Genomic DNA, 57,671 nt, shown 5'->3' on the forward strand with positions numbered 1-57,671 from the left:
TGAACGGACGCGACCCGCGCATCGATTTTTTTCGGGGCCTGGCGTTGATCTTCATTTTCTGGGATCACGTCCCCCACAACCCACTCGGCCAGATCACCCTGCGCAATATCGGTTTCAGCGATGCCGCTGAAGTGTTTGTATTTCTTGCCGGTTATGCCTCAGTGCTGGCCTATGGCAAGGTCTTGCAACGCGAAGGCTACTGGATGGCCTGCCTGAAGATCCTGCGGCGCACCTGGGTGCTTTACGTGGTGCATATTTTCTTGCTGGCGATGCTGATGGGCATCGTGTTCTTCGCCAACAGCCATGTGGAAACCCGCGATCTGGTGCAGGAGATGGGCCTGACGCACTTTGTCACCCAACCACAGCAAGCGTTGGTGGATGAATTGCTGCTGCGCTTCAAGCCCAACCTGATGGACCCGTTGCCCTTGTATATCGTGCTGCTGGCCGGCCTGCCGCTGGTGTTGCCGTGGCTCTTGCGCAAAACGTGGTGGGTGGTGGCGGGGTCGATGGCGGTGTACCTGCTGGCGCCACACCTGGGTTGGAACCTGGCAGCGATTGCCGACGGGGTGTGGTATTTCAACCCGGTTACCTGGCAGTTCCTGTTCGTGCTGGGCGGCGCGGCGGCGATTCATGGGCAACAACCCCGCGCGCAGGAGCATCGGCCACTGCTGCGGCAGCCGTTATTCATGATGGCCGCGACCTACGCATTGATGGCCGGCGTGATCACGATCGGCTGGCGCTGGCCCGAGGTGCATGACGCACTGATGCCGCACGCGCTCAGCGAACTGTTGTACCCGATCAGCAAGACCGACCTGTCGCCGGTGCGTCTGCTGCATTTCCTGGCCTTGGCCTATGTCACCGCCAAACTGTTGCCGGGGCGTGCCTGGACGCAAAACTGGCTGGCACAGCAGACCTGCCGGATGGGCCGCTTTTCGCTGGAAGTGTTCTGCCTTGGCGTGTTGTTGGCGCCGTTGGCGGACATGGTCAACGCCATGGCCGGCGATGCCTTTGCCATGCAAATTTTTACCGCGCTTGTGGGCGCTGGCTTGATGGCGATGTTGGGCGCCTGGCTGGAGTTCAACAAACGGCTGGACCAATCGACACGCATGGCCGCCGCCTGAAAACAAAAAGCCCCGATCAAGGGGCTTTTGGTGTACGCCAGGCCGTCAGGCGACGGAGCGTGCCGCCGCATTGGTCGGCTGCAACTTGAACACGTAATACAGCACGGTCAGCAGCACCAGAAACGCAGGCCCCACATACAGCGCCACCCGCGTATCCGGGAAGTACGCCATCAGGCCCACCACCAGCACCAGGAACGCCAGCGCCAGATAGGAACTGACCGGGTACAGCCACATGCGGTACTTGAGGCCCGCCGCTTCGGCCGGGCTCAGGCCTTTGCGGAACTTGAGCTGGGCCAGCAGGATCATCAGCCAGGTCCAGATCGCGCCGAAGGTGGCGATGGAGGTCACCCATACGAACACCTGGTCAGGTACCAGGTAGTTGAGCAACACGCCCAGCAGCAAGGCAAAGATCGACAGCAGCAGCGCCTTGCGCGGTACGCCATTGCTGGAGGTGGTGCCGAAAGTCGCCGGCGCCTGGCCGTTCTGCGCCAGGCTGTAGAGCATGCGCCCGGTGCTGAAGATGCCGCCGTTGCAGGACGACAGTGCGGCGGTGATCACCACGAAATTGATGATGCCTGCGGCGGTCTTGATGCCCAAACGTTCAAAGGTCATCACGAACGGGCTGCCCTGGGTGCCGATTTCGTTCCACGGGTAGATCGACAGGATCACGAACAGCGCACCGACGTAGAACAAAAGAATGCGCCAGAACACCGAGCCGATGGCGCTTGGAATAGTCTTCTGCGGGTTGCGTGCTTCACCGGCGGTCAGGCCGATCATCTCGACGCCCAGGTAGGCGAACATCACCATCTGCAAGGACATCAACACGCCCTGCACGCCATTGGGCATGAAGCCGCCGTGAGCCCACAGGTTGGAAATACCCAAGGCCACACCGTCGTTACCGAAGCCGAATGCAATGATGCCGACGCCGCCGATCACCATGGCAATAATCGTGACGATCTTGATCAGCGCAAACCAGAACTCGAACTCACCAAAGGCTTTGACGGCGATCAGGTTGATCGTGCCCATGCTGATCAGCGCCGCCAGGGCCCAGATCCAGCGCGGCGTGTCGGGGAACCAGACACCCATGTACACCGCCACGGCGGTGATTTCCGCGACACAGGTCACCAGCCACAGGAACCAATAGTTCCAACCTGTGAGAAAGCCCGCCAACGGGCCGAGGTAATCCTGGGCATAACGGCTGAACGAGCCGGCTACCGGGTTGTGCACGGCCATCTCACCAAGGGCGCGCATGATCACCAGAATGGCCAGGCCGCCGATGATGTAGGAGAGCATGATTGCCGGGCCGGCCATCTCGATGGCCTTGGCCGAACCGAGGAACAGGCCGACACCGATACAGGCGCCGAGCGCCATCAAACGGATGTGTCGTTCACCCAGTTCACGTTTGAGCGGGCCGCCTTGAGCGGTCTCGCCAGGGGGCAGTGGTTTGCCGACAGGCATAGGGAAACAACCTCATTTTGTTATTGGATTGTCCGTCGAGTTTCCGGGGCCAGGCCGGTAAGCCTGTGCCCTTGTTGAAACCGGGGCCGCCTCATGGACGGGCCCTTCTTGCCGGGCAAGATCGGCGGGACGTGCAGTATAAAAAGCCGGGACCAGGGTCTTTCACTATAAAAACCATGCAATTCAGTGAAAGACCCGGCTAAAAAGCCACTTTACAGGAGCATATTACCTGCGCTGAGCGACAAAACGTCGCAACCCACCCTGCATTCACACGCCATCCAAGAAGATTCCGACTACCCAACCACAATTCCCTCACACCTGTCGCCCAGCGACTAAGCTTCAGACAAGTCCGATCAATCTGCGTGCAGGATCAATCGACTATGGGCGCACTGTGGCAAACCGAATCGACCAAGGCTGCGCAATTACAAGGCAGTTCGGACCCAGCGCCTTTACCCAAAAATAAACCCAGGCCCCGTTACATACGTCGCCTGTTCTGGCTGATTGTGTTGATGGTGGTGATTGCGCTGGGGTTCGCCGCCGCCAAAGAGATACGCACATCCGCACTGCAAGCCCGGCAACTGAGCCGGCTGGCCCACGACCTCACCTACCGGCTGGAACCCGGCCCGAGCCAGGCAATGGTTTACCCCGGCGCCGGCCCGTTCGATCGCCGCTTGGGCTACAGCGACCTCGGCACCTTTTTGCCGCGCCTGCTCAAGCGCGGTTATGTGATCGAGTCCCAGGTGCAGTTTTCGCCAGCGCTAATGAGCTACGCCGGCCACGGTCTCTTCGTGCCTTACCCGGAGAAAATCCAGGCCGGCCTTTCGATCACCGACTGTCGCGCCTTGCCCCTGTACCAGTTCGAGTACCCGCAGCAGCTGTACTCAAGTTTTGCCGCCATCCCGCCGCTGGTGGTCCACAGCCTGTTGTTCATCGAGAACCGTGACCTGCTCGACCCCGCCCAGCCCCAGGCCAACCCGGCGGTGGACTGGCCGCGCTTTGCCATGGCGGCCTGGTCGCAAGTCGCAAAGGTATTGCACCTGCCCGGTCAAAGTGCCGGCGGCAGTACCCTGGCCACCCAGCTGGAAAAATACCGGCATTCGCCCGACGGCCTGACCTTGTCCGGCAGTGAAAAACTGCGCCAGATGCTGTCCGCCGGTGTGCGCGCCTACCAGCCAGGGCCTGACACCCAGGTGGCACGCCAGAATATCGTGCGCGACTACCTCAACAGCGTGCCGCTGTCCGCCGTGCCGGGGCATGGCGAAGTGCATGGCATGGCCGAGGGTTTGCGCGTGTGGTACGGCGCTGACTTCAAGCAGGTGAACCTGGCCCTTAACGGCACTGAAAATGATGCGGTCCATGTGGCCCAACGTGGCCTGGCTTTGCGCCAGGTGCTGTCGCTGATGATCGCTCAGCGCCGGCCGTCTCATTACCTGGCCAACGGCCGCGATGAACTGGCGCAACTCACCGACAGCCACCTGCGCCTGCTGGCGCAGAACACCGTGATCGACCCGCCGTTGCTCAAGGCCGCCCTGGCATCCCACGTCACTTACCGCGACTGGCAGCAACAGCCGACCGTGCAGCCCATCGACACCAACAAGGGCATCAGCGTTGCCCGCAGCCGTCTCGCCGCCCTGCTCAACCGGCCGCTGTACGACCTCGACCGCCTGGACCTGTCGGCCACCAGCACCCTGCAAGCCGAGCTGCAAAGCCAGGCCACCGACTACCTCAAGCAACTGGCCGACCCCACCTTCGCCGGCAAAATGGGCCTGCTCGGCGAGCGCCTGCTCACACCCGCCAGCACACCCCAGGTGCGCTACAGCTTCACCCTGTTCGAACTGACCCCGGACGGCTCGCGGGTGCGCGTGCAAACCGACAACACCGACCAGCCTTTCGACATCAATGAGGGCAGCAAGCTGGAGCTGGGCTCCACGGCCAAGCTGCGAGTGCTCACCACTTACCTGCAGATCATCAGCGAGCTGCATGATCGCTACGCGGCGCAAACACCCGCCGCGTTGAAAAAAACCGAGATTGCCGAGCAGGACCGCATCAGCCGGTGGGCGGTCGATTACCTGATCCAGAATCCCGATAAGTCCCTGGCCAACATGCTCGATGCCGCCCTCGACCGGACTTACTCGGCCAACCCCAACGAAGGTTTTTTCACCGGCGGCGGCATGCACCACTTCCACAACTTCCGCAACCAGGACAATGGCCGCAGCCCGTCGCTGCGAGACGCCTTGCGCGAGTCGATCAACCTGCCATTTATCCGGCTGATGCGTGACCTGGAACGCTACGTTACTTACGCAGGCCCCAACAACAGTGCGCAATTGCTCAAGGATGATAACGACCCACGGCGCCAGGAGTACCTGGCCCAATTCGCTGATCGCGAAGGCACCACCTTCCTGCTCAAGTTCTGGAAGAAGTACCAGAAAAAAGACACCCAGACGCGCCTTGAGACCTTTCTTGACGGGCTGCACCCCACGGCGATCCGTATGGCGGCCGTGCATCGCTACCTGTTCCCCGAGGCCGACCAGGACACCTTTAATCGCTTCGTGCGTTCACATCTGGTGAATGCCAAAACCAGCGACAAACTCACCGACGAACGCCTGCAACGCCTTTACACCGACTACGGCCCGGGCCGCTATGATTTGCCCGACCAGGGCTACATCGCCAAGGTCCACCCACTGGACCTGTGGTTGCTCGGTTACCTGCTCAACCACCCCGACGCGACCTTCAGCGAAGTGGTCAAGGCCAGCCAGTTTGAACGCCAGGAGGTCTACAGTTGGCTGTTCAAGAGCCGTCACCAAAGCGCGCGCGACAGTCGTATTCGCACCATACTGGAGGTCGAGGCGTTCCTGGATATTCACCAGCGCTGGCAGGCGGTGGGTTACCCGTTCGACCACTTGGTGCCGTCGCTGGCCACCGCGATTGGCAGCTCGGGCGATCGCCCCGCCGCGCTCGCCGAACTGATGGGCATCATCCTCAACGACGGCGTGCGCGGCAAAGTGCTGCGCATCGACAGTCTCCACTTTGCCGCCGATACGCCGTACGAAACCCGCGTGGTCAACACGCCCGATGCGGGTAAACGAGTGATGCCGTCCGAGGTCGCTACCGCGCTGCGCGGCGCGTTATCGCAAGTGGTGGACGCGGGCACGGCCAAGCGTGTTTCCGGCAGCTTCGTGCAGGCCGACGGCACGCCGATGGCCATGGGCGGCAAGACCGGCACCGGCGACAACCGCATCGAAGCGATGGGCGCCGGCGGCCGAGTGATCAGCTCCAAAGCGATCAACCGCACCGCCACGTTCGTGTTCTACATCAGCGAGCGCTACTTCGGCACCCTAACCGCCTTTGTGCCAGGCAGTTCGGCGCAAAACTTCAAGTTCACTTCGGCACTGCCGGTGCAGGTGCTCAAAGGCATGGCGCCGATTTTGACCCCGTACTTGCAAGGCAGCGGCACCCTGCTGTGCCACGGGGCATGACCGAAGCGCCTGGGGTGAAATGGGGTTTGTGCGGGAGCTGGCTTGCCTGCGATGGCGGTGATGAATTCACTATTGCTATCGCAGGCAAGCCAGCTCCCACATTTAATTTTTAGCGCTGGCAACACTGATCCCCTGTGGGAGCTGTCGAGCTTTAGCGAGGCTGCGAAAGCGGTGGGCCAGGCAACTTATAACTTGCCTGTGCCGCCAATTTCGCGAACAGCAAAGTGCATGTCTCAAGGCGCCGGAAAATCAAACAGCAGGTGTACCGTGCCGTAATACTCGCCGCCCTTGTAGCCGTCTTCCGGTTCAACGGCGGTGATTTCCAGTTCAGCGCGACGGCCCGAGCGGGCTTCATCGGCGCTGATCACCAGGGTTGAATCGAGGGTCAGCGGCATCCGGTTGAACAACACCTGCAAATCGATACGGTTGCGGCCACTCAACAGATAAGGCGTGTCACCAAGGCGCGCCGCCACGCCGCCGTTGATGTTTTTCACATCAAAGTTCTTGCGCAGACGGCCCAGCCGGGCTGTCGCAAGGTCCCAGGGCAGCACTTGGTCCTGGCCCATCCAATCGGACTCGGAAGGCAGCACATAGGCCTCATGGATCGGGATGGTCACCGATACATCAAAACTGTGGCGCTCCTGAAATGCCTGCGCCTGGTCACCCGCCAACACAGGCGCCATCAGTACAGCCAGTACCGTCAGTTGCTTGAACATTGTCATCACCCGTTACTGTTGACCGTCATCGTTTTTTTGTTGCGACCTTCGATCAGCTGGAAGTTGAACTGACGCTCCGACTTTTTCTCCAGCACCAACTGGCGGCCAGGCAGGATGTGGTGCTTGGTGGTGGCCTCACATTCGGTCTTTTTCGTCACCGAACAATCGCGGAACTCATCGAGCACCACCACGCTGTTGCCGGCATTACGCATGGTGTATTGGCTGGCGGTTTCGCTGATCCGGGTATCAAAACGGGTGTCTTGCGGGCGCACGAAGAACACCGTGCCGTACCCGGCCATGACGTTGACTCCGGCGGCCAGGGCGTCCTTGTATTCGGCGCGTTCGGCATCGGTGACAGCAAAGTCATCTTCCTTTTCCGGTACCACCGGGATGAAACGCACACGGAAATAGCGCTCCTTGTCTCGCTGGCCCATGTACAGCAACCGAGTGCCCTGACGCCCGCCGGCCGGTACGATCAGACGAGCCGGGCTGGCCATCAGGCCGTCGCGGTTGGTGGTGCTGCCTTTGGCGTCGGTCATCGACGCGACGGGCACTTCCCTGGACGTGCCGTCGTCGTTGTAGACGATCTCCAGCACATTGACTTTGATAAACGCGGTACTGGTGCCGCCGTTGTAGACACGCTTGAGGTAAGAACTGCGGTCGCCTTCCAGGTAGTCGTAGACCACGCCGACGTTGATCGCAGGTCCCGCATGAACCGCCAAAGACACCAGCCACAGCCCCACTGATAACACTGCATGTTTCATGTTTGATTACGCCTTATTGATTGAACCCAGCCCAGCGGCCGGCGTGCGGCAAATATCCGCTCAGACTTCCGAATCCCAGATCACCGTGACCACACCCGAATAGGTGCTGCCCGGCTGTTCGAGCATGTCCTTGACCTGGTCTTTTTCGACTTCGAAGTGCAGCGTTCCAGCACGGTTGTTCACGTAAAACGCAGGCTGGAACAACTCGGTGCCCACGCCATCCAGGCGCAAGGGCTGCTTGTTGACCGCCTGCCCGGCCTGGTTCTGCAAGCCAAAGGGCAGGCTGACAGCAACCTGCAACGGCACCTGATCCCCCGCGCCGTTGCGCAAGCCACAGGTGTTGCCCACCGCAAGGCTGCATTCGAGCTGCATCTTGAAACGCCCACTGGCGGAAATGACAAAGGTCTGGTCACGGAACAACCGCGCCGGTTGGCGCCCACGGTTAAGCCAGGCTTGCCAGCCGCCTTCGGGTAGCAACTCGATGCGGTTGCCGCCCGGTGGGAGATCGACCTTGAGCTCATGCTCTACAGCCAATTGAAAATTGAACGTCAGGGCGCTTTCGGTGGACGCCATCACGTCACCGAAATCAAAATCCCCGCCCGGCCCGATGCTGTAAGTCAGGGAGCCGCGGTATTCGCCGCTGGCCATGCCTAGCGGGTTGGGGGTTTTAAGTTCGTAGCCGTACTCCAAGTGGCTGTAGGTCAAACGCGCAAAAGTGGTGCCCGGGTTTACCGTACAAGCCCCCACGCCCTCCGGGACGATCCAGAAAAACAGTGCGTAACTGGCGGATGCCGCCAAATAGTTAACCCCCTGGCAAGGAGGCGCACCGTTACTCCAATAGTAGGTCCAACCGGTTCCTCCGTTAGCCCACCCGCTGACGCCAGGCGGACGCGGCACATCCCAACGCGTACCAATACCCGCAATACGCATTTGTACGGTTTCAACCTCACCCGTCCCGACATGGACCACCTGTACATCACGCCAAGATGAAGGCACTTTGAAATAGGCGCCTTTTCGAGGGTCTTCATGGTTGGCTTCGATCGGCTCTACCGACTCGGCCCTGAATGCCGCATCACGGATACTGAAGGTATTCAACGCCTCGCACCTGGCCGGTACGTGCCACGCGCAGACGCCACTGTGGGGCGTGGTGTTTTCGAATTTATTCACCATCGGGTTCGACGGGTCAGGACGAAACACCGCCGTGATGTTCTGCACCAGCGCGTGCGCAGGCAGGCTCATGCTGACCAGCGCCAGCGCGAACGCACACTGCTTCAAGCCGGTTCTCGTTACGTTTTTCACGTTCATAAAAATCCAGTCCATGCCATCAACCAGCGGTTTCGGCGTTGTGGGTTGCTTCTGCCAGGGTGTCCTTGGTGCAGCGCAAATCGCCGATCATCAACACATCGCTCTCACTCGGCGCATTGGCAGGGTCCAGGCGGAACTGACAGAGCAATTGGTTCTGGTAGCGCACTTGCAAGGTCGGTGAACTGGCGCTCATTTCCATCGAGAAGAACCCGTCGACTTCGCTGACCCCACGGCTGGCGTGGTTGATCACGTGATGGCCCTTGAGCGGTGCACCACGCTCATCCAACAACCGGCCGAGCACGGTGACGGTTTTCATCACGGTGATTTTCCGGTAGTCGACCCCGCCCTTGTTCAGGTGATAACTGGCGCGGGTCGGCTGGATATTCGCCGCGGGCGGGTGATTACCTTCAAAGTCGAAGCTCACGCTGCTGCTCTTGTAGGCTGAGACCGGCACGTAGTTGCGCCCCGGCCGCAAGATCGCGCCGCCACCGCCGAGGTCGTCGGCACGCAGGGCGATTTCGTCGAGGTCGGTTTCCACGTCGATGATCATGCCCGCACCGTTGCCCTGGTACTGGCTGCTCAGCAGCATCTGGCCGGCGCCGGCAACGAAGGTGCTGTTGAGGTTCAAGCCACCGCTCAGGTCGCCGTTGAACGAGCTGCGTTGCACAAACCCGTCACCGCTGACCGCATCCGTATTGAAGCTGGCCATGCCCGACAGGCCGACGCCGTAGGTGTCGGTGATCGCCGTGGCCGAGACGCTTTGCAGCAAGTGGTCGGTGAGGTCCTGGCGCAAAGTCACCGAAGCGTTGTTGTCGCGCCCACCGTCACGGGCAGTACGGGTGCCGATGCTGCCGGAAATCTGCCGGCCTTCGGTGCCCAGGTTGACGCTGACGCTCACGTCCACGCCGCGGTTGCGCGCGTCGTTGGTGCCGGCGCTGCCGGGCCGGTCGAACACTGAGAAGCGCCAGTTGGCGTCACTGCCGAACAGGTTGTCGTGGCGGCTCCAACCCAGGTCGACGCCGGCCCCCTCCACATTGCCTTCGCTGTGGGACAGGCGCATGTTCAGGGTGTTTTTCGCATCCAGCCGGTGGTTGACCGACAACGCCGTGTTGCTGGCTTCACCGACGAAGGTGTTGCGCCGCAGGCGTGTGCCATCGGGCAGAGTCTCATAGGTGTCGCGGGTGTCGAGCCAACTGCGGTTATGGCTGAACACCAGGTTGGTCGCGCCCAGGGTATAGAGCCCTTGCAGGTCCATGCCGGTGCCGTGTTCCTGGGTCTGGTAGAGGTTGGCATACAGGCTGGTATTATTGGCCACCGTCCAGTCCGCCGAGCCGCCGTATTGCAGCTGCTCGCGCACCTGACGGGCCGACAGGCCGAGGATCACGCGCGGGTGTACCAGATAGTTGAGCGACGCACCGGCCGTCACCGCGCCGGAAGCTTGTTCTTCCCAGTTGCTGAACAACTTGGTCTCGCGCCCGGCGAAAAGGTTATAGCGCCAGCGGTCTTCGGCGTTGCGCCAGTTGCTGGGTTTGTAGACCAGCTCCTGGGTGGTGCTGGTGGTCAGGCCGTCTTCGATAAGGCGCACTTCCACTTCATAGATGCCGCCGGGCAAGGGCCGGGTGTCCAGGGTTTGCAGGCCGGCCGCAACGGCCTGGGTGTTAATCAACAGGCCATTACGGTAAATCTCCACCGCCGCCTGGCGGTTGGCGGTGACATAGATCGGGTACACGCTGGGCTTGGCGTTGTTGATGGCCAGGCTGTCGGAGCTGCCATACATCAGGCCCAGCGCCGTATCGGGGCTGGCGCCGAAGCTGCGCAGTTGGCGGGTCAGGCCATCGGAATTGGGGGTGAAGTGGCCCAGGCGGAAAAACTGCCCTTCGAGTTCTCGCTGGGTATACAGCTCATGGATCGCATGGCGCATGGGCTCGTCATCGCCGCTCTGGCGCGCCAGCTGCAGGTTGAACACCTGACTCCAGTTACCCAGACTGGAACTGGCTTGCAAACCATAGCGTCCGCCGAGGCTGTCCTCTTGGCTGCCATTAAGGTTGAGCTGGTTGTTGATGATCAAGCCGAGGCTGCCACCTTCGGGCTGCTCATGGAAACGCGGGATGTCGCCACTCAGTTCGACGTCTTGGGTAAGGATCGACAGCTGGGAGCTTTCCAGGTTGTAGAAGGCCGAGAGCATTTTCTGCGGGCAGGACTGGGTACAAGCACCCAATGACACGCCTTTTTCCAGCAGCGCTTGCCAGGTGTCGCGGGTGGCGGCCGGGACTTTGCTGTCGGCGGTGTCGGTAAATTCAAGCAAGGTGACACGGTCATCGCGGGACAAAACAATCAGCGCCTCGCCCAACAGTTGCTGGTCAAGGTCCACGCGTACCGCCAACGGCACCTCGAAAAAATGATCAGTAAAACCAGCGGGCAAGCCTTGCGCCTGAGTAATCAGACTGCCGGGGGTTGAAGCACCGGAAGAAGCAGGTGCAGCCAGGGCACTCGTACACATCAGCAGCGCTAGCGCAGCCGCGATAGGCGTCATCGGAAACATGAACGGAACACTCTGAATGCCAGAAGACTGGAGAGAAAATCAGGCCGGCGGACCGAGGAGGGAAGTCAGCCGACCTGCAAGCAGATGCCCGTGGTTAACGAGCACGCATTGGCCTTATGGGGTGACTGGCAGTACCGCGTCGAACACTACCGGGATCGTGGTTGTGTAGGAGCCACGCTGAGTGGCCGTAGGCTTGGCCGCGGCGATGTGCATTTCCGCCCCTATACCCGGGGTGGAGTCGGCTTCGTTGACCACTTCCTGAGGGCTGCCGCTCAAGATCACACCATTGAAGGTGGTGGTGACCGGGATGTTTTGCGCGGCATCACCGTTGAACAGTACGGCCGGGCCACCTTCGATGTAGGCAGCAACCGAACCGTTGGTGTTCTTGACGTCGTAGGTGGCCCTCAACGAAGCAAGCTCACCGCTGACCAGGTTGTAGGTCATGGTTTCGTCACGACCCCAGTTCGGATCACGCGGTTGTGCGTGGAACACGGTGGTCGGGATGTTTGCCTGGACATTGACGGTGTGGCGGGCTTCACCGGCAGCAGTAGCTGTTACCGAGGAAGACAGTGCCAGAACAGCCAGGGGAACAGCGACAGCAAACTTCTTGAACATGATCAATACCTGTAGTTATCAACATTGATTGATTCGTCGCCAAGCAACTTCTCAACAACGAATAACGCAGACGGTTAGTTGAACCGCACAACGCCAAGCAATGATCAATTCAAATCAACAACCGGTATGCAGGTCGCTTCCCACGGCCTAGTAGCCTTTAGAAACAGGGGGCGAACGAAAAGTATGGCACTTTGCCAAAACTTTAAAAATAGCCGTAAGAATCAGCCTACTTGAACATAAGCGTCATAACGGGAAGGGGCTGTAAGAGCAATACTACACGCACAAGCGCTGCTATAAAGAGCAACCTGTTAACGCGCCTGTTCGAGCACAAACTCTAATTAAAGTTATAACTCTAAATACTTTTATCGTCCATGCCCCTCGAACGTGAGCGGCTTGACGCTGCTCACGACCGTTGGTCGTCTCGGGCTACCGTCACCATAAGATATATCTTAAGTTATATCTAAATAGGACGGAGGACAGACCATGCGACACGAGCATCGCAGTGAATTTGAAAAACGCGGCGGCCGCGGCCCTCGGGTATTTGCCCCTGGCGACCTGAAACTGCTGCTACCGGCCTTGATCGCCGAGCAGCCCTGCCATGGCTATGACCTGATCCGCCAGATCGAAAGCCTGTTCGACGGCGCCTACAGCCCCAGCCCCGGAGTGATCTACCCCACGCTGACCTTTCTGGAAGAGAGCGAGTTGATCAGCGGCGACGCCGAGAATGGAAAAAAACGCTACACAATCACCGACGCCGGTCGTCTCTTCTTAAGCGAGCAAGCCGTTGCCCTGGAAGGCGTGCGCATGCGCATTGATGTCAGCAAGCGCTCGCTGCGTGGCCACGACCGCCCACCCGAGATTCACGAGGCGGTGCATAACCTGCGCCACGCCTTGCATTCGCACCACGGGCGCTGGAGCCCGGAAGAAATCGTTCGTGTCGCGGCGCTGCTCAACGGCACCGCTCAAGCCATTGCCGACGGGAAAAACCAATGAATACTCAAGCTATCCATCGCGTTACCCACGAAATCAAACGCCGCCGCCTGCAAGTGCTGCGGGTGGTCGACATCACCCCACGCATGCGCCGCGTCACCTTGGGCGGGCCGGAGCTGGCCGGTTTTATCAGCCTGGGCAGTGACGACCACATCAAACTGCTGTTCCCGCAAAACGCCGCCGAGCAGGCTGCGCTGGAAAGCCCGACCTTCAACATCAAGGGCGACGGCCCGCAACCGGCCATGCGCGACTACACGCCACGGCGCTTCGACCTGAGCATCGGCGAGCTGGATATCGACTTCGTGCTGCACGGCGATGGCCCAGCCTCTACCTGGGCCGAACAGGTGCAGGTTGGCCAGCACCTGTACATCGGCGGGCCGCGCGGCTCGATGATCGTGCCGGACATCTTCGACAGCTATTTGCTGATTGGTGATGAAACCGCTATCCCGGCCATCGCCCGTCGCCTGGAAGAATTGCCGGCCGGGCGCAAGGTGTTGACGGTGATTGAAATCGCCAATAGCGCCGAACAGCAGCCACTGAACAGCGCTGCCGATGTAGAGGTGATTTGGGTGGTGCGCGGCCAGGACGACCTGCTGGAGACGGTGCGCAACCTGACCCTGCCGGGCGGTTCGCTGTACAGCTTTGTCGCGACGGAAACCAAACTGTCGCGCCAGCTGCGCCGCGTGTTGCTGGACACGCACCAGGTCAATGAGGAGTTCCTCAAGGCCGTGGGATACTGGCGTGCGGAAGGCAGCGAAGAAGAATAAAAACTGACGCGATTCAACTGTGGGAGCTGGCTTGCCTGCGATGGCAGCAACTCGGTGTACCTGATGTACCGAGGTGCCTGAATCGCAGGCAAGCCAGCTCCCACATTAGTTCGCCGGTGTCTTCAAGATTTTGTCCAACCCCACCACCGCCAACGCAATCCCAACAAACCCCGCCAAAATCCCCCCGGCATTCACAAACACCTGTGGATAACCGAGGCTGTCCACATCGATGAACGGGTACTGATACTGCCCCAGCAAATGCCCGCGCAGCAGCACATAGCCGAAGTACACCAGCGGGTAAATCACCCACCCGCCAATGTGCTTGAAGCGCAACGTGCCCTTGGGCACACACCGCCACCAATAGATCACGAACAGCAGCGGCATCACGTCGTGCAACAACTCGTCGGCGATAAATTGAAAGCCGGTGGGGCTCCACAAATGTCGGAGCAACAGGTTGTAGGCCAGGCTCACGACCACGATGCTCGCGGCAATACCGCTACTGACAGCGGGCGCCAGGAAGAAACGTTTTGCCGCCGACTCGCGATTGACCAGCGCATAGCTCAACACCACGACCACCAGGGTGTTGGTCAGCACCGTGAAGAAACTGAAAAAGTTGATCAGCCCGCCCAACAGGCTCGCGCCGGCCTCCCAGCGCGAATAGAAAATCAAGTATTGCTGAATCGCCAGCCCTGTCCAGCCAGCCAGCGCCGCCGTGGCCACATACCGCTTCATGGCCTCAATCCAGCGGGCGTTTGGTACGCATCAGCTTGACGTACAAACCTTCGACTTTCTCCCGCGCCCACGGCGTTTTGCGCAGGAAGGTCAGGCTCGACTTGATGCTGGGGTCGCTCTTGAAACAGCGCACATCAATGCGTTCGGCCAGACCGCTCCATTCGTAGTGTTCCACCAGGGTGGTGAGGACGTGCTGCAGGGTCACGCCGTGAAGTGGGTCGTTGCTTGTCGCGGTCATGCCAGGCCTTTTGCAAAAAGAGGAAACACAGCCGCGCACCTTAGCCGACGGGGCGTAGAGGTGGAAGCACTGCATTGAATATAGCCCCTGGAAAAAAGTTCCCCTTTTCAGGCAAAAAAGTGATGTTATATTGTAACGATACTTATCAAAGTCGATACCGTTTTAAGCCTTCTCTTTTCTGTGCCTTTTACCAAGGAATGTTTGATGTCCCTCTCTACTCTGTGGCGCTTGACCCCGCTTGCCGCCGCCCTGTTGATCGGCTCCGAAGCCCACGCCCTGGAACTGCAACCCCAAGTCATTACCGGCAACCCCTTGGGCAGCGAACAACTCGCCTCGCCCACCACGGTGCTGGAAGGCGATGACCTGACCCTGCAACAAAAAGGCAGCCTCGGCGAAACCCTGAATAAGCAGCCAGGCGTGTCGTCGTCGTACTTTGGCCCAGGCGCCAGCCGCCCGATCATTCGTGGCCAGGATGGCGACCGCATTCGCATCCTGCGCAACGGCGTGGGTGCACTGGATGCCTCGTCGCTGTCCTATGACCACGCCGTGCCCCTGGACCCGATCAACGTCGACCGCATCGAAATCGTACGTGGCCCGGCAGCCTTGCTCTACGGCGGCAGCGCCATCGGTGGTGTGGTCAACACCTTCGACAACCGTATTCCCACAGAAGCCATCGAAGGCATCCACGGTGCCGGTGAACTGCGCTACGGCGGCGCCAACACCACCCGCAGCAGCGCCGGTAAACTGGAAGCCGGCAACGGCACCTTCGCCTTGCACCTGGACGCGAACGCGCGGGAATTCAACGACCTCAAAATCCCAGGCCAGGCCCGCAGCCGCCATGCCCCGGAGACCGAGGATGGCCCCGGCAAAAATGGTCGACTGGGCAACAGCGACGGGCGTCAGGATGGCGGCGCGGTCGGCGGTTCCTACACCTGGGACGACGGTTATGCCGGGCTGTCCTACAGCAACTATGACAGCAACTACGGTTCACCCGCCGAGCAAGATGTGCGCATCCGCATGAAGCAGGATCACTACGCCTTTGCGTCCGAGATCCGCAACCTGCAAGGCCCGTTTAGCTCGGTGAAACTTGACGCGGGCTACACCGATTACGAGCACCGTGAAATCGAAGGCGGCGAAACCGGCACCATTTTCAAGAACAAGGGCTATGAAGCCCGCGTTGAAGCGCGCCACCAGCCGCTCGGCCCGTTCGAGGGTGTGGTCGGCGCCCAAGTGACGCGCAATGAGTTCTCGGCACTGGGTGAAGAGGCCTTTGTACCGCAGACCGACACCAACGCCGGCGCGCTGTTTATTCTCGAAGAGATGCAGGCCACCGAGCGTCTCAAGCTCAGCCTTGGCGGGCGTGTGGAACACACCAATGTCGACCCGAATGCCAAGGGTAATGCGCGCTTTGCCGGTGCCGATAAATCCAATGACTTTACCGCCGGCAGCCTGTCGTCCGGCGCGGTATACAGCCTCACGCCGGTCTGGTCGCTGGCCGCGACACTGGGCTACACCGAGCGCGCACCGACTTTCTACGAGCTGTACGCCAACGGCGCCCACGTCGCCACCGGCACTTACGAGTTGGGTGACGCCAACCTGAAGAAAGAGAAAGCCGTGTCCAGCGACCTGGCACTGCGCTTTGACAACGGCACGCACAAAGGCAGTTTCGGCGTGTTCTACAGCCGCTTCTCCAACTACATCGGCTTGCTGGGCACAGGGCGCACGCTGAACGATGAAGGCGAAGAAGACGCGGGCGGTATCCCGGAATACAAATATTCCGGTGTGCGCGCACGTTTCGCCGGCTTCGAAGCCCAGGATCACTGGAAGTTGGGCGAAAGCGCCTACGGCAAGTTCGCCCTGGAGCTGTCGGGCGATTACACCCGCGCCACCAACCTGGACACGGGCGAAGCCTTGCCGCGTATTGCGCCTCTGCGCTTGAACAGCGGCTTGCTGTGGGAACTGGACCGCTGGCAGGCGCGGATCGACGTGGAACACGCCGCGGGCCAAGGGCGTGTGCCGGATAACGAAAGCGGCACCGACGGCTACACCACCTTGGGCGCCAGCGCCGGTTATCACTTCAATGTGGGTGGCAGCCAGTGGTTGGCGTTCGTCAATGGCGAAAACCTCACCAACCAGACCGTGCGTTATGCCAGCTCGATCCTGCGCGATATCGCCCCGGCGCCTGGGCGCAGCGTGCAGTTCGGCGTGCGCACCACCTTCTAAACAGCAGCACAATCCTCCTGTAGTAACCGGCTTCTGTGGGAGCCGGGCTTGCCCGCGATAGCATCACCGCAGTTTCCCTGGGGTACCGAGGTGACGCTATCGCAGGCAAGCCAGCTCCCACAGAAGCCAGGCTTTACAGGCATTCTTGCAGCGACGTTCTGTCACTGTTACCAGATCTGAAATGATGCATCTCTCTAATTACGCTTTCTCAAAATGAGAAGGCGCTTTATCCTTGCCGCAACAAACTGAAACGTTTCACGCCTGCGGTCGATCCCATCTTGCCGAATATTCCCTGCCTTAAAGACAGCGCTGTCTTAAACCGACCCGCGCGTGGGGTTCAATCGCCCGCCTGTGGATAACCGACTTATCCCCAGAAAAACCCAATTTAACGCTGAACCAAGCCCGCGCCGAATCGTCATCTACAGTGAAGCACGGGGTTACATAATTCCAACGTCACGGAGAAACACACTATGAGCACTGATGGTGCTTCAAGCCCAAGCCGCCTGCTGCCCAGGCTGCTAGGCGTCTTGCTGCTGATCATGGGGCTGGCCTTGCTGGCTGGCGGCGTCAAGCTGAGCATGCTCGGCGGGTCGCTGTACTACCTGCTGGCCGGTATCGGCATCGCCCTCACCGGCGTGTTGCTGCTGGCCACCCGCCGCGCAGCGCTGGGCCTGTACGCACTGGTGCTGTTCGCCAGTACCGTGTGGGCACTGTGGGAAGTCGGCCTGGACTGGTGGCAATTGGTGCCGCGCCTGGCCCTGCTGTTCGCCTTGGGCATCGTCTTGCTGCTGCCGTGGTTTCGCCGTCCGTTGCTGCGTGGCCAACCCGCGCCGCTGGGCACTGGCGCGCTGAGCGTAGCCGTGGTGCTGGCGGGCGCTGCCGCCCTGGCCAGCCAATTCACCAACCCGGGTGAGATGGTCAAGACCGGCCAACTGGACCGCGACGCCGCGCCTGGCATGGCCAGCACTGCACCGGCCCAGGCCGATGGCGACTGGAATTCCTATGGCCGCTCGGCCTTCGGTGATCGTTACTCGCCTCTGGCGCAGATCACCCCGGAAAACGCCCACAAGCTGGTGCCGGCGTGGACCTATCGCACCGGTGACATCCCTGGCCCAGGCGATCCCGGTGAAACCACCGCAGAAAACACCCCGCTGAAAGTCAACGGCATGCTCTATGTGTGCACGCCGCACAGCCAGGTGATTGCCCTGGACCCGGACACCGGCAAGGAAATCTGGCGTTTCGACCCGAAGATCAGCAGCCAGGGTGCCGCGAACTTCAAAGGTTGGGCGCACATGACCTGCCGTGGCGTGTCGTATCACGATGACGCCGTCTACGCTTCCGCGCAAAGCCCTACCGGCAGCGCCAGCACTGCACCTGTCAGCGCTGTCTGCCCTAAACGCATCTTCGTGCCGACTGCCGACACCCGTCTGATCGCCCTGAACGCCGACACCGGCAAGATGTGCGAAGACTTCGGTGACAAAGGCCAGGTCGACCTGCGTGCCAACATCGGCAGCTTCGCTCCAGGCGGTTACTACTCCACCTCGCCACCGGCCGTGACCAAGAACCTGGTCGTGATCGGCGGTCACGTGACCGACAACGTCTCCACCGACGAGCCTAGCGGCGTGATCCGCGCGTTCGACGTACACACCGGCAAACTGGTGTGGAACTGGGACAGCGGCAACCCGGACGACACCACGCCGTTGGCCGAGGGCAAGACTTACACCCGCAACTCGCCGAACATGTGGTCCATGTTCAGCGTCGATGAAAAACTCGGCATGCTCTACCTGCCGATGGGCAACCAGATGCCTGACCAATACGGCGGCGACCGTACCGAAGACTCGGAAAAATACAGCGCCGGCCTGACCGCTCTGGACATCGACAGCGGCCACGTGAAGTGGACCTTCCAGTTCACTCACCATGACCTGTGGGACATGGACGTGGGCGGCCAGCCTTCGCTGATCGACATCAAGACCGCTGACGGCGTCAAGCCAGCAGTCATGGCCTCGACCAAGCAAGGCAGCATCTACGTGCTGGACCGCAGCAACGGCAAGCCGGTGGTGCCGATCAACGAAATCCCTGTACCGCAAGGCGCAGTGGCCGGTGATCACACCTCGCCGACCCAGCCGAAGTCCGACCTCAACTTCATGCCGCCGCCGCTGAAAGAACGCGACATGTGGGGCGTGACCCCGTTTGACCAGATGCTGTGCCGTATCGATTTCAAATCCATGCGCTACGACGGCCCATTCACCCCGCCTTCGCTGCAAGGCTCGATCGTTTACCCGGGTAACTTCGGCGTGTTCGATTGGGGCGGCATCTCGGTTGACCCGGTTCGCCAGATCGCTTTCGTGAACCCGAGCTACATGGCGTTCAAATCGAAACTGATCCCGGCGGCCGACATTGCCAAGCAAGGCCCACGCGTCAGCGAAACCGAAGGTGTGCAGCCGAACAAAGGCGCGCCGTATGGCGTGATCCTCGAAGCACTGCTGTCGCCTTTAGGCCTGCCGTGCCAGGCGCCAGCGTGGGGTTATGTGGCGGCGGTCGATCTGACCAACCACCAGACCATCTGGATGCACAAGAACGGCACCGTGCGCGACAGCTCGCCGGTTCCGATCCCGCTGACCATGGGCGTGCCTAGCCTGGGCGGTACGTTCACCACCGCCGGTGGCGTCGCGTTCCTCAGCGGCACCCTCGACCAGTACCTGCGTGCCTATGACGTGAAAAACGGCAAGCAACTGTGGGAAGGCCGCCTGCCTGCAGGCGCGCAGACCACACCGATGACTTACACCGGCAAGGACGGCAAGCAGTACGTGCTGGTCATGGCCGGCGGTCACGGCTCGCTGGGCACCAAACAGGGTGACTATGTGATGGCGTTCAAACTGCCGGATTAAGCTGAACCGGCGGTAAAACAAAGGCGGCTACCTGATGGGTAGCCGCCTTTTTTATGCCCTGCTGGAAACCATTTTGACCGAGCACGGCTTCAACACTCAGGTCGTCTGCCCAACCGCCATCGCAGGCAAGCCAGCTCCCACAGGAATGCCTGGAGATCACGATTTACAACACCATCCGCTCGCGCCGCATCCACATTTCAAATGCCATGGCATTCAACGGCCGACTGATCAAGTACCCCTGCGCCGTGTCGCACTTCCACTGCCTGAGCAACTTCAGACTGGGCTCAAACTCCACGCCCTCTGCCACCACCTTGAGCCCCAGGTTGTGGCTCATTTCAATGGTCGAACGCACGATCACACCGTCGCCACTGGCGCTGTCGAGGTTGCGGATAAACGACTGGTCGATCTTCAATTCCTGCACCGGCAAACGCTGCAATTGCGCCAGCGATGAATAGCCTGTGCCGAAGTCATCCACCGACAGGCTGATGCCGCAGCCACGCAGTTGCTCCAGCACACTGAGGGCCTGTTGCGGGTTATGCATGATCGCGCTTTCGGTGATCTCGAAAATCAGTTGGTCGGCCGAGACCTTGTACTGCATCAACAAGGCGGTGACGCGTATGGCCAAGTCATCATCAGCCAAATCATCCACCGAGATATTGACCGAGAGTTGCAGGTGCAACCCCCCTTGCGCCCACTCGGCCATTTGGCGGATGGCTTCCTCGATTGCCCACAAGGTCAGGCTGCCCATGCTGCCGGTGCGCTCGGCCAATGGAATGAATTCGGTGGGCGACACCTGCCCAAGGGTCGGATGCTGCCAGCGCAGCAAGGCTTCTGCCTGACGCACATGGCCGTGCCTGAGGTCGAGCTTGGGCTGGTAACACAGGAACAATTCGCCCTCGACCACCGCCCGGCGCAGGTCGCGGATCAGGGTGATCTGGCGCTGGTGTGCAAGGTCGCGGTCTTGCTGGTAGATCTGCAAATGCCCCGGCAGGCTCGCCGCATCATGCCGGGCAATGGCCGCGCGGCTGATCAACTCTTCGACCTGTTGACCGTCGGTGGGGTACGCGGCGATGCCGATGCTGACTTCATGGCGCACTTCGTCATTGCCGATACGCTGGGGTTCGGTAAGCAGCCCGTAAAGGCGATCGGCGCGGGCCACGGCGCGGTCGATCTCGGTGTTTTCCAGCAACAGCAGAAACTCACTGCCGGCGATGCGCGCCGCGGTGTCGCTGGCCAACAGGCTCATGGACAAACACCGGCTGGCTTCACGCAGCATTTCTTCGACGCCCTGAGGGCCAAACCCTTCGTTGATCACCCGGTAGTTTTCGATCCCCACGTACAGCAACACAACTGGCCGCCGCGCACTGATCGCACTGCCCAGGCGCTCCATGGCCAAGGCGCGGTTGGGTAAGCCGGTGAGCGGATCATGCAAGGCGTTATGCGCCAGTTGCCGCTCGCGCACAGCGATGCCGCTTTGCATGGCGTTGAAGGCGCGGGCCAGCAAGCCGAATTCGTCATGACTGCGCACCCGCACTGGCGTGCGGTAGTCACCGGCGCCAATGCGTTCAGCGGCCTCCACCAAGGCAGTGAGCGGGCGCGACACACGGCGCGCCAGCAACAACGCCGCCGCCAATGACACCAGCAGCACCGCCAGGGCAATCCCGAGGAACTGCCGGTCCAGCGGCGCAAAGGATTCCAGCGCATGGTCCAGCGGGCTTTGCAGCAACACGCGTACTTGATCGCCATCGCCGGTGTTGGCCAGCGGCAGCACCTGGCTCAGTGCACGTTGCCCGTGAAACACATTGATCTGCGCCTCAGGGTTGGGAGGGCTTTCGCGCATCAGGCTGATGACGGTGTCTTGATAGGCTTCAGGCTGGGTGCTGAACAACTGGCCGACAAGGCCGTCCTGCTCACCAAGGAACGACACTTCAAGGTTGCTCATGGAGCGCAATTCATTGGCGAACAACTTGTCCATGGGGAAACCCATGACCACGCGGGCAATGGGCTCCGGGTCGAGTACTTCATCCTGCACCAGCAAATACGGCTGCCCGTCCATGGCGACGATGAACATTTGCTGGCCACTGCGCCGCGCATGGCGCAAGGCCTGCTCATAAGGAAACACCGCGCCCTGTACCAACACCGGCAAGGTGCTGATCATCACCTTGCCATCCAGGTCGAGGACAAACACCTCGGTGGAGTGGATACCGGTGCCATGCCGGCGCAGCGCAGTCAGGATCGAATCAGCCTTGGCGTCGATCACTGCGTGTTTGAAAGGGCCGTCCGCCGTCAGCCAGTCCAGGCCGTATTGCAGGCGACGCCCGCGCAGGTCCAACAGGCGCTCAAAGACCTGGATGCCGGTACTGAGCTGAACCTGGGCCTGGTTCTCCACGGCACGAGTGGTAGCAGCCTTGACTGCAAAGTAAGTGGCCGCCACCACCACCAGCAACAACAGCGCCAGCACCCCGGCGATACGGGTCTGGAACGTGTGGCGCCACTGCATGGCCGAACCCTGCGGCCGCGTTCGCCTCTCTGTGCCACTGGGTTCCTTGGTCATACGCATCCCTGACGAAGCTGATCTGGCGTCAAAAAAACATCCATTTAAACTGAATATTTGGTTTTAGCAGATTAGCTGGGACTTGGGATAAGTACACCCAATTGGAGCGGGGACTTGAATGTCATTTTATTGGCGGTAAAGGCGTGCGTAGCGTCCGGGAAGGCACTCCCGCGCGGAGCGTGGGAAATATCCGGCTTAAACGCTGCGCGCGCGCATAAAGTCCCCCCAACGGCGCACCAAGTAGTTGTGCTCATCCATCACCGAGTTCCACACCGCGATATGCCCCATGCGTTGCTCGTAGGAACCGCCATCGCGCACGTCACCGATGTCGATCAACGGCAACCCATCGCTGCCCGGCAACTCCTCTCGGGCAGGAAGGCCCGCGTACCAGTAATCCCACTCGGCGCTGCTCAAATGGTCGCGGGTGCGCGCCGGGTTGCCGATGTAGTAACCCTGGCGCGCCATCACCGCGCCCGGCCAGCCGGACAACCACCAATTGAGATAGGCATACGCCGCATCCAACACCGGGCCTTGGGCATGGCGTGACAACGACAAGCCGCCAAACCAGGCGCGATAGCCTTCACGCGGCACCGCCAACCGGTACTTCACCCCCGCACGGTGCAGGCGCATCAAGGTCGGCGACCACAGGCTCTGGATATCGATGCTTGGGCTGAGCATCAACTGCGCGGCTTCTTCATCATCGGACCAGAACGCGGCGAAGTGCCCTTCCTTCTGCTTGCGCACCAGGATGTCGGCCAGCACATCGATCTCTTCGATGCTCATGTTGCCGATGTCCTTGAACTGCGCCAGCCCCGCGCCTTGCACGGCCAGCGCGGCATCCAGCGCGCCAATCGCCGCGTCACTTTGCAACGCGGTACGCGCGCGCCAGGCCGGGTCGAGCAGCCAGCCCCAGCTTTCATTGCCGTGGCTGAAGCCATCGGGCAAACGCTCGGGGCGGTAGGCAAAACTATCGGCGTTGTGGGTCAGCGGCAGCATGCTGATGCGCTCGGTCACCGTGCTGCCGAGGCTGCCGTCGTGCTGCACGAACAGGCGCTCACTGGGCACGCTGCCGCTGCCCAGGCGGTCGCTGGCCGACAGCCGGCCGCGCTTGGGCAGGTCATTGATCTCATGCCACAACGCAATACGCCGTGTGTCGATGGGCTGGATCGCCCGCGCCGGCCATACGAAGTCGACGTTGTGAAACCACTGGTCGTACAGGTCGTAACTCTCGGGTTGCATCACCGCAATGCGCTGGGCCTGCTCCACATCGTGTACCTGGTACACCAGGCGAATGCCCAGCTCTTGCTCGGCGCGCACGCGCAGGCATTCCAGCAAGGTCACGGAAGTACCGAGGACACGCAATGTGATCATGCCGCGAACCGCCGTGAGAACACATCAAAGGAGCGCTGCAACAACGCCGGGTCGAGACCGCGCAGGATAAACACCAGGCGTGACTGGCGGTCGGTGCCTGGCCATGCAGGCAAATGCACCGGAGCATGCAGGCAATGCTGCACGCCATGGATAACGATGGGGGCCGAGCTTGCGTTCACGTTAAGCAGTCCTTTGACGCGAAGGATTCGTTCGCCGTGGCATCTTAACAGCATCGACAACCACACCCCGAAGCCCACCCAATCCAGCGGCTGCTCAAAGGTCAGGCAGCAGACTTGGGCAGCGCCGTGGCTCGCCGTGGTGGTGCGGTGCAGTTGCCAGCGGCTGACTTCAACCGCGGGCTCGGCGCTGCGCACCCCCTCACCGAGCAACAGTTGGTCGCCGCTGTGAACCGCATGGGTATCGAGGATTGGCGTGCCGGCATTCAATGCCCGCAAGTGCGCCCGTAGCGCGGTGCAATCGCCGGCCAGGTCGGTTTTGCTCAGCAGCAAACGATCCGCCGCCGCCACCTGGGCCAGCCATTCCGGGTGCAGGCGCTCTTGCAATTGGGCGTGGCTGGCATCCACCAAGGTGATCACCAGGCCAATGTGAAAACGCCCACGCAGTTGCACATCGTTATACAGGGTGGCGAAGATCGGCGCCGGGTCGGCCAGGCCGGTGGTTTCCAGGATCACGCGCTTGAACGCCGGGATCTCACCACGCTCACGGCGTTGCAACAGGCCAAGCAGCGCGTCTTTCAACTCGCCGCGAATCGAGCAGCACACGCAGCCGCTGGGCAGCAACACGGTGTCTGGCGCGACCTCTTCCACCAACAGATGGTCGATGCCGATATCACCGAATTCATTGATCAAGAGGGCGGTATCACCGAGGCTTTCGCCTTGCAGCAAACGCTTGAGCAAGGTGGTTTTGCCGCTGCCGAGAAAGCCGGTGATGACATTAAGGGCGATGCTCATGACGACTCCAGATGATCGAGCAAACGCGGGTCCAGCGGGTCCAGCGGGCGCCCGAGCATGGTCTCCGCCGCCTGCCACAGTTGATCCAGGCCACTGGCCAATGCCTGTTTGCCGGTCGCGCCCAACAACAGGTAGGACGCGCCCTGGAAGTCTTCGACCTTGAGTCGGAACACCGCCAGCACTTGATTGATCGCCGCAATGCGGCGCAGACGCTCACGGCGCCTGGGCAGCTCATCGCCCAAGGGGTCGCTCCAGTGCAAGTCTTCGCCGAGCAAGCCGCAGAGTCCGCACATGCTTACACCCCACTCATGGCATGACATCGCCGGAATTCGGGCCGAGTGTCTGGCCGACAAACAGGTTGCCTCCCGGCTCGCTGGCGAGCAGTACGGCGGTCGGCGCCACTTCATCGGCCTGGCCAAAGCGGCCCAGGGGCAACTCGGCGGCTTTGGCGCGCTTCCAGTCTTCGCTGATGCCGCCCACCAACGGCGTCTCGATCGGGCCGGGCGCAATGGCATTGACCAGCACGTTGTCCTTGGCCACTTCCAGCGCCAGGGATTTGGTGAAGCCGATCACCCCAGCCTTGGCCGCGGCGTAGTGGGTCAACTCGGCGCCGCCCTTGATACCCAGTTGCGAGGCCACATTGATGATGCGGCCCCAACGCTGCGCCAGCATGTGCGGCAAGGCGCGCTGACTGGCGACAAATACACTGGTGAGGTCGACGCGCAGCATGTCGTTCCACATCTCGATGGAAAGGTCGACGCAGCGTGCCTGGGTGAGCATGCCGGCATTGTTGACCAGAATATCGATGCCGCCGAAGTGCTCGACGCAGCGGTCGACACTGGCCTGGGCGCCTTCAACGCTGCCGACATCGGCCAGGCACTCGACCACCTCGGCGCCGAGGTTGCGGCAGGTGATCGCGGTTTCGGCGAGGCTGACGGCGTTGCGGTCGGCCAGCAGCAGGCGTGCGCCTTCAGCGGCGTAGGCACGGGCGATGGCGGCACCGATGCCGCTGCCGGCACCGGTGATCACGGCACGACGGTTAACGAGTTGGGACATACAAGTCTCCTTGGACAAACACAGTTCCAATGTGGGAGCGGGCTTGCTCGCGAATACGGTGGGTCAGTAACACATGCATTGACTGACACGGCGCATTCGCGAGCAAGCCCGCTCCCACATTTGGATTGGATGCATTCAGTCGGGCCAGCGCACGGTTAAACCACCGTCGATGACGATGCTTTGGCCAGTCAAATAGCTCGACGCCTCACTGGTCAAAAACTGCACCAGCGACGCCACCTCATCCGCCCGCCCTACCCGGCCCAACGGAATTGCCCGGGCGGCCTTGGCCAAGCCTTCCGGCCCCAAAGAATTCTTCGCATCCAACGACTGCGGCGTCTCGATCAACCCCGGAATCACCGCATTGCAACGAATCCCCAACGCCGCCAACTCCACCGCCAGCGAACGGCACAACCCCGGCACGCCGGCTTTTGCCGCCGCGTAATGGCTGTGTTCCTGCCAGCCATACACACCGCCGGCAATCGATGAAATCGCCACCAGCGCGCCGCCCTCTTTCATGTGCCGGCTTGCAGCGCGGAAGGTGCGCATCACCCCCGTGAGGTCGATATTGAGCATCTCGTCCCACAGCTCATCGGTCATCTCCAGCAACGGCGCGCGGCGCAGCAAACCGGCGTTGGCCACGGCATAATCGAGGCGGCCGAAGTGCTGCACGGCGGCCTCGGCCAGGGCGTTTACCGAGGCGCTATTGCCCACGTCCAGCGGCAACATCAGGCATTCGCCGCCGGCTTCTTTCACCAGGGCCACGGTGGTATGCGGGTCATGGGGATCGGCCGGGAAATACCCGCCGACCACCGCCACGCCGCTGCGCGCATACGCCACGGCGAGGGCTTGGCCGATGCCGCTGGCGGCACCGGTAATCAAGGCAACTTTACGGCTCATCTAACACTCCTTACTGAACGGTTTCCGGACGCACATGGCGTGCGGCAAACATCAGCGCACCGGACAAGAAGCACGGCAGCGCGCCGAACCACAGCGCGGCGGTCTGCCAGTCACTGCCGGCGGACAACACCTGGGTGGCGCCAAACCCTGCGACCACTGCACCAATCGGCCCCATGGCATGGATGATCGCGCCGCCGGTGGCGCGGATGCTGGTGGGGAAACTCTCGCTGATAAAGAACAACGCCGCCGAGTAAGGCCCGATCAGGAAGAACAGGCCCAGGCTGTAAAGCCCGACCACCATCGGCATGTTGCTTGGGCCAAACAGCATCCCGGCAAATGCCAGGCCACCGAGCATCCAGCCCAGGCCGATCACGTTGCGGCGGCCGATCTTGTCGCCCATCCAGCCGTGGGTCAGGTAGCCGCAGTAACCCACCAGGTTCGACAGCACGAGGATGATCAGCGAGTTCTCGAACGAAATATGGTGCACGCTGACGATCACCGAGGTGCCGAGCACGCTGAACACCTGGATCGCTGCCCAGTTGAGCAACAACGCGGCGCCGATCACCAGCGTGGCGCGCCGTGCCGGACCACGGAAGGCAGCTTTAAGGCCAGCCTTGCTGTGTTCGTCGTAGTCGACGCCGTAAGTCACAGCGACGTTTTGCGCTTCTTTTACCGCGCCGCTTTTACGCAGTTCGCTGATGCGCTGATGGATCTGGAACTGCGGGCTCTCCTTGAGCTTGCGCGCCATGATCGCGATCACGACGGCCGGGATCGCTGCAAAGATGAAACACCCCTGCCAGCCGATAATCGGCAGCAACAGCGCGGTCAACCCGGCAGCGATCAACGCGCCCACCGGCCAGCCGCCCTGCACCAGGCTGTAGATAAACCCGCGGCGCTTGGTCAGTCGTGGGTCTTCCGAGGCGCCATACAGCTCGCTCAGGTACGTGGCGTTGACGGTTTCCTCGGCATAGCCCAGGCCGCCCAGCGAACGAATCAGAATCAGCGGCGACTTGCCCCACGCACCGCCAATCGCGGTAAGTGCCGAGCACAGCGCGGAACCTGCCACGGTAAAAATAATGCCTTTGCGCCGGCCCAACTTGTCCACTACCGGGCCAATCGCAAAGGCGACCACCGCTGTGCCCACCGCCACCCATGTTGCGATTTCAGCTTGCTCCACTTCACCCCAGCCAAAATGCCGGCCGATCTCCGGCAGCAAGGTGCCGAAGAGGATGAAGTCATACACCGCAAACACCCAGGCGAAAAACGCGATCCAGGTGGCAAAGCGCACCTCTTGCGACGTCAGTTGCCGGGGTTTCCAGCCAGTCAGGTCAAGCTTGTTGTAGATGGACATAAATCGCGCCTCGCAGGGTTGGGGCAAATGCCGACTAGCCAAGGTGGAACCTGAACCACAGGTAACGGATGACTCAGATCAGGTACGCGGCTGGCGGCGGATAAAGTCGTCGGCAATTTCGTCAAAAGTGACAAAGCGCACGCCGGCATGGCTCTGGATGTGTTCGATCAGGCGCTCGAGCATCAACAGCACTTGCGGGCGGCCGGACACGTCGGGGTGGATGGTCATGGTGAACACCGCGTGTTCGTGTTCGCGGTAAACCCAGTCGAACTGGTCGCGCCACATCTCTTCCAGGTGGCGCGGGTTGACGAAGCCGTGGCTGTTGGGGGCTTTTTTGATGAACATCATCGGCGGCAAGTCGTCGAGGTACCAGTTGGCCGGGATTTCCACCAGGTCGGTTTCTTCGCCGCGCACCAAAGGTTTCATCCAGGTATCCGGGTGCTGGCTGTAATCGATCTTGGTCCAGCTGTCGCCCTTGCGCACGTAGTACGGATGGAAGTCGTTGTGCATCAGGCTGTGGTCGTACTTGATGCCTTTTTTCAGCAGCAACTCGTTAGTGACCTTGCTGAACTCCCACCAGGGCGCGACATAACCGGTCGGGCGCTTGCCGGTAACTTGGGTAATCAACTCGATCGACTTATCGAGGACGATTTCTTCCTGCTCGGCGGTCATCGCGATCGGGTTTTCGTGGCTGTAGCCGTGCACGCCGATTTCGTGGCCGGCGTCGGCCACCGCTTTCATCTGCTCGGGGAAGGTTTCCATTGAGTGACCGGGAATAAACCAGGTGGTGCGCAGGCCGTAGCGTTCGAACAGTTTGAGCAGGCGCGGCGCGCCAATTTCACCTGCGAACAAGCCGCGGGAGATGTCGTCCGGCGAGTCTTCACCGCCGTAGGAGCCGAGCCAGCCGGCGACGGCGTCTACGTCGACGCCAAATGCACAGAGAATGTCTTTAGCCATGGTATGTCTCCTTAAAAATTCAGGGTGGTTTCGACCGACAGTGCGGCCCTGAGCAGACGTGCGTCTTCGCCGCTTGGGGCGCTGAGCAGCAGGCCGGTGGGTAAACCCAGGGCATCACGGCCGCTGGGCAGGCTGACGCCAGGCATGTCGAGCAAACTGCCGGGCATGGTCAGGCGCAGGGTGGCGAGGTTGGTTTTGACGAACAGCTCGTCATCGGCTTGCAGCGGTGCAAGGGCCGGGGCGACATGGGCGACGGTCGGGGTAATGAGAACGGCACCGTCGAGTTCATCGACCAGTTGGAGTTGCAAGCGGCGACGCGCGTCGATCAGGTGCAGTAATTGGCTGGCAGGCAATTCACGCGCGGCCTCCAGGCGGCGACGTACACGCGGGTCGAGTTGCTCGGCATCGCGACTGTCCAACAAGTTTTCGTGCAGGGCGAAGGCTTCGAATGAGCCGAGCCAGCCGTCCTGCTTGATCAGGTTGAGGGTGGCCTGGAAGGTGGCTGACGCGCGCACCTCGATCAGCGCACCGGCAGCCTTGAGCTGGTCCACCGCGCGCAGCAGGTTATTGCGTACGGCGGGTTCGATGTCTTCCAACGTGCCCTGCTCAAGGACGAAGTGCTGGCCCTTGAGGCTGCGGGCGACGTGCTGTTGCGTGCGGCCGTTGAGCAGGTCGTCGATGGCCAGCGCATCGCGCACGCTGCGGGTCAGCGGGCCGAGGCTGTCGAGGGTGTGCGCCAGCGGGAATACACCGTCACGGCTGTAGCGCCGACAGCTGCTGCGGTAGCCCACCACACCATTGAGCGCTGCGGGGATGCGGATCGAGCCGGCGGTGTCGGTGCCCATGGCGATGGGCACGATCCCCGCCGCCACAGCGACCGCCGAGCCCGACGACGAGCCGCCGGGAATGCGCGGTTGATCGCTGCCATTGGGGTTATGGGGCGTGCCGAAATGCGGGTTCAGGCCCAGGCCGGAATACGCCAGTTCACTGAGATTGGTCTTGCCCAGGCTGACCATTCCGGCGCGGCACAACAGCCCGACACTGGGCGCATCGACCAAGGCCGGCGCAGCCTTGCGGCGATAGGCGGCGCCTGCGGTGGTGATGCTGCCGGCCACGTCGAACAGATCTTTCCAGGCCAGTGGCACGCCATCGAATGCGCTCAAAGGCTGCCCGGCACGCCAGCGCGCGGCGGCAGCCTCGGCCTCACGGCGTGCGCGCTCGGCGGTCAGGGAGATAAAGACACTGGGCGCCATGCTCGCGTGGACGAGTGCCTGCTCCAGTGCCTGCACCGGGTCGTTGCGACCGCTGGCGAACGCTTGGGCCATTGAGGTGGCGTCTGACATCAAGATGACCCTCACAAAACGTACATATTAATAAAATGTACGTTTTACAAAGGCAGATTTCGTGCCAGTCTCTTTGGACGTGTTGTGGTGTTCCTAAGCCATAACGTCAACACCAGCGGGATAGATGGTTTTGCAGGCTGCAAAAAATATCGGCGCACGTGCATGGCCTGGCCCGAATTGAAATAATGTATCTTTTATTAATAAATACATTTTGGTGCAAAAAGTAACGTTTCTCTCTTGGCGGCCCCAAAAAAGTGCCACCGCTGTAGCGCAGAGTGACAGGTGCATCTATGAGAGAATCCCCGACCAATTTCCTACACGCCCAAGAGAACACGATGAAAGCAGTGTCCGCCTCGGCCTCCCGTTACGCGATGATTCACCAACTGTTGCGTGATGCGATCGTTAACGGCACTGCGCGCCACGGGCTGGTGTTGCTGGAAGCGCCGCTGGCCGAGCTGTTCGGCACCAGCCGCGTTCCAGTCCGCAAGGCTTTGGACCTGCTGCATGACGAGGGCTTGATCTGCCGTTTCAATGGCCGAGGTTACTTGATCAACCCCAAAGGCCTGGTCATGGAGCCGCTGCGCTTGCCCCTGAGCCATGCGCACCTGGGCCTTGATGGCGAAGCTGAGTTGGTGGATACGCGGCCGCTGGGTGAGCGGATCGTCGAGGAAATCGGCGCGGCGCTGTCCACATGTATCGCTTTTGGCCACTACCGCCTGGACGAGCAAGCCGCCGCTGACCACTACAGCGTCAGCCGCGCGGTGGTGCGTGAAGCGCTGATGCGCCTGCGCGACCGTGGCCTGGTGGAAAAAGAACCCTACTCCCAGTGGCTGGCCGGGCCGTTGACCGCGCGGGAAGTCACCGAAGACTACGAACTACGCGCCTGCCTGGAACCCGAAGCGCTGCGCCAGAGTGCGCCAAACCTGGACCGCGAGATGCTCGAAGCGATGTTGCAGCGCGTGCTGGATGCCCAGCAAAGCCCACACTGCAGCCTGGAAACCATCGAACAGATCGAAGAGGACTTGCACCAACGCTGCCTGGCCGGCCTGCAAAACCGCAAGATCGCCGCGCTGATCCGCCAAGGCCAGAGCCCGATGATCATCAGTCGTATTTTTTACCGTTTACTGGGAATCGGCGCAGATCCCGCCATGCTCGCCGAACATCGCTTGATTCTGGAGTTGTTGCTGCATGGGGCATTTGATGCGGCGGCGCTGAATTTGCGCGAGCATTTGCAGCGGGCGCGGCAGCGGATGTTGCAGCGCCTGAAGGTGCTGTCGGTGTTACCGGAGCAGCCGCTGCCGGCTTACCTGCACAAAATCAGCTGACGCCACTCGGTCTGACATGTAGGAGCTGGCTTGCCTGCGATGGCGGTGTATCAGTCACCCGATGTATCAACTGGCACACCGCTATCGCAGGCAAGCCAGCTCCCACATGGACTCAGCGTCGTTTTAGAAATTTCATGCAATATGTTGCTATCTCACGCCCACCATTGAAACCACCGCTACCCCGCCCCATCTAACCTGCATACTTCCTTATGCAGGTGCCCCATGAGCGACCAGCAAGATTTCCCGGACATCGACCTGAACGATTACGCCGATCCCGAAAACGCTGAGCACGAAACCTCGTCCAACACCGGCCTGGCCCTGCCTGGGCAAAACCTGCCGGACAAGGTCTATATCATCCCGATCCACAACCGGCCGTTCTTCCCGGCGCAGGTATTGCCGGTCATCGTCAACGAAGATCCGTGGGCCGAAACCCTGGAGCTGGTGAGCAAATCCGACCACCACTCGCTTGCGCTGTTTTTCATGGACACACCACCCGAAGACCCGCGCCACTTCGACACCTCCAGCCTGCCGCTGTACGGCACGCTGGTGAAGGTGCACCACGCCAGCCGCGAGAACGGCAAGCTGCAGTTCGTCGCCCAGGGCCTGACCCGCGTGCGCATCAAGACCTGGCTCAAGCACCATCGCCCGCCATACCTGGTGGAAGTCGAATACCCGCACCAGCCCACCCAGCCGACCGACGAGGTCAAGGCCTACGGCATGGCGCTGATCAATGCGATCAAGGAACTGCTGCCACTCAACCCGCTGTACAGCGAAGAGTTGAAGAACTACCTCAACCGCTTCAGCCCCAACGACCCGTCGCCGCTCACCGACTTCGCCGCCGCGTTGACCTCGGCAACCGGTAACGAGTTGCAGGAAGTGCTGGACTGCGTCCCCATGCTCAAGCGCATGGAAAAAGTATTGCCGATGCTGCGCAAGGAAGTTGAAGTCGCGCGCCTGCAGAAGGAAATCTCCGCCGAGGTAAACCGCAAGATCGGTGAGCATCAGCGCGAGTTCTTCCTCAAGGAACAACTCAAGGTCATCCAGCAAGAGCTGGGCTTGACCAAGGATGACCGCAGCGCCGACGTCGAACAGTTCGAGCAACGCCTGGTGGGCAAAGTGCTGCCGGCCCAGGCGCAAAAACGCATCGGCGAAGAGATGAACAAGCTGTCGATCCTGGAAACCGGTTCGCCGGAATACGCGGTCACACGCAACTACCTGGACTGGGCCACTTCCGTGCCGTGGGGCGTATATGGCGAGGACAAGCTCGACCTGAAACACGCGCGCAAAGTGCTGGATAAGCACCATGCGGGCCTGGACGACATCAAAAGTCGCATCCTCGAATTCCTCGCGGTCGGTGCTTACAAAGGCGAAGTCGCCGGTTCCATCGTGCTGCTGGTCGGCCCGCCGGGCGTGGGCAAGACCAGTGTGGGTAAATCCATCGCCGAATCCCTGGGCCGGCCGTTCTATCGGTTCAGCGTTGGCGGCATGCGCGACGAGGCCGAGATCAAGGGCCATCGCCGCACCTACATCGGCGCCCTGCCGGGCAAGCTGGTGCAGGCGCTTAAAGATGTGGAAGTGATGAACCCGGTGATCATGCTCGACGAGATCGACAAGATGGGCCAGAGCTTCCAGGGCGACCCGGCGTCTGCGCTGCTGGAAACCCTCGACCCTGAGCAGAACGTCGAATTCCTCGATCACTACCTGGACCTGCGCCTGGACCTGTCCAAAGTGCTGTTCGTGTGTACCGCCAACACCCTGGACTCGATCCCCGGCCCGTTGCTGGACCGTATGGAAGTGATTCGCCTGTCGGGCTATATCACCGAAGAAAAAGTCGCCATCGCCAAGCGTCACCTGTGGCCCAAGCAGCTGGAAAAAGCCGGCGTGGCGAAAACCAGCCTGAGCATCAGCGACGGCGCCCTGCGTGCGTTGATCGACGGTTATGCGCGGGAAGCCGGGGTGCGCCAGTTGGAGAAACAGCTGGGCAAACTGGTGCGCAAGGCCGTGGTCAAGTTGCTGGATGAGCCAGACTCGGTGATCAAGATCGGCAACAAGGACCTGGAAAGCTCATTGGGCATGCCGGTGTTCCGCAACGAGCAAGTGCTGTCGGGCACTGGTGTGATCACTGGCCTGGCCTGGACCAGCATGGGCGGCGCGACCTTGCCGATTGAGGCGACGCGCATCCACACGCTCAATCGCGGCTTCAAACTCACCGGGCAGTTGGGTGAAGTGATGAAAGAGTCCGCCGAGATCGCCTACAGCTACATCAGCTCGAACCTGAAGTCGTTTGGCGGCGATCCGAAGTTCTTCGATGAAGCCTTCGTACACCTGCACGTGCCGGAAGGCGCCACACCAAAAGACGGCCCGAGCGCGGGTGTCACCATGGCCAGTGCGCTGCTGTCGCTGGCGCGCAACCAGCCGCCGAAAAAAGGCGTGGCCATGACCGGCGAGCTGACGTTGACCGGGCATGTGCTGCCGATTGGCGGCGTGCGCGAGAAGGTGATTGCGGCGCGCCGCCAGAAGATTCACGAGCTGATCTTGCCGGAGCCGAATCGCGGGAGCTTTGAGGAGTTGCCGGAGTACCTGAAGGAAGGCATGACGGTACACTTTGCCAAGCGCTTTGCGGATGTGGCGAAGGTGCTCTTCTAAATTTCACTCCAACCCTGTGGCGAGGGAGCTTGCTCCCGCTGGACTGCGCAGCAGTCCCAACAAAGCCGGGGCCGCTTCGCGGCCAGCGGGAGCAAGCTCCCTCGCCACAAAGGTTTCTGTCACTGTCTGCTTGTCACACCTTGTCTCATCTTCGGTTATGCTCGCCCTTCGTCGCCACACAACGGAGCCTCCATGACCGCTGCCCGCCTGCTTCTCCCCTTGAGCCTTGCCCTGCTGGCCGGATGCGCCAGTGCCCCCAAGCAAAACGTCACAGTGGACAACCAGAGCGCCTGCCCGCTGCAGCTTAAAACCGGACAAAACCTGATCCTCACCCTGCCGAGCAACCCCACCACCGGCTACCGCTGGGCCATCCAGGATTCCGCGGGCGGTGTGCTGCGTGCCTTGAGCCCGGAGGTCTACAGCAGCGCGGAATCCGGTGTGATCGGCGGCGGTGGCCACTCCACCTGGCGCTTCCAGGCCTTCGCGGCCGGCCAGGGCCGTTTGCGCCTGACATCCCAGCAACCCTGGGAGCCGGAAGCCGAACCGGCCGAAACCTTCGACTGCGCCATTACGGTGAACTGATATGCCATGGCTGATCCTTGCGCTGATGGGCGCCGGCACCTTTATCTACGGCCTGACCACCCACGCCACCTTGTTGTGCCTGCTGGTCAAACCACTGCCGGTGCTGGCACTGCTGGGCTGGCTGCATGATGCGCCGCCCACTGACTATCGACGCTGGATCAGCCTGGGGCTGATTTTTTCCCTGGTCGGTGATGTGCTGCTCGCTTGGCCGGGCGACCTGTTTATCTTTGGCCTCGGCGCGTTCCTGTTTGCGCACCTGGCGTATCTGAAAGCCTATTTCAGCGATTGCCGCCGCCTGGCGGTGTTGCCATTGGTATTGGCGCTGGGTGTGGGGGCAATCCTGCTGAGTATTTTGATTTCCCACGGCCTCGGCGACTTGCTGATTCCAGTGGTGGTTTACGCCCTGGTGATCAGTGCCATGCTTTGGCGTGCGCTCGCACGGCTGGGCAGTGAAGTGCCCAAACGCTCGGCATGGCTTGCGGCAGCGGGGGCGGTGTCGTTTGTGTTTTCCGACACGCTGATCGGCATCAACCGGTTTGTGTTGGCCTTCGATGCGGCACCGTATTTGCTGATCACCACCTATTGGCTGGGTCAGTGGGGTATTACCGCTTCGGCTTTCCATCAGACAACCCGCGCACATGAGGGCCAACTTGGCTAAAATGCCGGCCTTTCCCCCCTCGTCGCCGGAACAACCGTGAGCAAAGAACCCGATCGCCTATTCGCCCAGCCCCTGCCCCAGGTGCCGGACTTCGCCTTTAACGAGGACGTGGTGCGGGTGTTCCCGGACATGATCAAGCGCTCGGTGCCGGGTTACCCGACCATCGTCGAGAACCTCGGCGTGCTTGCGGCGCAATTTGCCCAGCCGGGCAGCGTGCTTTACGACCTCGGTTCGTCCCTAGGCGCTGTGACCCAAGCTTTGCGTCGCCACGTGCGCACCGACGGCTGCCGGGTGATTGCAGTGGATAACTCCGCCGCCATGGTCGAGCGCTGCCGCGAATACCTCAACGGTCAGGACTCGATGTTCCAGGAGTTGCTGCCGGTTGAGGTGATTGAGGGCGACATTCTCGCGCTGCAATTTAAGCCTGCTTCGGTGGTGGCGTTGAACTTCACCCTGCAATTTATCGCGCCTGACCAACGCCTGGCGTTACTCGGGCGTATCCGCCAGTCGCTGCTGCCAGGCGGGGCGCTGATCCTTTCGGAAAAGCTGCGTTTCAACGATCCCGAAGAACACGCGCTGCTCACCGACCTGCATATCGCGTTCAAACGCGCCAACGGCTACAGCGAACTGGAAATTGCCCAGAAGCGCAGCGCCATCGAAAACGTCATGAAACCCGACAGCCTCGAAGAACACCGCGAACGCCTGCTGGCGGCCGGGTTCTCGAAAGTCGTGCCGTGGTTCCAGTGTCTTAACTTTGCCTCGTTGATTGCCTTGCCATGATTGATTTGTCCCCCCTCGCCCGCCACTTGGTCGGTACTCCTCTGGCCGTATGGGCCCAGGGCCTGCAAGCGCAGCTCGACAGCAAAATGGAAAAGGGCCATGGCGACCTGGAGCGCTGGCAAAGTGCGCTGGACGCACTGCCGCAGATCCAGCCCAGCGAAGTCGATTTGCTCAATGGCCTGACGCTTGATACCGATTGCGACGACGCCACCCGCGCACAAATGCACACCGCCCTGATGGGCCTGAGCCCGTGGCGCAAAGGCCCGTTCAACCTGTTCGGCGTGCACGTGGACACCGAATGGCGTTCGGACTGGAAATGGTCGCGGGTGGCGCCGCACCTGGATTTGAAGGGCAAGCGCATCCTCGATGTGGGCTGCGGCAACGGCTATTACATGTGGCGCATGCTCGGCGCGGGGGCCGACAGCGTCATTGGCGTAGACCCGAACTGGCTGTTTTTCTGCCAGTTCCAGGCGGTGCAGCGCTACTTGTCCGAGCCAAAGGCCTGGCACTTGCCGTTCCCGTTTGAGGACCTGCCGTCGAACCTGGAAGGCTTCGATACGGTGTTTTCCATGGGCGTGTTCTATCACCGTCGCTCGCCGATCGAGCATCTGCTGGCACTCAAGGACACACTGGTCAAAGGTGGCGAGTTGGTGCTGGAAACCCTGGTAGTGGACGGCGATCAGCAGCAAGTGCTGGTGCCGGAAGACCGCTACGCACAGATGCGCAACGTGTGGTTCCTGCCGTCGGTGCCGGCACTGATGCTGTGGCTGCGCCGCGCGGGTTTCAGTGAAGTGCGTTGTGTGGATGTGAGCGTGACCACGGTTGAAGAACAACGCGGCACCGAGTGGATGAAGTATCAGTCGCTGAGTGATTTCCTTGACCCAGATGATCACAGCAAGACCATCGAAGGGCTGCCCGCGCCGATGCGGGCGGTGATTATCGCCAAGAAATAAACACTGATTTCCCTGACTAAATGGGGATCAAAATGTGGGAGCTGGCTTGCCTGCGATAGCGGCCAGCCCGACAACTCATCAGTGACTGATGCACCGCTATCGCAGGCAAGCCAGCTCCCACATTGGCTCCTCGGTGTTCTTTAGAGTGTGGGCTTGGCTCTGCGGGCCTTGAAGAATTCACTCAGTACCGTGCCGCATTCCTCGGCCAACACCCCGCCTTCATACAGCACCCGATGGTTGAGAAAGCCCTGGGTAAAAAACTGCCCCTGGCTTTGCACAATCCCGGCCTTGGGCTCCAGCGCGCCGTACACCACCCGCGCGATACGCGAATGCACAATCAAACCAGCGCACATGCTGCACGGCTCCAGCGTCACGTACAGCGTGCTGCCCACCAGCCGGTAGTTGCTGATCGCCTGCGCAGCGGCGCGAATGGCGACCATCTCGGCATGGGCGCTGGGGTCGTTGCCGCTGATCGGGCAGTTAAAGCCACGGCCGATGATTTCACCGCCTTGCACCAGCACCGCGCCCACGGGCACTTCGCCAAGTGCCGCGCCCTGGGCGGCAAGGGCCAGGGCTTCGCGCATGAAGTGCTGGTCGCGGCTGCGGTCGATAATCGCTGCGGGGCGAATCTGGCGCATCACGCCACCTCGATGGCGGCCATCAGGCCGGTTTCCATATGGTCGATCACGTGGCAGTGAAACATCCACACGCCTGGGTTATCGGCCACCAACGCCACGCGCGCACGCTCGTTCTTGCCCAGCAGGTAGGTGTCGGTGAAATACGGAATCACCTTGTGGCGGTTCGAGGCGATCACCTTGAAGCTCATGCCGTGCAGGTGAATCGGGTGCTGGTACTGGGTCATGTTCTTCAATTCAAAAATATAGCTCTTGCCCTTCTCAAGCCTGGCAATCGGGCGGTCGGCGCAGGTCTTGTCGGTGATGTCCCAGGCCTTGCCGTTGATCTGCCACAGGCTCGGCGGTTTGCCGTCATCCACCGACACGCTGCCGACCCACTCGAAATTGAAGTTGAGTTTCTCGGCATTGGCCAGGTCCGGCTCGGCAATCGGGTTGGCGGGCAGTGCTGGCGGCCATTCGCTCGGCGCGTCGGTATTGGCGACTGAACGGAAAGTGCCGAGACGCACCGGGCCGTTACGGATCGACAGCTCTTGACCCGCCGGTGGCGCCTTGATCGCCAGGCAAATGCGCATGCCCGGGCCCAGCCAGTATTCCTTGCCCAACGGGCGCGGCTCGATGGGGTTGCCATCCAGTGCGTAGATCTGCGCTTCAACGTCGGGGATGTTGAGGCGGTACGTCAGGGTGTTGTCGAGGTTGAGCAAGCGCACGCGGGTGATCTGCCCGGCAGGCAGATCGATCACCGCCTGGGGCACGCCATTGATGGTCGACAGCCGCCCGGCCGTGCCACCACGCGCCGCTTCACGGGGCACGCTGAAGGCGACAAAGGCGCCCTCTTCGTCCACGTGCCAGCTTTTCAGGCTCAAGGTGCATTCGTGTTTGAAACCGGTGGGCTCGCGCTCTTCGACAATCAGCGGGCCGACCAGGCCACGGCCAAGTTCTTCGCTGCTGTTCACATGGGGGTGATACCAGTAGCTGCCGGCATCGGGCACGCGGAATTTGTAGTCGAAATATTCACCGGGCAGTACCGGCAGTTGCGAGACGTAGGGCACGCCGTCCATTTCCAGCGGCAGGCGGATGCCGTGCCAGTGAATGGTGGTGGCGACCGGCAGGTGGTTGATAAAACGTACCCGCAGCCACTCGCCTTGGCGCACACGCAACTCGGTGCCTGGCGCCGAGGGGCCGAACGCCCAGGCTTCGGTCTTGTGGCCGGGCACCAGTTCCACGTCCAACGGTGCGGCAATCAGCTCGTAATCGTGGCCCGCGTTGGCCTCGGCGACTTTCCCCAGCCAGTAGCGATAGGCGCCACCGGCACCGACGCCCACGACGGCTAGGCCTGCCAGGCCACCCAGGATTTGTCGACGGGAAAAGGATCGGGACACAACAACCTCACGTATCTGCCGCAGGCCAGAGGCCCGCAAAGGGCAGATACGATACACCTGCATCGGCTAAACAGTAAGGCTTCGCATTGCCGCATGGCGAAAACGCCGATGAAGACTCTGAAGATTTCCTGTGGGAGCTGGTTTGTGTGGGAGCCGGGCTTGCCCGCGATACAGGCGCCTCGGTTTTTCAGTTTTACCGAGGTGATGCTATCGCAGGCAAGCCAGCTCCCACACAAGCCCGCTCCACAGGAGATTTCCAGTGTCTGATCAGTGCTTGGCAGCCGCCAGAATCAGGGCTTTCATTTCGGCAACCGCGCCTTTGAAACCGACGAACAGCGCATGCGCCACCAGCGCATGGCCGATGTTCAGCTCGTTGATGCCCTTGATCGCGGCCACGGCTTCGACGTTGTGGTAGTGCAAGCCATGGCCGGCGTTGACGATCAGGCCTTCGTTGAGGCCGCACTTGACGCCGTCGATGATGCGCTGCAGTTCCTCAGCCACTTCGGTGGGCGTGGTGGCATCGGCGTAACGGCCAGTGTGCAGTTCGATCGCCGGCGCGCCGACGCGACGCGACGCTTCGATCTGGCGCTCGTCGGCGTCGATGAACAGTGACACTTCGCTGCCGATCTTCGACAGGCGCTCCACCGCCGCCTTGATCCGTGCTTCCTGGCCGGCCACGTCGAGGCCGCCTTCGGTGGTGAGTTCCTGGCGGGTTTCCGGCACCAGGCAGATATGCGCCGGGCGGATGCGCTCGGCGAACGCCATCATTTCTTCGGTGACGCCCATCTCGAAGTTCATGCGGGTTTGCAGCACGTCCTTGAGCACCAGTACATCGCGCTCCTGGATGTGGCGGCGGTCTTCGCGCAGGTGCACGGTGATGCCGTCGGCGCCCGCTTCTTCGGCGTCCAGCGCGGCCTTGACCGGGTCGGGGTAACGGGTGCCCCGGGCCTGGCGCAGGGTGGCGACGTGGTCGATGTTGACGCCAAGAAGAATGCGATTGCTGGTGGTCACGGAAGCGCTCCTGAAAAGGGAAAGAAACGCTGCACAGCATACACGGGCTTGTCAGGGCTTTCGAAACAACTCGCGACTGACCAGCGGGCGCCCGCCCAAATGCACGGCCAGCGCCTGGCGCATCAGGCGCTTGGCGGCGGACAAGGCACCAGGGGCGGTCCAGTCCGCTTCGCTCATGGCCAACAGCTCGGTGCCCTGGAACAGGCCCGGTTGCAGCAGGTATACGCGCTCAAGGCCGGCGTCGACTTGCAGGCGGTACATACCGTCGGCGGCGATGGGGTCGCCGTGCAGGTCGTTGCTCAGTTCGAAGCCGTAGCCCAAGTCATCGAGCAGGCGCCATTCGAAGGCGCGCAGCAGCGGCTCCAGCGGGCGACCTTCGGCCAGGGCCACCAGCGTGGCAGCGTAGTGATCGAAGACGGCGGGGTGCGGGTCTTCGGCGGGCAGCAGGCGGATCAACAGTTCGTTGAGGTAGAGGCCACTGAACAGCGCTTCGCCATTGAGCCAGGCCGAGGTGCCGACGCTTTCCAGGCGGCCGACGTTTTTCAGCTCGCCCTTGCCACGAAACTCTACGTCCAGCGCCACAAACGGCCGTGCCAACGTACCCGCTTTGCCCCGCGCACTGCGCAACACCGCGCGCAAGCGGCCTTGGGGCGTGAGGAAATCCACCAAAGCGCTGGTCTCGCGGTAGGCGCGGCTGTGCAGGACGTAGGCGAGTTGGCTGGGGGGTGGGGTTTGGGACATGAGACGGGGAATCTCTAAAGAAGGAGAGCGCTTTTGTGGCGAGGGAGCTTGCTCCCGCTGGGCTGCGAAGCAGCCCCTATACCAGCCATAGAGTTACGTCAGGTAAAACGCGCCGACCTTGTTGGGGCCGCTTCGCGGCCCAGCGGGAGCAAGCTCCCTCGCCACAACAAGCCCACCCGCCATCAGGCGGAGGGTTACAGGTCGCCGTAGCCCAGGGAACGCAGCGCGCGCTCATCATCGGACCAACCACCTTTAACCTTCACCCACAGGTTAAGCATGATCTTGGAATCAAACAGCAATTCCATATCCTTGCGCGCTTCGGTGCCGATGCGTTTGATGCGCTCGCCCTTGTCGCCAATGATGATTTTTTTCTGGCCGTCGCGTTCGACGAGGATCAACGCGTGGATATGCAGGGTTTTGCCCTGCTGCTTGAACTCTTCGATTTCGACGGTGATCTGGTACGGCAGCTCGGCGCCCATCTGGCGCATGATTTTCTCGCGTACCAGTTCGGCGGCCAGGAAACGGCTGCTGCGGTCGGTGATCTGGTCTTCCGGGAAGAAGTGCTCGTTCTCCGGCAGGTGCTCGGCGATCACACGTTCCAGAGCGTCGAGGTTGTGGCCGTGCTGGGCCGAGATCGGGATGATCTGGGCGTTCGGCAGTTGCTCCTGCAGCCAGCTGAGGTGCGGCATCAGCTCAGCCTTGTCTTCGATACGGTCGGTCTTGTTCAGCGCGACGATCAACGGGCCAGTGACGTACTGCACGCGCTCCAGAACCATTTGGTCTTCGTCGGTCCACTTGGTGCGGTCGACCACGAAGATCACCACGTCGACGTCTTTCAACGCCGCCGAAGCGGTTTTGTTCATGTAGCGGTTCAGCGCCTTCTCGCCACCTTTGTGCATGCCTGGGGTGTCGACGTAGACCGCTTGCACATTGCCTTCGGTCTTGATGCCCAGCATGTTGTGGCGGGTGGTCTGCGGCTTGCGCGAGGTGATCGCCAGCTTCTGGCCGAGGATGTGGTTCAGCAGCGTGGACTTGCCCACGTTCGGGCGGCCGACGATGGCAACATAGCCACAGCGTGTTGCGGTTGAATCAGTCATGGCCATTCTCCACGCCCAGGGCAATCAGTGCTGCAGCGGCCGCTACCTGTTCGGCAATACGACGGCTCACACCCTGACCTCGGCTTTTTTCATTCAATAAGGTGATTTCACATTCCACGAAGAACACGCGGCAATGGGGTTCACCCTGGATATCCACCACTTCGTAGCGTGGCAGTTCGCAACCACGCGACTGCAGGTATTCCTGCAGGCGGGTCTTGGGATCTTTGTTGGTGTCGACCAGCGTCAGGCTCTCGATCTCCGACGCCAGCCAGGCGACTACGCGCTCCTTGGCGGTCTCCATGCCTGCATCCAGGTAGATCGCACCGATCAACGCTTCGAGGGCATCGGCCAGGATCGACTCGCGGCGAAAGCCACCGCTTTTCAGCTCGCCGGACCCCAGGCGCAGGTACTCACCCAGGCCGAAACCACGGGCCAGCACGGCCAGGGTCTCGCCTTTTACCAGGCGTGCACGCAGGCGTGACAGCTGGCCCTCGCGCGCTTGCGGGAAACGCTCGAACAGCGCCTCACCGGCGGCAAAGTTGAGGATGGCATCACCGAGGAATTCCAGGCGCTCGTTATTGCGCCCTGCAAAGCTGCGGTGTGTGAGGGCAAGGACCATCAATTCCTGGTCCTTGAAGGTGTAGCCGAGCTGGCGCTCGAGACGGCTTAGAGAAACGCTCACGGTTTACCCATTTCTGTTTGGTGGCACCGGCGGCCATCGACGATTGACGCAGTGTTCAAATTCAAATCCTGATTGGTACAGCAAGGAGTTGGGCCAATAATTGTCCCAACCCCAGAAAAGCATTCGGCGCTGTGTTCACAGCGCCGCCTGTATTACTTGATCAGCCCGACCCGCGAGAAGTTCGGCAGGTGGCTGAGCTTGGGTTCCGGCCAGCTCATCCAGACCGCAAAGGCCTTGCCGACAATGTTCTCGTCGGGAACCATGCCCAGCAGGTCCTTGGGGATATTAGGGTCATCCCAATACCGGCTGTCGTTGGAGTTGTCACGGTTGTCGCCCATCATGAAGTAGTGCCCGGCAGGCACTTTCCATTCGGTGTCGGGCGGCGAGCGGTAGCGGCTCATTTCCTTGCGGATCTGGTGCTCTACTGCGCCGAGTTTTTCCTGATACAGCTCAGCGCTGCCCAGGGTGTTCGGCTCGGTGCCGATCAACTTCTCGGCTACCGACTCACCATTGACGAACAGGCGCTTGTCGCTGGTGTAGCGAATCACGTCGCCCGGCAGGCCCACGACACGCTTGATGTAGTTGACGTTCGGGTCGCTTGGGTAGCGAAACACCATCACATCGCCGCGCTGCGGGTCACCGACCGGGATGACTTTCTTGTCGAGCACCGGCAGGCGGATCCCGTAGGAGAACTTGTTCACCAGGATGAAGTCGCCCACGTCCAGGGTAGGTTTCATCGACCCCGAAGGGATCTGAAACGGCTCCACCAGGAACGAACGCAGCACCAGCACGATGAACAACACCGGGAAGAACGACTTGCCGTATTCAACCAGCAAAGGCTCTTTGTTCAGTTTCTCGATTGCCACCGCATCGGGCTGGCTGACGCTGCCCTGATACGAGGCGATCGCCGCCCGCCGACGCGGGGCGAAGAACACCAGATCGAGCAACGCCAGGAGACCGCAAACGGCAACGGCGATGACCAGCAACAGCGGGAAATTTAGTGACATAGGACCTAACTATCCAACCTGAGCACTGCAAGGAAGGCTTCTTGTGGAATTTCCACGTTGCCCACTTGCTTCATGCGTTTCTTACCGGCCTTTTGCTTCTCAAGCAGCTTGCGCTTACGGCTTACGTCACCGCCGTAGCATTTGGCCAGTACGTTCTTTCTGAGTGCCTTGACGGAGGTCCGTGCAATGATCTGCCCGCCAATGGCGGCCTGGATCGCGACATCGAACATCTGGCGCGGAATCAGTTCTTTCATCTTTTCGGTCAACTGGCGACCTTTGTAGTGCGCGTTGTCCTTGTGCACGATCAGCGCCAGTGCATCCACCTTGTCGCCGTTGATCAGCACATCCAGTTTCACCAGATTAGCCGATTGGTAACGGTCGAAATGGTAATCCAGCGAAGCATAGCCGCGACTGGTGGATTTGAGACGGTCGAAGAAGTCCAGAACCACTTCGTTCATCGGCAAATCGTAGGTCACTTGCACCTGGGTACCGAGGAACAACATGTCGTGCTGCACGCCACGTTTTTCGATACACAGGGTAATAACGTTGCCCAAGTGCTCTTGCGGAACCAGGATATTGGCCCGCACGATCGGCTCGCGCATGTCTTCGATGGAGGACAGATCCGGAAGCTTGGACGGGTTGTCGACGTAAATCGTTTCACCGGTTTTCAGCGCCAGCTCAAAAATAACCGTCGGCGCCGTGGTGATCAGGTCCAGGTCGTATTCGCGCTCGAGGCGCTCCTGGATGATCTCCATGTGCAGCATGCCCAGGAAACCGCAGCGGAAGCCGAAGCCCAGGGCATCGGAGCTTTCCGGGGTGTACTGCAACGACGAGTCGTTGAGGGTCAGCTTCTGCAGCGCTTCGCGGAAGTCTTCGAAGTCGTCGGAGCTGACCGGGAACAGGCCGGCGTAAACCTGCGGCTGGATGCGTTTGAAGCCCGGCAGCACGTCGACGTCAGGGGTGGAGCTCAAGGTCAGGGTGTCACCCACTGGCGCACCGTGAATGTCCTTGATACCGGCGATGATGAAGCCCACTTCACCGGCTTTGAGGTCGGTGGTGGCGGTGTGTTTCGGGTTGAATACACCGACGCTGTCCACCAGGTGGATCTTGCCGGTGGATTTGACCAGGATCTTGTCGCCCTTCTTCACACGGCCGTGGCGCACGCGTACCAGGGAAACAACGCCCAGGTAGTTGTCGAACCAGGAGTCGATGATCAACGCTTGCAGCGGATCTTCGTAGTTGCCGGTAGGCGCAGGAATGGTCTTGACCAGGCGCTCGAGCACTTCGTCAACGCCCAGGCCGGTCTTGGCGCTGCACTCGACGGCGTCGGTGGCGTCAATGCCGATGATTTTTTCGATTTCTTCTTTAACGCGGTCAGGATCGGCCTGGGGCAGGTCGATCTTGTTCAGTACCGGCATGACCTCAAGGCCCTGCTCGATCGCGGTGTAGCAGTTGGCCACGGACTGGGCTTCAACACCCTGGCCGGCATCGACCACCAGCAAGGCACCTTCACAGGCGGCCAGCGAACGGCTGACTTCGTAGGTGAAGTCAACGTGGCCAGGGGTGTCAATGAAGTTCAGCTGGTACTTGATACCGTCTTTTGCGGTGTAGTACAGGGTAACGCTGTGGGCCTTGATGGTGATGCCGCGCTCGCGCTCGAGGTCCATGGAGTCCAGGACCTGGGCTTCCATTTCACGCTCGGCAAGGCCGCCGCACATCTGGATGAATCGATCGGCCAGCGTCGACTTACCATGGTCAATGTGGGCGATGATGGAGAAATTGCGGATATGACTCAAATCACTCACGGATCAACACTCAAAAAGGCTGCAGGCAGATTGCCCGCTGAAAAATAGCCGGGAATTGTACCTGATGCTCGGGCCGGGCGTCATCTTTGCTGACCAGAACAAAAATGCCCCGGTCATATGAGCGGGGCATTTTTTGTGCATAAGCGCGGTATCAACCGGCCCGGCGCAACAGCCAGAACCCGGCCACGGCGCAGACCGCCGTCGGTACCAGCACCGCAAACAGCGGCGAGAAACCGAATACCAGGCTCGACGGGCCAAGCAGGTCCTGGGCGATGCGGAAGGTAAAGCCCACCAGCACGCCGGTAAACACACGCTGGCCGAGCGTTACCGAACGCAGCGGGCCGAAGATGAACGAAATAGCCATCAGCACCAACGCGGCGGTGACCAGCGGCTGCAACACCTTGACCCAAAATGCCAACCAGTAACGGCCATTGTTCAGGCCCTGATCCTTGAGATAGTGGATGTAACTCCACAAACCGGAGATCGGCAGGCTTTCCGGGATCATGACCACGGTATTGAGCAGTTCCGGCTTCAGGGCAATGTCCCACTGTTCAGACGGCACATTGATCACTTCGGTGTAGGCCTTGATGCCCTGCCCCACATTACGGAAATACGTCGTGGTGACATCGTACAGCTCCCATTTCCCCTCGTCGTACTGCGCACGCTTGGAGAAACTGGAGGTCAGCATATGCCGCTCTTTGTCGAACGTATAACGCGTCACACCCACCAGCAAACCGCCCGGTTGCACGGCGTTGATGTGAATAAACTCATCACCCTGGCGGTGCCACAGGCCGTGCTTGGCGCTCTGCGCATCCCCCGAACCCTGGGCCAGGGCACGATTGGCCTGGGCCGTGGCTTCAGTCGGTGGTGCTACGTACTCGCCGATCAGCACACTGCACGCCATCAGCAACAGCATGGGTTTCATGACGGCCCAGACGATGCGGCCGATGGAAACGCCCGCCGCTCGCATAATGGTCAATTCGCTGCTGCTGGCCAGGCTGCCCAGGCCGATCAGGCAGCCGATCAGCGCCGCCATCGGCATCATGTCGTAGAGGCGACGCGGTGCGGTCAGCGCCACGTAGCTCAATACGTGGGTGACGGTATACGTGTCGGTGACGTTGCCCACTTCATCAATAAAGGCAAACAGGCAAGCCAGGCCAAGGATGATGCCCAATACCGCCAGGATGGCGATCAGTACGCTGCTACCAATGTAGCGGTCGAGCTTAGCCACGAGCCAACTCCTTCAGGCCACGACGGCTCTTCATTTTCAAACGGATAGGTTCCCAGTAGAGCAGCCCCAGGCCGATCACCAGGAAGATCCCGTGCACCCACCACAGGCCCAGGGTTGGCGACAGCTTGCCCTTCTCCAGGGAGCCACGGGCGGAAATCAGGATGGTCAGGTAAGCCATGTACAAAAGGATCGCCGGCAACAGCTTGAGGAAGCGGCCCTGGCGCGGGTTGACGCGCGACAGCGGCACCGCCATCAACGTCACGATGAACACCAGCAGCGGCAGGGAGAGTCGCCATTGCAACTCGGCAACGGAGCGCAGCTCGGGATTACCGATCAGCGATAGCGTCGGCAGTGCATCGCGGTCGGTGACCTCTTCACTGATGTCAGGCTTGGCCAGCATTACACCATAAGTGTCGTATTTGACCGCCCGGTATTCCGCCAGCCCAGGGCTGCCGTCGTAGCGGTAGCCATTTTCCAGGATCAGGTAGCGGTTACCGTCAGGGCGTATTTCCTGGCGCCCGCTGTTGGCTACCAGAATCGAAATACCGCGGTCCTTCTGGTTCAGGCCGAGGTTTTTCTGCGAGATGAACACACCGCCAAGGTTAGAGCGGTCGTCGGTCATGGTTTCGGTATAGGTGACCCGCGTGCCGTCGTTGAGCGCCTGGAAGCGCCCGGGCTCCAGGGTATCGAACTCGGTCATCGCGTCCTGCTTGTTCAGCAGCAACTGGAACTGCATGGCGCCCTGGGGCGCCAGGCTCATGCTCAACCAGGCCACCACCAGCGCAACGCCGGTGGCCGGCACCATGGTCATGGCCAGCAGACGCTGCTGGCTCATGCCGGTGGCCGAAAGCACGGTCATTTCACTTTCAAGGTAAAGCCGGCCATAGGCCAGCAGGATGCCGAGAAACAGGCCAAGCGGCAGGATCAGTTGCAAAAAACCCGGCAGGCGAAAGCCCATGATCAGGAACAACGAGCCCGGATCCAGGGCGCCCGAGGCTGCCTGGGCGAGGAATTTGACGAAACGACCACTCATGGTGATGACCAGCAATACCGCACTCACGGCACTCAGGGTCAACAGGACTTCGCGGGACAGATAACGGAAGACGATCAAACCAGACACTCCAGGGTTGTCAGGCTAAGGCGGCCAAACAAGCAAGCATACCGAGTCGACCCACATGCACGGGCCGGCTAAAAAGATTGCGCATTATCCTGTGATTGACCGCGCCTGTCACGGTGCTTGCTCATACGCGCGCACAAAGCGTGCTGCAAGGGTTGTCAGGCTGCTCTGGCGAGGTTCAAACTGCGGCCTTTGTCGCGGGCGGTTTACAAAGCTGCCAAGCATCAAAGCCTGCGTACAGACGCCAGGCTCACAGACCTTAAATAAGGGACCCGAAAATGGAATTGGTTGTAAAAAGCGTTAGCCCCGAAACGTTGAAAACCGCCACCCTCGTGGTCGCCGTCGGCGAAGGGCGCAAGCTCGGCGCCGCCGCCAAGCAACTGGACGAACTGAGCGGCGGCGCCATCAGCGCGGTCCTCAAGCGCGGCGACCTGGCCGGCAAAGTCGGCCAAAGCCTGCTGTTGCAAAGCCTGCCCAACCTCAAAGCCGACCGTGTATTGCTGGTGGGCGTGGGCAAGGACGCCGAACTGGGCGACCGCCCGTTCCGCAAGATCATCAGCGGTATCCTCACCACTCTTAAAGGCCTGGGCGGCACCGATGCGGCGCTGGCCCTCGATGAAATCGTAGTAAAAGGCCGCGACAGCTACGGCAAGACCCGCCTGCTGGCCGAAAGCCTGGTGGACGGCGGTTACGTCTTCGACCAGTTCAAGAGCCAGAAGGCCGAACCGCGCGCCATCAAGAAAATCACCCTGCTGACCATCAAGGCCGCCCAGGCTGAAGTCGAGCGCGCCGTCACCCACGCCACCGCCATCGCCAACGGCATGTCGTTTACCCGTGACCTGGGCAACCTGCCGCCGAACATCTGCCACCCAACCTACCTGGGCGAACAAGCCAAGGCGCTGGGCAAGGAGTTCAAGGGCCTGAAGGTTGAAGTGCTGGACGAGAAGAAGATCAAGGAACTGGGCATGGGCTCGTTCTATGCCGTGGGCCAGGGCAGCGACCAGCCGCCACGCCTGATCGTGATGCAATACAACGGCGGCAAGAAGTCCGAGAAGCCTTACGCGCTGGTCGGCAAAGGCATCACCTTCGACACCGGCGGCATCAGCCTCAAGCCGGGCGCCGGCATGGACGAAATGAAATACGACATGGGCGGCGCCGCCAGCGTGTTCGGCACCCTGCGTGCCGTGCTGGAACTCAAGCTGCCGATCAACCTGGTGTGCATCCTGGCCTGCGCCGAGAACATGCCGAGCGGTGGTGCTGCACGCCCGGGTGACATCGTCACCACCATGAGCGGCCAGACTGTCGAGATCCTCAACACCGACGCCGAAGGCCGTCTGGTGCTGTGCGACGCCCTCACCTACGCCGAACGCTTCAAGCCACAGGCCGTGATCGACATTGCCACCCTGACCGGTGCCTGCGTGGTCGCCCTGGGCGCTCACACCTCGGGCCTGCTGGGTAACAACGACGAGTTGATCGAGCAACTGCTCAGCGCCGGCAAGGCTGCCGACGACCGCGCCTGGCAACTACCGCTGTTCGACGAGTACCAGGAACAACTGGACAGCCCGTTCGCCGATATCGCCAACATCGGCGGCCCAAAAGCCGGCACCATCACCGCCGCCTGCTTCCTGTCGCGCTTCGCCAAGAACTTCAACTGGGCGCACCTGGACATCGCCGGCACGGCCTGGACCAGCGGCGGCAAGGACAAGGGCGCCAGTGGCCGTCCGGTTCCTCTGTTGACCCAGTACCTGCTGGATCGCGCCAAAGCCTGAAACTGAAGATTCCGGGGCGGCCTTCACGGCGCCCCGGTCTCAGGAACCGCAATGACCCAAGTCGACTTCTATATATTGCCCAGCGCCGATCCCTCTGCGCGCCTGGACTTTGCCTGCAAACTTACCGAAAAAGCCTGGCGCATGGGCCACCGCATCTACCTGCATTGCAGCGATGCCGCTCAGCGTGAAGACCTTGACGCCCGCCTGTGGCGCTTCAAGGGCGAAAGCTTCGTGCCCCACGGCCCCGCCGAGTCCGAACCCGAAGGCCTGATTGTGCTGGGTTTGGGCGACAACTGCGGCGATCACCAAGACCTGCTGGTGAACCTCGACCTGAAAGTACCGGCCTTTGCCAAGGCTTTTGCCCGCGTGGCGGAAGTGGTGGTCGAAGACCCGGCTATTCGTCAGGCCGCGCGGGAGAGTTTCCGTTTCTACCGCGAACAGGGCTATCCTCTGCAAGATCACCGGCTACAACGACTTTGAGCACACGATGGACACTCCAAACCCGCTAAAAAAAGACGACCACTTGCTGGACGACCTGGAGTCGATCCGTCAATTGCTCGGTGATGATGAGTTGCAACCGCCGCTGCTGACCGAATCGGTCGAGGGCGAGGTACAGATTCCGCTGTTGTTCGACATGGTCGGTGGCAAACCTGCCGCACCTGAACCTGTCACACCAGCCCCCACTGCAGAACCGGCACCCGCCGCAGAAAAAGCCCCCGACGCGTTGCTGCTGCACCTGGACAATGAACTGCGTGCCGCCGCGCAACTGATCATGCAGGATGTGATCGACGACTTTGCCCCGCATATTGAAGCCGAGATCAAACGGCGAATGGATGCGCGCATGGAGCGGTTGCTCAGCCAATACCAGTCCTGAGCCTTACTTAGATCCCTGTGGGAGCTGGCTTGCCTGCGATGGCGGTTTCTCAGTCAAACCCTTCGGCGACTGCCACACCGCCATCGCAGGCAAGCCAGCTCCCACATTTGCTCAACATACATCTCTAGCCCGTCTTCGCCTCGCCCTGCGCCTTATCCCCCGTTATACTTGTCGGCTTTCCTGAATTAATGCCAACTAGGGTCCCGCCGCGCATGGATAAGACCTACCAGCCGCACGCCATTGAAACTTCCTGGTACAACACCTGGGAGTCCGAGAATTACTTCGCCCCACAAGGTGCCGGCGAGTCCTACACCATCATGATTCCGCCACCGAACGTCACTGGCAGCCTGCACATGGGCCATGGCTTCAACAATGCGATCATGGATGCGTTGATCCGTTTCCGCCGCATGCAGGGCCGTAATACCCTGTGGCAACCGGGTACTGACCACGCCGGTATCGCCACACAGATGCTGGTGGAACGCCAGCTCGAAGCCACCGGCCAAAACCGTCACGACCTGGGTCGCGAAAAATTCCTGGAGAAGATCTGGGAGTGGAAAGACCAGTCCGGCGGCAACATCAGCCGTCAGATCCGTCGCCTCGGTTCGTCTGTGGACTGGAGCCGCGAGCGCTTCACCATGGACGATGGTCTGTCGGAATCGGTGAAAGAAGCCTTCGTGCGCCTGCATGAAGACGGCCTGATCTACCGCGGCAAGCGCCTGGTCAACTGGGACACCAAGTTGCACACGGCAATTTCCGACCTCGAAGTGGAAAACCACGACGAGAAAGGTTTCCTGTGGAACCTCAAGTACCCGCTGGCCGATGGCGCCAAGACCGCTGAAGGCAACGACTACCTGATCGTCGCCACTACCCGTCCGGAAACCATGCTCGGCGACGCCGCCGTGGCGGTTAACCCGAACGATGAACGCTACCAGGCGCTGATTGGCAAGTTTGTCGAGCTGCCATTGGTTGGCCGTCGTATCCCGATCATCGCGGACGACTACTGCGACCCTGAATTCGGCACCGGCTGCGTGAAAATCACCCCGGCCCACGATTTCAACGACTATGAAGTCGGCAAGCGCCACAACCTGCCGTTGCTGAACATCTTCGACAAGAACGCCGCCGTACTGCCGGCCTGCCAGGTGTTCAACCTGGACGGCACGCTGAACGAGAGCATCGACGGCAAGATCCCGGCCGAATACGCCGGCCTCGACCGTTTCGAAGCGCGCAAGCAGATCGTGGCCGCCTTCGACGCCGCCGGTTTGCTGGTAAGCGTTGACGACCACGGCCTTAAAGTGCCGAAGGGCGACCGTTCCGGCACCATCATCGAGCCGTGGCTGACCGACCAGTGGTACGTGTCCACCAAACCATTGGCCGAGCCTGCGATTGCTGCCGTGGAAGACGGCCGTATCCAGTTCGTGCCTAAACAGTACGAAAACATGTACTTCTCGTGGATGCGTGACATCCAGGATTGGTGCATCAGCCGTCAACTGTGGTGGGGCCATCGTATTCCGGCCTGGTACGACGAGTCGGGCAAGGTGTACGTAGGCCGCGATGAAGCCGAAGTGCGTGCCAAGCACAACCTCGGCGCGGACATCGCCCTGCAACAGGACAACGACGTACTCGACACCTGGTTCAGCTCGGGCCTGTGGACCTTCTCGACCCTGGGCTGGCCGCAACAGACTGAGTTCCTGAAGAAATTCCACTCCACCGACGTGCTGGTTACCGGCTTCGATATCATTTTCTTCTGGGTTGCCCGGATGATCATGCTCACCATGCACTTGGTGAAGAACGAAGACGGCACGCCGCAGGTGCCGTTCAAGACCGTGTACGTACACGGCCTGGTGCGGGATGGCCAGGGCCAGAAGATGTCCAAGTCCAAGGGCAACGTCCTGGACCCGCTGGACATCATCGACGGCATCGACCTGGAAACCCTGGTGCAGAAACGCACCTCGGGCCTGATGCAGCCAAAACTGGCGAAGAAGATCGAGAAGCAGACCCGCGACGAGTTTGCCGATGGCATTGCCAGCTACGGCACCGACGCCCTGCGTTTCACGTTCTGCTCGCTGGCGTCCACCGGTCGCGACATCAAGTTCGACATGGGCCGCGTCGAAGGCTATCGCAACTTCTGCAACAAGATCTGGAACGCTGCACGTTACGTGCTGGATAAAGGCGAAGACTGCGGCCAGAACGGCGAAGCCGTCGAACTGAGCCTGGCTGATCGCTGGATCATCTCGCAGCTGCAGCGCACCGAAGCCGAAGTGACCCGCCAGCTCGACCAGTTCCGTTTCGACCTCGCCGCCCAGGCTTTGTACGAATTCATCTGGAACCAGTATTGCGACTGGTACCTGGAACTGTCCAAGCCGGTACTGTGGGACGAGAATTCGCCGATCGAACGCCAGCGCGGCACCCGCCGCACCCTGGTGCGCGTACTCGAAGTGGCGCTGCGCCTGGCGCACCCGTTCATGCCGTTCATCACCGAAGAGATCTGGCAGCGCATCGCGCCGCTGGCCGGTATCGAAGGCAAGACCATCATGCTGCAACCTTGGCCGGTGGCCAATGAAGCGCGCATCGATGAAGCGGCCGAAAGTGATATCGAATGGCTCAAGACCCTGATGATGGGCACGCGTAACATCCGTGCCGAAATGAACATCGGGCCGGGCAAGCCGTTGGCGGTGTTTGTGAAGAACGCCAGCAGCGAAGACCAGCGTCGCCTCACTGAGAACGACGCACTGCTCAAGAAGCTGGCGAAGCTGGAGTCGATCACTGTATTGGCTGCTGGCGAAGATGCGCCGCTGTCTGCGACCGCATTGGTTGGCGAGATGGAAGTGCTGGTGCCGATGGCAGGTTTGATCGACAAAGGCGCGGAACTTGCGCGTCTTGATAAGGAAATTGCGCGCCTGCAAGGCGAAGTGCAGCGAGTGGGTGGCAAGCTGTCCAACGCGGCGTTCGTCGACAAGGCGCCGGCTGAGGTCATCGACAAAGAACGCGCCAAATTGGCCGAAGCGGAACAGGCTTTGGGCAAGCTGGCCGAGCAACATGCGCGAATTTCCAGCCTGTAAGCTGGAAACTGTGTGAAAAAAGAGACCTTCGGGTCTCTTTTTTTTGCTCTTTGTGGGAGCTGATTTGCCTGCGGTGCAGCCGACTCGGTGTAACCGCCAGACCGAGTTGATGCCATCGCAGGCAAGCCAGCTCCCACATTTGAACGAGTTGGCCTCAGGATGTGTGACAATGCCCACCACTTTGAGCCAACACCAGAATCAACATGACCGCCCCCAGCACACCCAAACCACCGCGCAAGAAGCCTAAAACCGCAGCCCCGGCCAAGCCCGTCGCGCCGCGCAAAGAGGCTACCTTGCACCCGCGCAACCGCCACACAGGCCGTTACGACTTCCCGGCGCTGATCAAGACCACGCCGGAACTGGCGAAATTCGTGATCATTAACCCGTATGGCAAAGAGAGCATCGACTTCGCCAGCCCGGACGCGGTGCGGGTGTTTAACCGGGCACTGCTTAAATCGTTCTATGGCATCCAGCATTGGGATATCCCGCAGGATTACCTCTGCCCGCCGGTGCCGGGGCGTGCCGACTACGTGCACTTCCTCGCCGACCTGCTGGCCAGCGTCAACGACGGCAAGATTCCGCGCGGCTCCATCGTCAAGGTGCTGGACATCGGCATGGGCGCCAACTGCGTCTACCCGCTGATCGGCTATATGGAGTACCGCTGGAATTTCCTCGGCTCCGAGGTCGACCCAATCGCTGTGGCCGCCGCCAAGGCCATCGTGCAGTCCAATGACCTGAGCAAGGTCATCCAGTTGCGCCAGCAACCCAACCCCAAGCAGATCCTGCTGGGCTTGCTGGAGCCGGGTGAGCGCTTTGACCTGACCATGTGCAACCCGCCCTTCCACGCGTCCATGGACGAAGCCACCAAGGGCAGCGAGCGCAAATGGCGCGCCCTGGGCAAGGCCGACCCCAAGCGCAAGCTGCCGGTGCTGAACTTCGGCGGTCAATCGGCGGAGCTGTGGTGTGAAGGCGGCGAAGCGCGTTTTGTGACGCAGCTGATCGCCGAGAGCGCGCATTTTGCCCACAAGGTGCTGTGGTTCAGCACGCTGGTGTCAAAAGCGTCGAACTTGCCCGCGATCGAGACAGCCCTGAAAAAAGCCGGCGTGCTGGAAAGCCAGGTGGTGGAGATGTCCCAGGGCCAGAAGCAAAGCCGTTTTGTGGCCTGGACCTTCCAGACCAAGAATGAGCAGCAGATCTGGCGCCAGCGCTGGGTGCGCGACTAACCCAAGAAAGCCCAGCACAAATCGCAGGCAACAAAAAACCGTGCCCGGATCGCTCCGAGGCACGGTTTTTTTTGCTGCGTCTTACTTGTTAACAGCGTCGGTCAGGCCTTTGGCCACAACCAGCTTGATAACTTTCTTGGCAGCGATTTCGATGGCAGCGCCAGTCGAAGGGTTACGGCCAGTACGGGCTGGACGCTCGGTCACTTTCAGTTTGCCAACGCCTGGCAGAGTGATTTCGCCGCCGTTTTCCAGCTGATCAGCAACAACTTGGCTCAGTTGGTCCAGCAGAGCGCGCACGGTAGTTTTCGGTGCGTCTACTGCTTCAGCCAGGTCAGCGATCAGTTGGTCTTTAGTAATAGCCATTGTGGTGTTCCTTCCCTATCAAATTCATATGGATTGCAGAGTGCAGTGTCAGCCGTCGAGCCCGACCGTCATGGCCTGGCACCCCCGGCCATAACCACGGAGATCGGGGTTATAGATGCTTGAAACGGGGATTGGTTCGACCTGACAGATGCTGAATGCACGCTTAACGCCGAGACTTGGCGTAAGACGGGGCAAAACTAGCACAGAGACGGGGAAATATCCGCCTCAACATACCCATTTGGTCAGCTTTATCGCTCTAAACCGTGAAAAAAAGGCATATGGGCCGTCGGAGGTCGTCCAAAACCGCCTTCCAGGCGCGTCTTGGCCAATGGGTGCGGTACACTGGGCGACTTTTGGGGGAGGCCCACCGCTCCCCTTCAACCAGCCGAGAAGCCTATGCCGATCCGTCATTGCATTGTTCACTTGATCGACAAAAAACCCGACGGCACACCTGCAGTTCTGCATGCCCGCGATTCTGAGTTGTCCGAATCGGCCGCCATCGAGAACATGCTGGCCGACCTCAACGAGAGCTACAACGCCAAACAAGGCAAGGCCTGGGGTTTCTTCCATGCCGAATCCGGCGCGCACCCGTTCAGCGGCTGGTTGAAGGAGTATTTCGACGGTGGCCAGGATTTCACCACCTTCAGCCGCACGGCGGTTGAGCACCTGCAAAAGCTGATGGAGGAATCCAACCTCTCCACCGGCGGCCACGTGCTGTTTGCCCACTATCAACAAGGCATGACCGATTACCTGGCCATCGCCCTGCTGCACCACAGCGAAGGCGTGGCAGTGACCGATGAGCTGGACGTGACCCCGTCGCGGCACCTGGACCTTGGCCAACTGCACCTGGCGGCGCGCATCAACGTCTCCGAGTGGCAGAACAACAAGCAGTCCAAACAGTACATTTCGTTTATCAAAGGCAAGAACGGCAAGAAGGTTTCGGAGTACTTCCGCGACTTTATCGGCTGCCAGGAGGGCGTCGACGGCCCGGGCGAGACCCGCACCCTGCTCAAGGCCTTCAGCGACTTTGTTGAAAGCGAAGACCTGCCGGACGAATCCGCCCGCGAAAAGACCAAAACCCTGGTGGACTACGCCAGCAGCCAGGCCAAGCTCGGCGAGCCGATGGGCCTGGAAGAGCTGTCGGGCTTGATCGATGAAGATCGGCCAAAAGCGTTCTACGACCATATCCGCAACAAGGACTACGGCCTGTCGCCGGAAATTCCGGCCGACAAGCGCACGCTCAACCAGTTCCGCCGCTTCACCGGCCGCGCCGAAGGCTTGTCCATCAGCTTTGAGGCGCACCTGCTGGGTGACAAGATCGAATACGACGAAGCCGCCGGCACCTTGATCATCAAGGGCCTGCCGACCCAACTGACCGACCAGCTCAAGCGCCGTAACTGATGCTGGGCGGGGTACTCAAGAAAGTCCTGTTGGTGTTGCTGGTGGTGGTGGTGATTCAGCACTGGGGCAAGATCGAGCGGCTGTTCAACCCCTCGCAGGTGGTTTCGGAGCAGGTACGCGCCTCAGCGCGCGTGGTGCTCTACTCCACCGAGTGGTGCGGCTACTGCAAGCAGATCCGGCGCTTTCTGGATCAGAAAGGTGTTCCGTACCAGGCGTTCGATATCGAGAAGGACGCCCAGGCGCGCAAGGCGTATGAGGCGCTGGGCGGCGGCGGGATTCCGTTTGTGGAGGTCAATGGCACGCTCATTCGCGACTACAACCCGGATGCGATCATGGCTGCCTTGAAATAACCCCACCGTTGCAGCATCTCGCTTGTGTGGGAGCTGGTTTGTAGGAGAGCTGGCTTTTGTGGGAGCTGGCTTGCCTGCGATAGCATCAGCGCGCAGTAACTGACAGACCGAGTTGCCTGCAACGCAGGCAAGCCAGCTCCCACATAAGCGAGCTCCCACATTCAGTTCTGCAGCGTCTTTAGAAGTTGGCTTCCAGCGACACCATCGCCGTACGCTCTTCACCGACGTTGTAATACGCCGTACTCGGCGCCAGGCCGCTTACCGGCGCCGAGTTAAACGACACGGTACGCGCCGAGCTCAGGTATTCCTTGTCGAAGACGTTAAGCATCGACAGCCGCAGGGTCGCGGATTTGATGACTTTCTTGTCCACCGGCAAATAGATACCCGCGTTGAGGTCGACCACGGTACGCCCGGAGATTTTTTCGTCGTTGGTCAAATCGCCGTAGAAACTGCCTACGTATTTGCCGGCAACGTTGCCGTAGAAGCGCGAGTCGTCGTAGCCAAACACCAGGTTGAACATGTTTTCCGGCACGTTGGCCAGCTGCTTGCCGGCGGTGGGCAACAACACGTTCTTGCTGAGCAGATTGTCTTTCTGTTCAGACTGGGTGTAGGTGTAGGACGCGTAGTAGTTGAAGTGATGCGGCAACA

48 protein-coding genes (2 of these 48 only partly in view) are annotated in these 57,671 nt (G+C 60.9%); 19 read left to right on the plus strand and 29 right to left on the minus strand.

Annotation, left to right across the window (positions count from 1 at the left end):
* On the plus strand, positions 1-1,121 hold the 3' portion of the coding sequence (locus HX790_RS05245) for an OpgC family protein (RefSeq protein ID WP_099548501.1). 4 nt of this gene lie to the left of the window's left edge; the window shows 1,121 of its 1,125 coding nt (coding positions 5-1,125); the start codon falls outside the window, past its left edge; it ends in the stop codon at positions 1,119-1,121.
* Between the two features lie 45 nt (positions 1,122-1,166).
* Here HX790_RS05245 and HX790_RS05250 read toward each other — a convergent pair whose 3' ends face one another.
* Positions 1,167-2,579: an amino acid permease gene (locus HX790_RS05250; RefSeq protein ID WP_099548500.1), complete on the minus strand. Its 1,413-nt coding sequence runs from the start codon at positions 2,577-2,579 to the stop codon at positions 1,167-1,169.
* A 380-nt stretch (positions 2,580-2,959) separates the two neighbouring features.
* Here HX790_RS05250 and HX790_RS05255 point away from each other — a divergent pair, with 380 nt between their 5' ends.
* Positions 2,960-6,055 (plus strand): transglycosylase domain-containing protein, encoded by a 3,096-nt coding sequence (locus tag HX790_RS05255; RefSeq protein ID WP_176991317.1) that lies wholly within the window; start codon positions 2,960-2,962, stop codon positions 6,053-6,055.
* A gap of 233 nt (positions 6,056-6,288) precedes the next feature.
* Here the strand turns inward: HX790_RS05255 and HX790_RS05260 are convergent, their stop codons facing one another.
* The 5 genes from HX790_RS05260 to HX790_RS05280 all read right to left on the minus strand — a co-directional run bounded on the left by HX790_RS05260 (position 6,289) and on the right by HX790_RS05280 (position 11,997).
* On the minus strand, positions 6,289-6,771 hold the full coding sequence (locus tag HX790_RS05260; RefSeq protein ID WP_176991318.1) for a CS1 type fimbrial major subunit: 483 nt from the start codon (positions 6,769-6,771) through the stop codon (positions 6,289-6,291).
* Between the two features lie 5 nt (positions 6,772-6,776).
* A complete protein-coding gene (locus tag HX790_RS05265; protein ID WP_176991319.1) occupies positions 6,777-7,535 on the minus strand; it encodes a molecular chaperone in 759 nt (252 codons plus the stop codon).
* 60 nt (positions 7,536-7,595) lie between these two features.
* Entirely contained in the window at positions 7,596-8,840 is a 1,245-nt protein-coding gene (locus HX790_RS05270) for a hypothetical protein (protein ID WP_032865514.1), read from the minus strand.
* 19 nt (positions 8,841-8,859) lie between these two features.
* On the minus strand, positions 8,860-11,382 hold the full coding sequence (locus HX790_RS05275; protein WP_176991320.1) for a CS1-pili formation C-terminal domain-containing protein: 2,523 nt from the start codon (positions 11,380-11,382) through the stop codon (positions 8,860-8,862).
* A 114-nt stretch (positions 11,383-11,496) separates the two neighbouring features.
* The gene (locus HX790_RS05280) at positions 11,497-11,997 is read right to left on the minus strand and encodes a CS1 type fimbrial major subunit (RefSeq protein WP_170036354.1); all 501 of its coding nucleotides are present in this window, start codon (positions 11,995-11,997) and stop codon (positions 11,497-11,499) included.
* Positions 11,998-12,480: 483 nt separating this feature from the next.
* On the opposite strand from HX790_RS05280, the gene HX790_RS05285 reads away from it, so the two are divergent.
* On the plus strand, positions 12,481-12,990 hold the full coding sequence (locus HX790_RS05285; RefSeq protein WP_017136320.1) for a PadR family transcriptional regulator: 510 nt from the start codon (positions 12,481-12,483) through the stop codon (positions 12,988-12,990).
* Positions 12,987-13,754 carry a siderophore-interacting protein gene (locus HX790_RS05290; protein ID WP_176991321.1) on the plus strand — a complete coding sequence of 256 codons (768 nt, stop codon included), beginning with the start codon at positions 12,987-12,989 and terminating at the stop codon, positions 13,752-13,754. The genes HX790_RS05285 and HX790_RS05290 overlap by 4 nt, the downstream gene beginning before the upstream one ends.
* Before the next feature lie 105 nt (positions 13,755-13,859).
* On the opposite strand, the gene HX790_RS05295 is transcribed toward HX790_RS05290, so the two are convergent.
* Both HX790_RS05295 and HX790_RS05300 read right to left on the minus strand, forming a co-directional pair.
* Positions 13,860-14,486: a Pr6Pr family membrane protein gene (locus tag HX790_RS05295; protein ID WP_176991322.1), complete on the minus strand. Its 627-nt coding sequence runs from the start codon at positions 14,484-14,486 to the stop codon at positions 13,860-13,862.
* A gap of 4 nt (positions 14,487-14,490) precedes the next feature.
* Positions 14,491-14,724 carry a VF530 family DNA-binding protein gene (locus tag HX790_RS05300; protein ID WP_010212838.1) on the minus strand — a complete coding sequence of 78 codons (234 nt, stop codon included), beginning with the start codon at positions 14,722-14,724 and terminating at the stop codon, positions 14,491-14,493.
* A 204-nt stretch (positions 14,725-14,928) separates the two neighbouring features.
* On the opposite strand from HX790_RS05300, the gene HX790_RS05305 reads away from it, so the two are divergent.
* Positions 14,929-16,947, plus strand: coding sequence for a TonB-dependent receptor (locus tag HX790_RS05305; RefSeq protein WP_138451081.1), 2,019 nt, complete (start codon positions 14,929-14,931; stop codon positions 16,945-16,947).
* 470 nt (positions 16,948-17,417) lie between these two features.
* The gene (locus HX790_RS05310) at positions 17,418-19,835 is read left to right on the plus strand and encodes a glucose/quinate/shikimate family membrane-bound PQQ-dependent dehydrogenase (protein WP_176991323.1); all 2,418 of its coding nucleotides are present in this window, start codon (positions 17,418-17,420) and stop codon (positions 19,833-19,835) included.
* A gap of 163 nt (positions 19,836-19,998) precedes the next feature.
* Here the strand turns inward: HX790_RS05310 and HX790_RS05315 are convergent, their stop codons facing one another.
* The 9 genes from HX790_RS05315 to HX790_RS05355 all read right to left on the minus strand — a co-directional run bounded on the left by HX790_RS05315 (position 19,999) and on the right by HX790_RS05355 (position 30,335).
* A complete protein-coding gene (locus HX790_RS05315; RefSeq protein ID WP_176991324.1) occupies positions 19,999-22,335 on the minus strand; it encodes a bifunctional diguanylate cyclase/phosphodiesterase in 2,337 nt (778 codons plus the stop codon).
* Between the two features lie 249 nt (positions 22,336-22,584).
* Complete coding sequence (locus HX790_RS05320; RefSeq protein WP_099548491.1) at positions 22,585-23,760, minus strand: PotD/PotF family extracellular solute-binding protein; 1,176 nt, start codon at positions 23,758-23,760, stop codon at positions 22,585-22,587.
* Positions 23,757-24,731 (minus strand): GTP-binding protein, encoded by a 975-nt coding sequence (locus HX790_RS05325; RefSeq protein WP_176991325.1) that lies wholly within the window; start codon positions 24,729-24,731, stop codon positions 23,757-23,759. The genes HX790_RS05320 and HX790_RS05325 overlap by 4 nt, the downstream gene beginning before the upstream one ends.
* Positions 24,728-25,024, minus strand: coding sequence for a hypothetical protein (locus HX790_RS05330; protein ID WP_017136312.1), 297 nt, complete (start codon positions 25,022-25,024; stop codon positions 24,728-24,730). The genes HX790_RS05325 and HX790_RS05330 overlap by 4 nt, the downstream gene beginning before the upstream one ends.
* 13 nt (positions 25,025-25,037) lie before the next feature.
* Positions 25,038-25,787 (minus strand): SDR family NAD(P)-dependent oxidoreductase, encoded by a 750-nt coding sequence (locus tag HX790_RS05335; RefSeq protein ID WP_176991326.1) that lies wholly within the window; start codon positions 25,785-25,787, stop codon positions 25,038-25,040.
* A 135-nt stretch (positions 25,788-25,922) separates the two neighbouring features.
* A complete protein-coding gene (locus tag HX790_RS05340) occupies positions 25,923-26,684 on the minus strand; it encodes an SDR family NAD(P)-dependent oxidoreductase (protein WP_176991327.1) in 762 nt (253 codons plus the stop codon).
* A 10-nt stretch (positions 26,685-26,694) separates the two neighbouring features.
* Positions 26,695-28,035 (minus strand): MFS transporter, encoded by a 1,341-nt coding sequence (locus HX790_RS05345; RefSeq protein WP_065912690.1) that lies wholly within the window; start codon positions 28,033-28,035, stop codon positions 26,695-26,697.
* 78 nt (positions 28,036-28,113) lie between these two features.
* Positions 28,114-28,992: a polysaccharide deacetylase gene (locus tag HX790_RS05350; RefSeq protein ID WP_003234086.1), complete on the minus strand. Its 879-nt coding sequence runs from the start codon at positions 28,990-28,992 to the stop codon at positions 28,114-28,116.
* A gap of 11 nt (positions 28,993-29,003) precedes the next feature.
* Positions 29,004-30,335, minus strand: a complete 1,332-nt coding sequence (locus HX790_RS05355) for an amidase (protein ID WP_138453977.1) — start codon at positions 30,333-30,335, stop codon at positions 29,004-29,006.
* Positions 30,336-30,670: 335 nt separating this feature from the next.
* On the opposite strand from HX790_RS05355, the gene HX790_RS05360 reads away from it, so the two are divergent.
* The 6 genes from HX790_RS05360 (at position 30,671) to cmoB (ending at position 37,279) form a co-directional block, all read left to right on the plus strand.
* A complete protein-coding gene (locus HX790_RS05360; RefSeq protein ID WP_017136306.1) occupies positions 30,671-31,660 on the plus strand; it encodes a GntR family transcriptional regulator in 990 nt (329 codons plus the stop codon).
* A 222-nt stretch (positions 31,661-31,882) separates the two neighbouring features.
* Positions 31,883-34,306, plus strand: a complete 2,424-nt coding sequence (gene lon, locus HX790_RS05365) for an endopeptidase La (RefSeq protein ID WP_256349242.1) — start codon at positions 31,883-31,885, stop codon at positions 34,304-34,306.
* Positions 34,307-34,498: 192 nt separating this feature from the next.
* Positions 34,499-34,888 carry a protease inhibitor I42 family protein gene (locus tag HX790_RS05370; RefSeq protein WP_017136304.1) on the plus strand — a complete coding sequence of 130 codons (390 nt, stop codon included), beginning with the start codon at positions 34,499-34,501 and terminating at the stop codon, positions 34,886-34,888.
* 1 nt (position 34,889) lies between these two features.
* Entirely contained in the window at positions 34,890-35,546 is a 657-nt protein-coding gene (locus HX790_RS05375) for a lysoplasmalogenase (protein ID WP_099548485.1), read from the plus strand.
* Between the two features lie 36 nt (positions 35,547-35,582).
* Complete coding sequence (cmoA, locus tag HX790_RS05380) at positions 35,583-36,326, plus strand: carboxy-S-adenosyl-L-methionine synthase CmoA (RefSeq protein WP_017136302.1); 744 nt, start codon at positions 35,583-35,585, stop codon at positions 36,324-36,326.
* Entirely contained in the window at positions 36,323-37,279 is a 957-nt protein-coding gene (cmoB, locus tag HX790_RS05385; protein WP_099548484.1) for a tRNA 5-methoxyuridine(34)/uridine 5-oxyacetic acid(34) synthase CmoB, read from the plus strand. Before cmoA ends, cmoB begins: the two co-directional genes overlap by 4 nt.
* A 140-nt stretch (positions 37,280-37,419) precedes the next feature.
* Here cmoB and tadA read toward each other — a convergent pair whose 3' ends face one another.
* The 10 genes from tadA to lptF form a co-directional block, all read right to left on the minus strand.
* Positions 37,420-37,917 (minus strand): tRNA adenosine(34) deaminase TadA, encoded by a 498-nt coding sequence (tadA, locus tag HX790_RS05390; RefSeq protein WP_017136300.1) that lies wholly within the window; start codon positions 37,915-37,917, stop codon positions 37,420-37,422.
* On the minus strand, positions 37,917-39,293 hold the full coding sequence (locus tag HX790_RS05395; RefSeq protein WP_026013628.1) for a multicopper oxidase family protein: 1,377 nt from the start codon (positions 39,291-39,293) through the stop codon (positions 37,917-37,919). The genes tadA and HX790_RS05395 overlap by 1 nt, the downstream gene beginning before the upstream one ends.
* Before the next feature lie 267 nt (positions 39,294-39,560).
* Entirely contained in the window at positions 39,561-40,304 is a 744-nt protein-coding gene (pdxJ, locus tag HX790_RS05400) for a pyridoxine 5'-phosphate synthase (protein ID WP_017136297.1), read from the minus strand.
* A 51-nt stretch (positions 40,305-40,355) separates the two neighbouring features.
* Complete coding sequence (recO, locus tag HX790_RS05405) at positions 40,356-41,045, minus strand: DNA repair protein RecO (RefSeq protein ID WP_017136296.1); 690 nt, start codon at positions 41,043-41,045, stop codon at positions 40,356-40,358.
* Between the two features lie 194 nt (positions 41,046-41,239).
* Positions 41,240-42,142 carry a GTPase Era gene (gene era / locus HX790_RS05410; RefSeq protein WP_016978271.1) on the minus strand — a complete coding sequence of 301 codons (903 nt, stop codon included), beginning with the start codon at positions 42,140-42,142 and terminating at the stop codon, positions 41,240-41,242.
* On the minus strand, positions 42,135-42,824 hold the full coding sequence (rnc, locus tag HX790_RS05415; protein WP_017136295.1) for a ribonuclease III: 690 nt from the start codon (positions 42,822-42,824) through the stop codon (positions 42,135-42,137). Before rnc ends, era begins: the two co-directional genes overlap by 8 nt.
* Positions 42,825-42,976: 152 nt before the next feature.
* A complete protein-coding gene (lepB, locus tag HX790_RS05420; RefSeq protein WP_017136294.1) occupies positions 42,977-43,831 on the minus strand; it encodes a signal peptidase I in 855 nt (284 codons plus the stop codon).
* A gap of 5 nt (positions 43,832-43,836) precedes the next feature.
* Positions 43,837-45,636, minus strand: a complete 1,800-nt coding sequence (gene lepA / locus HX790_RS05425) for a translation elongation factor 4 (protein WP_003210439.1) — start codon at positions 45,634-45,636, stop codon at positions 43,837-43,839.
* Between the two features lie 151 nt (positions 45,637-45,787).
* Positions 45,788-46,867 (minus strand): LPS export ABC transporter permease LptG, encoded by a 1,080-nt coding sequence (lptG, locus tag HX790_RS05430; protein WP_017136293.1) that lies wholly within the window; start codon positions 46,865-46,867, stop codon positions 45,788-45,790.
* Entirely contained in the window at positions 46,860-47,978 is a 1,119-nt protein-coding gene (gene lptF / locus HX790_RS05435) for an LPS export ABC transporter permease LptF (protein ID WP_017136292.1), read from the minus strand. The genes lptG and lptF overlap by 8 nt, the downstream gene beginning before the upstream one ends.
* A gap of 284 nt (positions 47,979-48,262) precedes the next feature.
* Between lptF and HX790_RS05440 the strand changes: the two genes are divergently transcribed.
* From HX790_RS05440 to rlmF, 5 genes are all read left to right on the plus strand, one after another.
* Positions 48,263-49,753 carry a leucyl aminopeptidase gene (locus tag HX790_RS05440; protein WP_017136291.1) on the plus strand — a complete coding sequence of 497 codons (1,491 nt, stop codon included), beginning with the start codon at positions 48,263-48,265 and terminating at the stop codon, positions 49,751-49,753.
* Between the two features lie 51 nt (positions 49,754-49,804).
* Positions 49,805-50,233, plus strand: coding sequence for a DNA polymerase III subunit chi (locus tag HX790_RS05445; RefSeq protein WP_017136290.1), 429 nt, complete (start codon positions 49,805-49,807; stop codon positions 50,231-50,233).
* Between the two features lie 7 nt (positions 50,234-50,240).
* Positions 50,241-50,627 carry a hypothetical protein gene (locus HX790_RS05450; RefSeq protein WP_017136289.1) on the plus strand — a complete coding sequence of 129 codons (387 nt, stop codon included), beginning with the start codon at positions 50,241-50,243 and terminating at the stop codon, positions 50,625-50,627.
* Positions 50,628-50,839: 212 nt separating this feature from the next.
* A complete protein-coding gene (locus tag HX790_RS05455; protein WP_017135153.1) occupies positions 50,840-53,686 on the plus strand; it encodes a valine--tRNA ligase in 2,847 nt (948 codons plus the stop codon).
* 203 nt (positions 53,687-53,889) lie between these two features.
* The gene (gene rlmF, locus HX790_RS05460) at positions 53,890-54,909 is read left to right on the plus strand and encodes a 23S rRNA (adenine(1618)-N(6))-methyltransferase RlmF (RefSeq protein ID WP_069551850.1); all 1,020 of its coding nucleotides are present in this window, start codon (positions 53,890-53,892) and stop codon (positions 54,907-54,909) included.
* Between the two features lie 81 nt (positions 54,910-54,990).
* Here the strand turns inward: rlmF and HX790_RS05465 are convergent, their stop codons facing one another.
* Positions 54,991-55,272: an HU family DNA-binding protein gene (locus HX790_RS05465; RefSeq protein ID WP_003188840.1), complete on the minus strand. Its 282-nt coding sequence runs from the start codon at positions 55,270-55,272 to the stop codon at positions 54,991-54,993.
* 396 nt (positions 55,273-55,668) lie between these two features.
* On the opposite strand from HX790_RS05465, the gene yejK reads away from it, so the two are divergent.
* Both yejK and HX790_RS05475 read left to right on the plus strand, forming a co-directional pair.
* A complete protein-coding gene (gene yejK, locus HX790_RS05470; RefSeq protein ID WP_003171997.1) occupies positions 55,669-56,673 on the plus strand; it encodes a nucleoid-associated protein YejK in 1,005 nt (334 codons plus the stop codon).
* Positions 56,673-57,023, plus strand: a complete 351-nt coding sequence (locus tag HX790_RS05475) for a glutaredoxin family protein (RefSeq protein ID WP_099548478.1) — start codon at positions 56,673-56,675, stop codon at positions 57,021-57,023. Before yejK ends, HX790_RS05475 begins: the two co-directional genes overlap by 1 nt.
* A gap of 178 nt (positions 57,024-57,201) precedes the next feature.
* On the opposite strand, the gene HX790_RS05480 is transcribed toward HX790_RS05475, so the two are convergent.
* Positions 57,202-57,671, minus strand: partial view of a TonB-dependent receptor gene (locus HX790_RS05480; RefSeq protein WP_169986975.1) — the 3' portion only. It continues 1,771 nt past the right edge of the window; only the last 470 of its 2,241 coding nucleotides appear in the window; its start codon lies off the right edge, out of view — the gene reads right to left on this strand; its stop codon occupies positions 57,202-57,204.

The organism is Pseudomonas sp. IPO3747, from assembly GCF_013385245.1.
Classification (GTDB): Bacteria; Pseudomonadota; Gammaproteobacteria; order Pseudomonadales; family Pseudomonadaceae; genus Aquipseudomonas; species Aquipseudomonas edaphica.

Coding starts and splice junctions, on each gene's coding strand:
- HX790_RS05250 (WP_099548500.1), bottom strand. CDS start 2,579: ATGCCTGTCGGCAAACCACTGCCCCCTGGCGAGACCGCTCAAGGCGGC.
- HX790_RS05255 (WP_176991317.1), top strand. CDS start 2,960: ATGGGCGCACTGTGGCAAACCGAATCGACCAAGGCTGCGCAATTACAA.
- HX790_RS05260 (WP_176991318.1), bottom strand. CDS start 6,771: ATGTTCAAGCAACTGACGGTACTGGCTGTACTGATGGCGCCTGTGTTG.
- HX790_RS05265 (WP_176991319.1), bottom strand. CDS start 7,535: ATGAAACATGCAGTGTTATCAGTGGGGCTGTGGCTGGTGTCTTTGGCG.
- HX790_RS05270 (WP_032865514.1), bottom strand. CDS start 8,840: ATGAACGTGAAAAACGTAACGAGAACCGGCTTGAAGCAGTGTGCGTTC.
- HX790_RS05275 (WP_176991320.1), bottom strand. CDS start 11,382: ATGTTTCCGATGACGCCTATCGCGGCTGCGCTAGCGCTGCTGATGTGT.
- HX790_RS05280 (WP_170036354.1), bottom strand. CDS start 11,997: ATGTTCAAGAAGTTTGCTGTCGCTGTTCCCCTGGCTGTTCTGGCACTG.
- HX790_RS05285 (WP_017136320.1), top strand. CDS start 12,481: ATGCGACACGAGCATCGCAGTGAATTTGAAAAACGCGGCGGCCGCGGC.
- HX790_RS05290 (WP_176991321.1), top strand. CDS start 12,987: ATGAATACTCAAGCTATCCATCGCGTTACCCACGAAATCAAACGCCGC.
- HX790_RS05295 (WP_176991322.1), bottom strand. CDS start 14,486: ATGAAGCGGTATGTGGCCACGGCGGCGCTGGCTGGCTGGACAGGGCTG.
- HX790_RS05300 (WP_010212838.1), bottom strand. CDS start 14,724: ATGACCGCGACAAGCAACGACCCACTTCACGGCGTGACCCTGCAGCAC.
- HX790_RS05305 (WP_138451081.1), top strand. CDS start 14,929: ATGTCCCTCTCTACTCTGTGGCGCTTGACCCCGCTTGCCGCCGCCCTG.
- HX790_RS05310 (WP_176991323.1), top strand. CDS start 17,418: ATGAGCACTGATGGTGCTTCAAGCCCAAGCCGCCTGCTGCCCAGGCTG.
- HX790_RS05315 (WP_176991324.1), bottom strand. CDS start 22,335: ATGCAGTGGCGCCACACGTTCCAGACCCGTATCGCCGGGGTGCTGGCG.
- HX790_RS05320 (WP_099548491.1), bottom strand. CDS start 23,760: ATGATCACATTGCGTGTCCTCGGTACTTCCGTGACCTTGCTGGAATGC.
- HX790_RS05325 (WP_176991325.1), bottom strand. CDS start 24,731: ATGAGCATCGCCCTTAATGTCATCACCGGCTTTCTCGGCAGCGGCAAA.
- HX790_RS05330 (WP_017136312.1), bottom strand. CDS start 25,024: ATGTGCGGACTCTGCGGCTTGCTCGGCGAAGACTTGCACTGGAGCGAC.
- HX790_RS05335 (WP_176991326.1), bottom strand. CDS start 25,787: ATGTCCCAACTCGTTAACCGTCGTGCCGTGATCACCGGTGCCGGCAGC.
- HX790_RS05340 (WP_176991327.1), bottom strand. CDS start 26,684: ATGAGCCGTAAAGTTGCCTTGATTACCGGTGCCGCCAGCGGCATCGGC.
- HX790_RS05345 (WP_065912690.1), bottom strand. CDS start 28,035: ATGTCCATCTACAACAAGCTTGACCTGACTGGCTGGAAACCCCGGCAA.
- HX790_RS05350 (WP_003234086.1), bottom strand. CDS start 28,992: ATGGCTAAAGACATTCTCTGTGCATTTGGCGTCGACGTAGACGCCGTC.
- HX790_RS05355 (WP_138453977.1), bottom strand. CDS start 30,335: ATGTCAGACGCCACCTCAATGGCCCAAGCGTTCGCCAGCGGTCGCAAC.
- HX790_RS05360 (WP_017136306.1), top strand. CDS start 30,671: ATGAAAGCAGTGTCCGCCTCGGCCTCCCGTTACGCGATGATTCACCAA.
- lon (WP_256349242.1), top strand. CDS start 31,883: ATGAGCGACCAGCAAGATTTCCCGGACATCGACCTGAACGATTACGCC.
- HX790_RS05370 (WP_017136304.1), top strand. CDS start 34,499: ATGACCGCTGCCCGCCTGCTTCTCCCCTTGAGCCTTGCCCTGCTGGCC.
- HX790_RS05375 (WP_099548485.1), top strand. CDS start 34,890: ATGCCATGGCTGATCCTTGCGCTGATGGGCGCCGGCACCTTTATCTAC.
- cmoB (WP_099548484.1), top strand. CDS start 36,323: ATGATTGATTTGTCCCCCCTCGCCCGCCACTTGGTCGGTACTCCTCTG.
- tadA (WP_017136300.1), bottom strand. CDS start 37,917: ATGCGCCAGATTCGCCCCGCAGCGATTATCGACCGCAGCCGCGACCAG.
- recO (WP_017136296.1), bottom strand. CDS start 41,045: ATGTCCCAAACCCCACCCCCCAGCCAACTCGCCTACGTCCTGCACAGC.
- era (WP_016978271.1), bottom strand. CDS start 42,142: ATGACTGATTCAACCGCAACACGCTGTGGCTATGTTGCCATCGTCGGC.
- lepB (WP_017136294.1), bottom strand. CDS start 43,831: ATGTCACTAAATTTCCCGCTGTTGCTGGTCATCGCCGTTGCCGTTTGC.
- HX790_RS05440 (WP_017136291.1), top strand. CDS start 48,263: ATGGAATTGGTTGTAAAAAGCGTTAGCCCCGAAACGTTGAAAACCGCC.
- HX790_RS05445 (WP_017136290.1), top strand. CDS start 49,805: ATGACCCAAGTCGACTTCTATATATTGCCCAGCGCCGATCCCTCTGCG.
- HX790_RS05450 (WP_017136289.1), top strand. CDS start 50,241: ATGGACACTCCAAACCCGCTAAAAAAAGACGACCACTTGCTGGACGAC.
- HX790_RS05455 (WP_017135153.1), top strand. CDS start 50,840: ATGGATAAGACCTACCAGCCGCACGCCATTGAAACTTCCTGGTACAAC.
- rlmF (WP_069551850.1), top strand. CDS start 53,890: ATGACCGCCCCCAGCACACCCAAACCACCGCGCAAGAAGCCTAAAACC.
- HX790_RS05465 (WP_003188840.1), bottom strand. CDS start 55,272: ATGGCTATTACTAAAGACCAACTGATCGCTGACCTGGCTGAAGCAGTA.
- yejK (WP_003171997.1), top strand. CDS start 55,669: ATGCCGATCCGTCATTGCATTGTTCACTTGATCGACAAAAAACCCGAC.
- HX790_RS05475 (WP_099548478.1), top strand. CDS start 56,673: ATGCTGGGCGGGGTACTCAAGAAAGTCCTGTTGGTGTTGCTGGTGGTG.